53 protein-coding genes (2 of these 53 running past the window's edge) are annotated in these 56,226 nt (G+C 73.1%); 16 read left to right on the top strand and 37 right to left on the bottom strand.

Features of this window, described 5'->3' with window-relative positions; all coding sequences use genetic code 11:
- The 5 genes from FHU40_RS17065 to FHU40_RS17045 form a co-directional block, all read right to left on the bottom strand.
- Positions 1-680: the 5' portion of a neocarzinostatin apoprotein domain-containing protein gene (locus FHU40_RS17065; RefSeq protein ID WP_183593429.1), read on the bottom strand. Its footprint begins 4 nt before the window's first position; the window shows 680 of its 684 coding nt (coding positions 1-680); the start codon lies at positions 678-680; its stop codon lies off the left edge, out of view.
- Complete coding sequence (locus tag FHU40_RS17060; RefSeq protein WP_183593428.1) at positions 677-3,538, bottom strand: branched-chain amino acid ABC transporter permease/ATP-binding protein; 2,862 nt, start codon at positions 3,536-3,538, stop codon at positions 677-679. Before FHU40_RS17060 ends, FHU40_RS17065 begins: the two co-directional genes overlap by 4 nt.
- Positions 3,535-4,299 (bottom strand): ABC transporter ATP-binding protein, encoded by a 765-nt coding sequence (locus tag FHU40_RS17055; protein WP_183593427.1) that lies wholly within the window; start codon positions 4,297-4,299, stop codon positions 3,535-3,537. The genes FHU40_RS17060 and FHU40_RS17055 overlap by 4 nt, the downstream gene beginning before the upstream one ends.
- Positions 4,289-5,662, bottom strand: coding sequence for an ABC transporter substrate-binding protein (locus FHU40_RS17050; RefSeq protein ID WP_183593426.1), 1,374 nt, complete (start codon positions 5,660-5,662; stop codon positions 4,289-4,291). The genes FHU40_RS17055 and FHU40_RS17050 overlap by 11 nt, the downstream gene beginning before the upstream one ends.
- A 73-nt stretch (positions 5,663-5,735) precedes the next feature.
- The gene (locus FHU40_RS17045) at positions 5,736-7,775 is read right to left on the bottom strand and encodes a hypothetical protein (RefSeq protein ID WP_183593425.1); all 2,040 of its coding nucleotides are present in this window, start codon (positions 7,773-7,775) and stop codon (positions 5,736-5,738) included.
- 94 nt (positions 7,776-7,869) lie between these two features.
- On the opposite strand from FHU40_RS17045, the gene FHU40_RS17040 reads away from it, so the two are divergent.
- On the top strand, positions 7,870-8,523 hold the full coding sequence (locus FHU40_RS17040; RefSeq protein ID WP_183593424.1) for a class E sortase: 654 nt from the start codon (positions 7,870-7,872) through the stop codon (positions 8,521-8,523).
- Positions 8,524-8,542: 19 nt separating this feature from the next.
- On the opposite strand, the gene FHU40_RS17035 is transcribed toward FHU40_RS17040, so the two are convergent.
- The 16 genes from FHU40_RS17035 to FHU40_RS16960 all read right to left on the bottom strand — a co-directional run bounded on the left by FHU40_RS17035 (position 8,543) and on the right by FHU40_RS16960 (position 25,504).
- Entirely contained in the window at positions 8,543-9,787 is a 1,245-nt protein-coding gene (locus tag FHU40_RS17035) for an HNH endonuclease signature motif containing protein (RefSeq protein ID WP_183593423.1), read from the bottom strand.
- A gap of 713 nt (positions 9,788-10,500) precedes the next feature.
- Positions 10,501-10,659: a hypothetical protein gene (locus FHU40_RS17030; RefSeq protein WP_183593422.1), complete on the bottom strand. Its 159-nt coding sequence runs from the start codon at positions 10,657-10,659 to the stop codon at positions 10,501-10,503.
- Between the two features lie 32 nt (positions 10,660-10,691).
- Complete coding sequence (locus tag FHU40_RS17025; protein WP_183593421.1) at positions 10,692-11,438, bottom strand: aspartate racemase/maleate isomerase family protein; 747 nt, start codon at positions 11,436-11,438, stop codon at positions 10,692-10,694.
- Entirely contained in the window at positions 11,435-12,115 is a 681-nt protein-coding gene (locus tag FHU40_RS17020; RefSeq protein WP_183593420.1) for a hypothetical protein, read from the bottom strand. Before FHU40_RS17020 ends, FHU40_RS17025 begins: the two co-directional genes overlap by 4 nt.
- Positions 12,115-12,921: an SDR family NAD(P)-dependent oxidoreductase gene (locus FHU40_RS17015; protein ID WP_183593419.1), complete on the bottom strand. Its 807-nt coding sequence runs from the start codon at positions 12,919-12,921 to the stop codon at positions 12,115-12,117. The genes FHU40_RS17020 and FHU40_RS17015 overlap by 1 nt, the downstream gene beginning before the upstream one ends.
- Positions 12,918-13,886 (bottom strand): hypothetical protein, encoded by a 969-nt coding sequence (locus FHU40_RS17010; RefSeq protein ID WP_221199876.1) that lies wholly within the window; start codon positions 13,884-13,886, stop codon positions 12,918-12,920. Before FHU40_RS17010 ends, FHU40_RS17015 begins: the two co-directional genes overlap by 4 nt.
- Entirely contained in the window at positions 13,883-14,680 is a 798-nt protein-coding gene (locus tag FHU40_RS17005) for a hypothetical protein (RefSeq protein ID WP_221199875.1), read from the bottom strand. The genes FHU40_RS17010 and FHU40_RS17005 overlap by 4 nt, the downstream gene beginning before the upstream one ends.
- Positions 14,677-15,906 (bottom strand): aromatic ring-hydroxylating dioxygenase subunit alpha, encoded by a 1,230-nt coding sequence (locus FHU40_RS17000; RefSeq protein WP_183593418.1) that lies wholly within the window; start codon positions 15,904-15,906, stop codon positions 14,677-14,679. The genes FHU40_RS17005 and FHU40_RS17000 overlap by 4 nt, the downstream gene beginning before the upstream one ends.
- Positions 15,907-15,915: 9 nt before the next feature.
- Positions 15,916-16,905 carry an alpha/beta hydrolase family protein gene (locus FHU40_RS16995; RefSeq protein ID WP_183593417.1) on the bottom strand — a complete coding sequence of 330 codons (990 nt, stop codon included), beginning with the start codon at positions 16,903-16,905 and terminating at the stop codon, positions 15,916-15,918.
- 4 nt (positions 16,906-16,909) lie between these two features.
- Positions 16,910-17,725, bottom strand: coding sequence for an oxidoreductase (locus FHU40_RS16990; RefSeq protein WP_183593416.1), 816 nt, complete (start codon positions 17,723-17,725; stop codon positions 16,910-16,912).
- 168 nt (positions 17,726-17,893) lie between these two features.
- Complete coding sequence (locus tag FHU40_RS16985) at positions 17,894-19,339, bottom strand: aldehyde dehydrogenase family protein (protein WP_183593415.1); 1,446 nt, start codon at positions 19,337-19,339, stop codon at positions 17,894-17,896.
- The gene (locus FHU40_RS16980) at positions 19,336-20,550 is read right to left on the bottom strand and encodes an FAD-dependent oxidoreductase (RefSeq protein WP_183593414.1); all 1,215 of its coding nucleotides are present in this window, start codon (positions 20,548-20,550) and stop codon (positions 19,336-19,338) included. Before FHU40_RS16980 ends, FHU40_RS16985 begins: the two co-directional genes overlap by 4 nt.
- Positions 20,547-21,440 carry an isocitrate lyase/PEP mutase family protein gene (locus FHU40_RS16975; protein WP_183593413.1) on the bottom strand — a complete coding sequence of 298 codons (894 nt, stop codon included), beginning with the start codon at positions 21,438-21,440 and terminating at the stop codon, positions 20,547-20,549. The genes FHU40_RS16980 and FHU40_RS16975 overlap by 4 nt, the downstream gene beginning before the upstream one ends.
- Positions 21,437-22,921 carry an aldehyde dehydrogenase family protein gene (locus tag FHU40_RS16970; protein ID WP_221199874.1) on the bottom strand — a complete coding sequence of 495 codons (1,485 nt, stop codon included), beginning with the start codon at positions 22,919-22,921 and terminating at the stop codon, positions 21,437-21,439. The genes FHU40_RS16975 and FHU40_RS16970 overlap by 4 nt, the downstream gene beginning before the upstream one ends.
- 10 nt (positions 22,922-22,931) lie before the next feature.
- Positions 22,932-24,230, bottom strand: coding sequence for an acyl-CoA dehydrogenase family protein (locus FHU40_RS16965; protein WP_183593412.1), 1,299 nt, complete (start codon positions 24,228-24,230; stop codon positions 22,932-22,934).
- Positions 24,227-25,504 carry a flavin reductase gene (locus FHU40_RS16960; protein ID WP_183593411.1) on the bottom strand — a complete coding sequence of 426 codons (1,278 nt, stop codon included), beginning with the start codon at positions 25,502-25,504 and terminating at the stop codon, positions 24,227-24,229. The genes FHU40_RS16965 and FHU40_RS16960 overlap by 4 nt, the downstream gene beginning before the upstream one ends.
- A gap of 150 nt (positions 25,505-25,654) precedes the next feature.
- Between FHU40_RS16960 and FHU40_RS16955 the strand changes: the two genes are divergently transcribed.
- The gene (locus FHU40_RS16955; protein ID WP_183593410.1) at positions 25,655-26,368 is read left to right on the top strand and encodes a GntR family transcriptional regulator; all 714 of its coding nucleotides are present in this window, start codon (positions 25,655-25,657) and stop codon (positions 26,366-26,368) included.
- Positions 26,369-26,392: 24 nt separating this feature from the next.
- Here FHU40_RS16955 and FHU40_RS16950 read toward each other — a convergent pair whose 3' ends face one another.
- Positions 26,393-28,024 (bottom strand): carbon-nitrogen hydrolase family protein, encoded by a 1,632-nt coding sequence (locus FHU40_RS16950; protein ID WP_183593409.1) that lies wholly within the window; start codon positions 28,022-28,024, stop codon positions 26,393-26,395.
- Positions 28,025-28,100: 76 nt separating this feature from the next.
- Between FHU40_RS16950 and FHU40_RS16945 the strand changes: the two genes are divergently transcribed.
- Positions 28,101-29,441, top strand: coding sequence for an MFS transporter (locus tag FHU40_RS16945; RefSeq protein WP_183593408.1), 1,341 nt, complete (start codon positions 28,101-28,103; stop codon positions 29,439-29,441).
- Between the two features lie 84 nt (positions 29,442-29,525).
- Here the strand turns inward: FHU40_RS16945 and FHU40_RS16940 are convergent, their stop codons facing one another.
- The 3 genes from FHU40_RS16940 to FHU40_RS16930 are packed head-to-tail and all read right to left on the bottom strand — an operon-like array spanning position 29,526 to position 31,984.
- Complete coding sequence (locus tag FHU40_RS16940) at positions 29,526-30,104, bottom strand: hypothetical protein (protein WP_183593407.1); 579 nt, start codon at positions 30,102-30,104, stop codon at positions 29,526-29,528.
- Between the two features lie 9 nt (positions 30,105-30,113).
- The gene (locus FHU40_RS16935; RefSeq protein ID WP_215524834.1) at positions 30,114-30,770 is read right to left on the bottom strand and encodes an isochorismatase family protein; all 657 of its coding nucleotides are present in this window, start codon (positions 30,768-30,770) and stop codon (positions 30,114-30,116) included.
- Between the two features lie 11 nt (positions 30,771-30,781).
- Positions 30,782-31,984 carry a CaiB/BaiF CoA transferase family protein gene (locus FHU40_RS16930; protein WP_183593405.1) on the bottom strand — a complete coding sequence of 401 codons (1,203 nt, stop codon included), beginning with the start codon at positions 31,982-31,984 and terminating at the stop codon, positions 30,782-30,784.
- A gap of 32 nt (positions 31,985-32,016) precedes the next feature.
- On the opposite strand from FHU40_RS16930, the gene FHU40_RS16925 reads away from it, so the two are divergent.
- Complete coding sequence (locus FHU40_RS16925; RefSeq protein WP_183593404.1) at positions 32,017-32,913, top strand: hydroxymethylglutaryl-CoA lyase; 897 nt, start codon at positions 32,017-32,019, stop codon at positions 32,911-32,913.
- A gap of 225 nt (positions 32,914-33,138) precedes the next feature.
- Here the strand turns inward: FHU40_RS16925 and FHU40_RS16920 are convergent, their stop codons facing one another.
- On the bottom strand, positions 33,139-33,432 hold the full coding sequence (locus FHU40_RS16920) for a helix-turn-helix domain-containing protein (protein ID WP_183593403.1): 294 nt from the start codon (positions 33,430-33,432) through the stop codon (positions 33,139-33,141).
- 164 nt (positions 33,433-33,596) lie between these two features.
- Here FHU40_RS16920 and FHU40_RS16915 point away from each other — a divergent pair, with 164 nt between their 5' ends.
- The gene (locus FHU40_RS16915; RefSeq protein WP_183593402.1) at positions 33,597-33,950 is read left to right on the top strand and encodes a DUF6907 domain-containing protein; all 354 of its coding nucleotides are present in this window, start codon (positions 33,597-33,599) and stop codon (positions 33,948-33,950) included.
- Positions 33,951-34,047: 97 nt separating this feature from the next.
- Positions 34,048-34,527 carry a hypothetical protein gene (locus FHU40_RS16910; protein WP_183593401.1) on the top strand — a complete coding sequence of 160 codons (480 nt, stop codon included), beginning with the start codon at positions 34,048-34,050 and terminating at the stop codon, positions 34,525-34,527.
- 233 nt (positions 34,528-34,760) lie between these two features.
- Here FHU40_RS16910 and ilvC read toward each other — a convergent pair whose 3' ends face one another.
- The 5 genes from ilvC to FHU40_RS16885 form a co-directional block, all read right to left on the bottom strand.
- A complete protein-coding gene (ilvC, locus tag FHU40_RS16905; protein ID WP_286674201.1) occupies positions 34,761-35,789 on the bottom strand; it encodes a ketol-acid reductoisomerase in 1,029 nt (342 codons plus the stop codon).
- Between the two features lie 30 nt (positions 35,790-35,819).
- Positions 35,820-36,374: an acetolactate synthase small subunit gene (gene ilvN, locus FHU40_RS16900; RefSeq protein WP_183593400.1), complete on the bottom strand. Its 555-nt coding sequence runs from the start codon at positions 36,372-36,374 to the stop codon at positions 35,820-35,822.
- Positions 36,371-38,128 (bottom strand): acetolactate synthase large subunit, encoded by a 1,758-nt coding sequence (locus FHU40_RS16895; protein ID WP_183593399.1) that lies wholly within the window; start codon positions 38,126-38,128, stop codon positions 36,371-36,373. Before FHU40_RS16895 ends, ilvN begins: the two co-directional genes overlap by 4 nt.
- A gap of 264 nt (positions 38,129-38,392) precedes the next feature.
- Positions 38,393-39,076: a VOC family protein gene (locus tag FHU40_RS16890; RefSeq protein WP_183593398.1), complete on the bottom strand. Its 684-nt coding sequence runs from the start codon at positions 39,074-39,076 to the stop codon at positions 38,393-38,395.
- Positions 39,073-39,489, bottom strand: coding sequence for a VOC family protein (locus FHU40_RS16885; protein ID WP_183593397.1), 417 nt, complete (start codon positions 39,487-39,489; stop codon positions 39,073-39,075). The genes FHU40_RS16890 and FHU40_RS16885 overlap by 4 nt, the downstream gene beginning before the upstream one ends.
- A gap of 170 nt (positions 39,490-39,659) precedes the next feature.
- Between FHU40_RS16885 and FHU40_RS16880 the strand changes: the two genes are divergently transcribed.
- Genes FHU40_RS16880 through FHU40_RS16870 form a run of 3 tightly spaced genes read left to right on the top strand, consistent with a single transcriptional unit; the run spans position 39,660 to position 43,009 of the window.
- On the top strand, positions 39,660-40,370 hold the full coding sequence (locus FHU40_RS16880) for a hypothetical protein (RefSeq protein WP_215524840.1): 711 nt from the start codon (positions 39,660-39,662) through the stop codon (positions 40,368-40,370).
- A 43-nt stretch (positions 40,371-40,413) separates the two neighbouring features.
- Positions 40,414-42,354 carry a sensor histidine kinase gene (locus tag FHU40_RS16875; RefSeq protein ID WP_183593396.1) on the top strand — a complete coding sequence of 647 codons (1,941 nt, stop codon included), beginning with the start codon at positions 40,414-40,416 and terminating at the stop codon, positions 42,352-42,354.
- Complete coding sequence (locus FHU40_RS16870) at positions 42,347-43,009, top strand: response regulator transcription factor (protein WP_183593395.1); 663 nt, start codon at positions 42,347-42,349, stop codon at positions 43,007-43,009. The genes FHU40_RS16875 and FHU40_RS16870 overlap by 8 nt, the downstream gene beginning before the upstream one ends.
- Here FHU40_RS16870 and FHU40_RS16865 read toward each other — a convergent pair.
- Positions 42,963-43,697 (bottom strand): GNAT family N-acetyltransferase, encoded by a 735-nt coding sequence (locus tag FHU40_RS16865; RefSeq protein ID WP_183593394.1) that lies wholly within the window; start codon positions 43,695-43,697, stop codon positions 42,963-42,965. The genes FHU40_RS16870 and FHU40_RS16865 overlap by 47 nt on opposite strands.
- 36 nt (positions 43,698-43,733) lie before the next feature.
- Between FHU40_RS16865 and FHU40_RS16860 the strand changes: the two genes are divergently transcribed.
- Positions 43,734-44,372 (top strand): Pr6Pr family membrane protein, encoded by a 639-nt coding sequence (locus FHU40_RS16860; RefSeq protein WP_183593393.1) that lies wholly within the window; start codon positions 43,734-43,736, stop codon positions 44,370-44,372.
- Positions 44,359-44,709 (top strand): UBP-type zinc finger domain-containing protein, encoded by a 351-nt coding sequence (locus FHU40_RS16855; RefSeq protein WP_183593392.1) that lies wholly within the window; start codon positions 44,359-44,361, stop codon positions 44,707-44,709. Before FHU40_RS16860 ends, FHU40_RS16855 begins: the two co-directional genes overlap by 14 nt.
- Positions 44,710-44,723: 14 nt before the next feature.
- Here FHU40_RS16855 and FHU40_RS16850 read toward each other — a convergent pair whose 3' ends face one another.
- The 3 genes from FHU40_RS16850 to xylB are packed head-to-tail and all read right to left on the bottom strand — an operon-like array spanning position 44,724 to position 48,339.
- A complete protein-coding gene (locus FHU40_RS16850; protein WP_183593391.1) occupies positions 44,724-45,731 on the bottom strand; it encodes a S66 family peptidase in 1,008 nt (335 codons plus the stop codon).
- Positions 45,731-46,933, bottom strand: coding sequence for a kynureninase (locus tag FHU40_RS16845; protein ID WP_246390633.1), 1,203 nt, complete (start codon positions 46,931-46,933; stop codon positions 45,731-45,733). The genes FHU40_RS16850 and FHU40_RS16845 overlap by 1 nt, the downstream gene beginning before the upstream one ends.
- An 8-nt stretch (positions 46,934-46,941) precedes the next feature.
- On the bottom strand, positions 46,942-48,339 hold the full coding sequence (gene xylB / locus FHU40_RS16840; RefSeq protein ID WP_183593390.1) for a xylulokinase: 1,398 nt from the start codon (positions 48,337-48,339) through the stop codon (positions 46,942-46,944).
- A 46-nt stretch (positions 48,340-48,385) separates the two neighbouring features.
- Between xylB and FHU40_RS16835 the strand changes: the two genes are divergently transcribed.
- The gene (locus FHU40_RS16835; protein WP_183593389.1) at positions 48,386-49,276 is read left to right on the top strand and encodes an aldose epimerase family protein; all 891 of its coding nucleotides are present in this window, start codon (positions 48,386-48,388) and stop codon (positions 49,274-49,276) included.
- A 13-nt stretch (positions 49,277-49,289) separates the two neighbouring features.
- Here FHU40_RS16835 and FHU40_RS16830 read toward each other — a convergent pair whose 3' ends face one another.
- The gene (locus tag FHU40_RS16830; RefSeq protein WP_183593388.1) at positions 49,290-49,460 is read right to left on the bottom strand and encodes a hypothetical protein; all 171 of its coding nucleotides are present in this window, start codon (positions 49,458-49,460) and stop codon (positions 49,290-49,292) included.
- A gap of 113 nt (positions 49,461-49,573) precedes the next feature.
- Entirely contained in the window at positions 49,574-50,656 is a 1,083-nt protein-coding gene (locus FHU40_RS16825; RefSeq protein WP_183593387.1) for a hypothetical protein, read from the bottom strand.
- Positions 50,657-50,820: 164 nt separating this feature from the next.
- Between FHU40_RS16825 and FHU40_RS16820 the strand changes: the two genes are divergently transcribed.
- From FHU40_RS16820 to FHU40_RS16805, 4 genes are all read left to right on the top strand, one after another.
- Entirely contained in the window at positions 50,821-53,718 is a 2,898-nt protein-coding gene (locus FHU40_RS16820; protein WP_183593386.1) for a Na+/H+ antiporter subunit A, read from the top strand.
- On the top strand, positions 53,715-54,161 hold the full coding sequence (locus tag FHU40_RS16815; protein WP_183593385.1) for a Na(+)/H(+) antiporter subunit C: 447 nt from the start codon (positions 53,715-53,717) through the stop codon (positions 54,159-54,161). The genes FHU40_RS16820 and FHU40_RS16815 overlap by 4 nt, the downstream gene beginning before the upstream one ends.
- Positions 54,162-54,228: 67 nt before the next feature.
- Positions 54,229-55,914: a Na+/H+ antiporter subunit D gene (locus tag FHU40_RS16810; RefSeq protein ID WP_183593384.1), complete on the top strand. Its 1,686-nt coding sequence runs from the start codon at positions 54,229-54,231 to the stop codon at positions 55,912-55,914.
- Positions 55,911-56,226: the 5' portion of a Na+/H+ antiporter subunit E gene (locus FHU40_RS16805; protein ID WP_183593383.1), read on the top strand. The gene runs 254 nt beyond the window's last position; only the first 316 of its 570 coding nucleotides appear in the window; it begins with the start codon at positions 55,911-55,913; its stop codon lies beyond the right edge, outside the window. The genes FHU40_RS16810 and FHU40_RS16805 overlap by 4 nt, the downstream gene beginning before the upstream one ends.

Raw genomic sequence — 56,226 nt, 5'->3', positions numbered from 1 at the left:
CGGGCGCCCTCCCGCCGGCGTCCGGGCACCAGCAGCACCACGCCGACGCCGGCGGCCAGCAGCGCGGTGGCGCCGAGCATCAGCACGGGCACGGAGTCGCCGGCGCCGGTCTTGGGCAGCGACCCGGCGTCGGACCCGGCGTCCGTGCTCGTGTCGTCGCCCGTGGTCGCGGGCGCGTCCGTCGCGGACTGGGTCGGCTCGGCGGGCGCCGCGCTGCCGAAGCTGATCTTGGTGACCGAGGTGTTCGCGGAGACCGTTGCCTTGTCCGCGGCGGTCGGGAGCGGGGCGCCGGCGATCACGCACTGCACCTTCGTGCAGTCGTGCCCGCCGAACTGCTTCTTCACCACCACGGTGAAGGCCGCGACCTTGCCACTGGCGTCGGCGTCGCGGAACTTGGCGCCGCCCTGCAGGTTGCAGTCGGCGGGGCCCACGTAGCCGTCGACGCACTGGCCGATCGCGATGCCCTTGAGGTTCGGCGCGAAGCCGGCGCCCGAGATCGTCAGGGTCTGCCCGTCCGACAGGCCCTGGGTCTGGCTGATGGTGAGCGCGGGCGCCGCGAAGCTCGGCGGCGCGGTCACCAGCACCACCAGCACGGCGGCCGCGGCCGCGAGGCCGCGGGACAGGGCGCGGGTCGGCAGGGTCAGTCTTCTTCTCACGTCGATCTCCTCAGGGTTGGTCATCGACTCGTCACGGGCTGGATCCGGGTCGCCAGCGGGTCGGGGCCGCGGTCGCCGTCCGGCTGCGCGAGCCGGAGGCCCGAGCGGTGGATGGCGGCCTGGTCGGCGCCGAGGTACGACGTCACGACCGCGGGGTCGGTGCGCACCTCGTCGGGGGTGCCGGTCGCGATCACGCGACCGAGGTTCATCGCGATCATCCGGTCGGACAGCCGCGACAGCAGGGGCAGGTCGTGCTCGATGACGACCATGGTGGTGCCGAGCTCCTCGCGGATCTCCAGGAGCAGGTCGCCGAGCGCGTCGCTCTCGCTCTGCGCGATGCCGGCGGAGGGCTCGTCGAGCAGCAGCACGCGCGGCTCGAGGGTGAGCAGGCAGGCCAGCTCGACCACCCGCCGGGTGCCGGTCGAGAGCTCGCCGACCGCGTGCCGCGCGTAGTGCGTGAGCCGCATCCGCTCGAGCACCTCGTCGGCCGCGGCCGACTTGTCGCGCTCGGCCGAGCGGACGCCGAGCGCCGAGGTCCACAGGCGGGTCGGCTCGACCCGCTCCTGGGCCACCATCAGCGTCTCGTGCACGGTGAGCGTCGGGAACAGCGCGGCGTCCTGGAACGACCGCACCAGGCCCTCCCGCGCCCGCTGCTCCGGCGTGGCCGACGTGACGTCGATCCCGTCGAAGACGATCCGGCCGCGGTCGGGCCGCGTGAAGCCCGCGACGATCTCGAAGCAGGTGGTCTTGCCGGCGCCGTTGGGCCCGATCACCCCGAGGATCTCGCCCGGCGCGACCTCGAAGCCCACGTGGTCGACCGCCACCACGCCGCCGAAGCGGCGCGAGACGCCGTCGACGGTGAGGATCGAGGCGGCACCGTGGGTCGCGGCCGGCGCGCGAGGAACCAGGCCCTCCAGGCGCGGCCGCTCGTGCAGCGGGGACGACGCGTGGCCGGTGGCGTCGACGACACCGTGCCGCTCGCGCAGCGGGTCGATGCCGTGGCGGCGGGCCAGCCCGTCGTACAGCAGGTCGCGGCCGCGGACGAGGACTCCCCCGATGCCGTCGGGCAGGAAGATCACCACGAGCAGCCAGGCCACCGCCAGCGCCGCCTGACCCACCGTGCTCATGCCGACCAGCGCCGGCAGCCCGACGATGATCAGCGCGCCGATCAGCGGCCCGAGCGTCACGGTGAGGCCGCCGACGACCGTGACGGCGACGACGTCGATGCTGGCGGCCGCCGGGAAGGAGTTGACCGTCAGCTGCGACTGGCCGTGTCCGATCACGATGCCGCCGAGGCCGGCGAGGCCGCCGGAGACGGCGTAGAGCTGGAGCATCCGCATCCGGTTGGGAACGGTGAAGGCGCGTGCGGCGTGCTCGTTGTCGCGCAGCGCCTGCACCATCCGGCCGAAGCCACCGTGTCGCAGGTTGTTGGTCACCCACACGCCGATGCAGAGCATCAGCAGCGCGAAGAGGTAGTAGTCGACGGCGTACTCCAGCGGGTAGTCCCACCAGGTCGGCTTCGCCGGGGCGATGCCGTCGCCGAGGAAGACGCCCTGGCGCAGCAGCCAGGTCGAGGTGGCGAGGGCGAAGGCGAGCGTCGAGACCGCCAGCGCCAGGCCCTTGAGCCGCATCGCCGGGATGCCGACCAGCGCGGAGGCCACGGCCGCGGAGAGCACGCCGCAGAGCAGCCCGACGAGGAAGTTGCTCGTCGAGTCGGCGACGTGCACCGACGCCGCCGCGGCGATGCCGGCGTAGGCGAACTGGCCCAGCGACAGCTGGCCGGACACACCGGTGAGCAGGCCGACGCTGAGGCCGACGAGGGTGTAGCCGGCCACCAGGGTGAGCACCGAGGCCGTGTCGTTGCTGACGACGTAGGCCAGACCGACGGCGACGGCAATGCCGAGCGCCACCGAGACCCGCGGCAGCCAGACGATGCTGCGCACGCCACGGTAGGCCTCGGGCAGCGGCGGCAGCACGACCCGACGCCAGCGCCCCTTGTCCTGACCGGCGCGGCCCAGCTGCGGCTGACGCAGCAGCGCGACGACGATGATCACGGCGATGACGACCGTCACCAGGCCACGGGTGTCGGGGTTGGACAGCAGCAGCTGCTCGATCACACCGATGCCGAGCGAGGCGGCGATCGCGATCGGGATCGACGACATCCGCGCGATCACGGCACCGGCGAGTCCCTTGAGCAGCAGGTCGGGGCCGAGGCCCTCCATGCCGGCGCCGGCCGTCGTCGGGGTCACCAGGATCGCGGAGAAGGCGGCGATGCCGCCCGCGATCGTCCAGGCCAGCGTCGCCATCCAGCGCGCCGGGATGCCCTCGAGCCGGGCGATGTCGGGGTCGTCGGCGGCCGCGCGGATCGCCATGCCCATCCGGTGATGGCGCAGGAACCAGCCCAGGCCGGCCAGCAGCACGGGCGCGAGCACGAGCATCGCGACGTACGGCGTGCCGATCGGCAGCGATTGGATCTCGAAGGTGGGCAGCAGCGTCGGCTTCGGGTAGGTGAAGCCGCTGACCCCGTCGCTGTTGATCACCAGCGACATCACCAGGATCAGCTGGGACAGGCCCAGCGTGGCGATCATGCCGACCAGGCTCGGCCGGCCCTCGAGGCGACGTACGACGACCACCTCGACCAGCCCCGAGAGCAGCGCGGCGATCAGGATCGCGACCACGAAGGAGGCCCAGTAGGGCAGCCCCCAGTCCGCGACGAAGAGGGCGAGCACCGACGCGCCGAAGGCGCCGATCGAGCCGTGCGCGAAGTTCACGAAGCGGCTGGAGCGGTAGACCAGCACCAGGCCGACGGCAAGCAGGCCGTAGGTCAGGCCGGTGAAGAGCCCGATGACCAGCCGGTCGATGCCGAAGTCGAAGCCCGTCATCGGCCCACCCCGGCCGCCGCGTGTCCGCCGAGCATCAGCGCGCGGACCCGCTCCGGGTCGGCGGCCAGCGCGGCGGCGCTCTCCTCGGCGATGATCTCGCCCTTCTCCATCATGTAGACCCGGTCGACCAGCGACAGGGCGACGTTGACCGACTGCTCGACCAGCAGCACCGCGCTGCCTCGCTCGTTGAGCCGGCGCACGAGCTCCATCAGCCCGCCGACGACGACGGGAGCGAGGCCGAGCGAGAACTCGTCGATCACCAGCACCTTCGGTTCGGCCACGATCGCCTTGGCGAGCGCGAGCATCTGGCGTTCGCCGCCGGAGAGGTTCGAGGCCGGCTGGTCGCGGCGCGCGTGCAGGCGCGGGAAGACGGCGAGCGCCGCCTCGACGGCCTCCTTCGTCCACTTCCGGCTGCCCGAGGTGAAGCCGTGCATCGCGAGGTTCTCCGCGACGCTGAGGGACGGGAACGTGGCCTGGCCGATCACCTGGCACAGCCCGAGGTCGACCCGCTTGCGCGTCGGCATCCGGGTGACGTCGACGCCCCCGAGGCGCACGGACCCGTCGTCGGGCCGCAGCAGTCCTCCGATGACCTTCAGCAGCGTGCTCTTGCCGACGCCGTTGGGCCCGAGCAGGGCGACCATCTCGCCCTGCTCGACCGTGAGACCGGCGTCGAACAGGACCTGCACGGGACCGTACGACGCCCGGATGCCGGCGCAGGCCAGGGCGGGCGCCGCGGCCGACCCGTTCGGCTCACTCGTCATCGAAGGGCACCTCGGGTCCGTCGTAGATGAAGGCGCCCTTGGCCTCGTCGTACCTGAGCACCCGATAGCCACCGACCGCCGCGCGGCCGCCGTCGCCCAGGGCGTTGCCGGGCCCGGAGGCGCTCTGGAAGTCACCGCCGTCGCGGTCCACGGCCCGGGCGAACGCCGCGGCGTTGAGATCGCCCTCGATGCCGTCGGCACCGAGCTTGAGCAGCCGGGTGGCGTCGCAGTACGGCAGGGCCACCCGCGCCGACTCGCGCGACTCGAAGGCGATGCCGGCGTCGTCGTAGATCGCCAGGCACTCCTTCTCCGCGTCGGTGGAGGGGAACCTCAGCTCGGAGTCGGGCACGTCCTGCGGCGGGTGGAAGCCGATGCCCACCATCCCGTCCATGGTCGCCGCGGGCACGGTGGTCGGGTTGTTCACGAAGAACGACGGGTTGTCGAAGCTCGAGATCGCGTACCGCGGGGCGAAGCCCTCCTGCGAGCCGGCCACGGTCGCGAACACCGACGCCATCCGGGAGCCGCCGAGGAACATGATCCGCTCGATCCCCTTGCTGCGGAAGGTGATCGCGGCCTGCTCCAGGCCCTGGAACAGGGTGCCGGTGTCGGTCGTGTCGACCCACGCCACCTCGGGCTCCACCCCCGTCTCGCGCAGCAGCGGGACGGCGAGGTTCTCGATCGTGTCGCGGTTGACCGGGGAGTCGGCCGCGACGACACCGACGCCGTCCTCGCCCGCGAAGAACTCCTGCTCGTCCAGCACCGTGACGTAGGAGCGCACGAACGCGTCGTACTCCGGGAAGCTCGCCGTCCAGAGGTACGGCGAGTGCTCGTCGAAGTACTCGCTGCTCATCGCGAAGAGCGACGCGTCGAGCACCAGCGTCTGCCGGTCGGCGTAGCAGGGCCGGGCGTTGGTCTGGTACTGCCCGGTCATCACGACCGCGAAGGCCCGGTCGTCCTGGGTGATCTTGTTGCACAGCTGCTCTTCGGCGGCCGGCGAGTCGGTCTCCGCGTCGTAGAGGCGGAACACCGCGTCCATCCGCTTGCCGCCGAGACCGCCGTTGTCGTTGACCCAGTCCTCGAGCGCCTTGATCTGCGCCTTCTGGTCGCCGACCGAGGCGGTCTCGAAGCCGGTCAGCTTCTTGACCGCGTCGAGGTCGACGGCGATGAAGACGACCTTGACCGAGTCGGCGGTGACGCCCGGCCCCGGACCCGCGTTCGCCGCCCCCAGGTCGGTGCCGGTGCCGGTGTTCCCGCCCGGCATCAGCGTGCCGCACCCCGCGAGCGCGAGAGCCAGGCCCGCACCGACCACACCGACGCGCAGCAGCGCCAACCGGTCCCGAGTCCATCTCCTCTTGCTCCGCACCAGTCACCCTTCGATCGACGTTCGATAGACAATATACGATATTGGCGTGAGTTAGGAGGCCTTCGTTGTGTCGTCACCGGAACGCTTCCGCCACCACGTCTCGGCCGCGTCGAGGTCGACGACCGGCCTCGCCCGGCACCTGCTCGTCCGCCGTGGGGGCCGACGTCGGAGCGAGCGACGCTCGCGGCACGGGCCGGGGGCCGACACCGGCCCGGTAGGCCCACCAGGCGTCCGCCGCCGTCAGGTCGACGACCGCCGCGCCGTCGGGCAGGTCGAGGGCGACCGCGCGCGCCCGGCGGCGCAGGTCGAGCCGGTGCCGCACACCGAGCCCGAGGAGCAGCAGGGCCAGCGCGTTGACGGCGAACAGTCCCCAGGGATACGTCGTCCACTCGACCCGGAAGGCACCCGGCTCCGTGTCTCCGACCTGCCCGACGACGACGTACGACCCGAAGGCCGCCATCGGCAGCTCGAGCGGCACGGTCACGACGGCCTGCTCGCCGGGATCGAGCGCGCCGACGTCCGCACCGACGAGCTCGGGCTCGACGTCGTCGGAGCGGCCGACCGAGACCCGGACGATCGGGTTCTCGACGGTCTCCGCACCGATGTTCTCGACGAGGAAGACCAGGTCGCGCTGCGGGGCGCCGCCGAACAGCTCCGAGAACGACGACTCGCCCACGAGGCGCGCCTCCGTGACGGCCAGGTCGTCCGACTCGCTCTCCGCGCCCGCTCCGCCGGCGGGGTCGTCGACCGGGATGTCCCCCGGCACCGGGATGTCACCGGGGTCCTCGACCCCGGCATCCGGGTCGAGCGGCGTGGTGACGGCGCCGCCGGGACTCTCGGGGGTCTCGGCGACGGGCGTCTCGGAGCCGCCGGGCTCGCCGGTCTCGCCGTCGATCCCCTCCCCCGGGTCGTCGGTCTCGTCGGGCGTGGCGGCACCGCCGATGACACCCGAGATCAGGTACACGGCGCCGATGTGGCTCGACGAACGCGCCTGGTCGACGATGACCGACCGGGTCGCCTCGTCCGAGACCGCGTACTGGGCACTGAAGGCGCCGGTCGCGTCGACATCGGCGACCACCTCGGGGTCCGCGGTGGCGGCGACGGAGCTGCTGGTGCCGGCGTACCCCCGGATGGTGACCTTGCGCTGCGGGTCCCAGCCGGTGCCGGTCAGCGTGACGATCGTGGCGTCGGCCTCCAGCGCCTCGGCGGCCGCCACCCGCTGCACGCCGAGCACCGTGAAGCCGGTCGAGACGGTGGTGGCCTCGTCCTCCACCCGCAGCGTGCCGGCACCCACCGGTGCGCCGCCCGGCACCGTGAAGGAGGTGGTCGCGGAGCCGTCGGCCGCGGTCGTCACACTTCCGACGGCGGCGCAGGATCCGCCGGAGCCGCACAGGCTCAGCGTCGCGGTGGCCGACGAGGCCAGACCGGCGATCCGGATGGAAGCCACGTCGGCGGGCCGGCCGGCGTCGAGCACGGCCTGGTCGGCGACCGCCGTGATCGTGGCCGACGCGGCCGGGGCCGCGGTGAAGTCCGCCGTCACGTCGGTCGCGGTCGGCGTGGTCGCCGGGTTCGTCCCGGGCGATGGCTGGCCCTGCGTCTGGCCGTTGCAGGCCACGCGCAACGACGACGCGGGCGCGTCGAAGTAGACGGCCTCCAGGCGGACCTGGTGCGGGCCCGCGGCGGCGATCGGGATCGGGACGCTGGCCTCCAGACCCTCGACCGGCTCACCGGCCGCGACGGTGAACGCCGCGTCGGCCGGCGCCGCCAACGGGACCCCGTCGACCGAGAGCAGGAACGTCGCGGTGCCGCTGAGGTCGTCCTGCGCGGAGAGGACCGGTCCGCTCGCGATCTCGACCTGTGCCACGCGGGTGCCGCCCACAGCGGTGGCGCCGGCGGTCTCGAGGCCGAACCCACCGTCGGGGACGGTGGTCCACGCCCCCAGCCCGACGGAGATGTCGGAGGCCGGCGGCGAGTCGAGTGCGGCACCGCCCGGCACGTAGGCCCAGCAGCCACCTGCCGGACTCGCGACCGCGGCGGCCGGCGCGACCGCCGCGCCGTACGACACGGCGGTGCCGGCCAGGAGCAGCGCGGCGACGGCGCGAACCCGCCTCATGCTTCGGCCAGCCTCATCGACACCTCCACCGTCGGAGCCCGTTCGGGCAATTCCGCGATGATATATTCATTCGGTGCAGGGCGGGTGGACTTCAGTGGCACGGATCACTATTCGGGCGGGCGCCGAGCTGGCGATCACCGCCGGAGTCGTGCTCGCGGTTTTCGTGTTCTACCTGCTGGTGTGGACCAACCACCGCACGGCCGCCGCCCAGGACGACCTCAAGGACGACTTCCACGCGCAGCAGCGGACCGGCCAGGTCCAGGAGCAGCGCGGCGAACGCCCCGAGTCCGGCGAGGGCCTCGGCATCCTGCACATCCCCGCGCTCGGCGCGGACTGGAGCTGGGTCGTCGTCGAGGGCGTCGGCGACGACGACCTGGCCCGCGGCCCCGGCCACTTCCCCACGACCGCGCTACCCGGCGAGGTCGGCAACTTCGCCGTCGCCGGCCACCGGGCGACGCACGGCGAGCCGTTCGCGCACCTCGACGAGCTGGAGGTCGGCGACCCCATCGTCGTGGAGACCCACGGCGGCTGGCTCACCTACGACGTGACCTGGGTACGCATCCTCAGCCCGAACGCCACCGAGGTGCTGGCGCCCGTCGCCGGCCATCCCGGCGAGAAGGCGACCCAGCGCACGCTCACCCTCGTCACCTGCAACCCTCGGTGGAGCTCCACCGAGCGCCTCGTCGTCGGCGCTCAGCTCGTTGAGCGGCGTGCCGCCGACGCCGGCCCGCCGCCCGCGATCGCCTGAACGCCGGAACTGGTCGCCCTCACGTTCTTCGGTGGAACTGGATCTTCCCGGTGGGGAGGTACGTCGTCACGTAGGCCGGGTCGTGGATGAGGGTGTGGTGCCAGGCGCACAGGGACGCGCCGTCGTCGAGGTTGGTGTGGCCGCCGTCGCCCCAGTGCTGTTGGTGGTGGGCGTGGAGGCCGGCCGTGCGGTCGCAGCCCTCGGCGCGGCAACCGCGGTCGCGCAGGAACATCGCGATCCGCTGATGCTCGGTGTGGTAGCGGCTCCGCCTACCCAGGTCCAGGGGAACGCTGTTGCCGCCGAGGACGGCGGGGATGATCCCCGCCTCGCAGGCAAGCCGGCGCGCCATGCCGGGGCTGATCTGGTCGCCGGCGTCGAGGATCCCGGCCTTCTCCAGCCGCCCGGTGAGGGTGTCTTCGTCGATGACCACCACGACGGTGGCGTTCACCCCGCCGGCCTGCGGCAACCGGTCGACCGGGTAGCGCTCGATCAGCTCGCACAGCGCCCGACCCAACGCCTCCGGACCGGGCCGCCGTTCGACCCCAGGCCCTTGGGTGGCCGCCACGTGCTTGGGTGCGGCCAGGGCCATCAGCATCTTCCGTAGCGCTGCTGCGTGGTAGGTCGGCAGCGTGAACCGGCCCCGGGTCTTGCCGTCGCCGTCGTCGACCATCGTGACCGAGCAGGCCCGCAGCGCGGCCGCCTCCTGGCGTTGCAGGATCTCGGCCTCTCGGGCGTCGGCCTCCTCGGGGGCGATGACCTCCCACAGCCGCCGACCCAGCCGACCCAACGCCTTGGCGTCGTGGTGCCGGGCCTCGGCGAGCAGGTGCGCCTCCGCCTTCTCGCGCACCTGTGCGCCGAGGTCGGTGGGGAGTCGGTCGACCCACCGGATGACGACCCGCGCCTGCTCGACGCCGATGTCGCCGGCCGCGAGCGCCTCCCGCGTCATGGAGTGCTGTTCGAGGTCGTGGCCGAGCCGCACCGCGCCGTACGCCGCCGCCCGGGTGGTCTTGGTCTGGTGGGCCAGCCAGTTCGCCGCACTGGACGCACCGACCTCTTCGCCGACGTGGATGGTGTCGGCGTGCGCGGCGACCCGGGCCTGCAGTGCGCTGACCTGCGCGGCCAGCCGGGTCAGCTCGACCAGCGTCGCGCCGGCCTCGGTGGGGTCCATGGACCACACCGACGCATCGGACACGGCGTCGACGAGGTCGCGCATCTGCGCGGTCGTCGTCGACACCCGGTGTCGCGGCGTGGCCTGTGCTGTCATGCCGTCTACTCAAGCACCCGCCACCGACACTCAAGGCCCTGAATCCCCTTATTCCACAGGGTTCTGGGTCACGAACAGGTCACGAGCCGGGGCGCTTTTCCACACCCGGATCGATGTCCTGTGGAGGGTGGTTTCGAGGCTCGGGCCTGGCGGCCCTCGCACCTCAACCACCGTGTCCCGGCGCGGGTGGTTTAGAGGCTCGGGCCTGGCGGCCCTCGCACCTCAACCACCGTGACCCCCGACGACGGCGGTTGAGGAGGTTGCGCTAGCAACCGTCTCGAAACCCACCCAGCCAACGCGCGTCCCGACCACAGGTCGGCGCCCTCCCGATAGGCGCCAACGGGGTGCGCGGGAGGAGCCGTCAAGGACGGCGAAGCCGCCGCAGGGAATCCTTGACGGCGGAGGACGCGCGCCCACACTGGCGCCGCCGGGAGGACGACGACACCAGCCCCACCGCGCGGCAGGTGGTTTCGAGACAGGCGCTAGCGCGCCTTCCTCAACCACCGTGCGCCGGACCACGGTGGTTGAGGAGGTTGCGCTAGCAACCGTCTCGAAACCACGTACCCCACACGACCCAGCCCCGACCCGGATGGTGGTTTCGAGACAGGCGCTAGCGCGCCTTCCTCAACCACCGTGGGCGCGCCTTCCTCAACCACCGTGGACGCGCCTTCCTCAACCACTGTGGACCCGCCTCGACCGACACCCGCGGGTGCTTAGTCGCCGACGGTGATCCGGTCGAAGGGCAGGTGGGGCTCGACGGCGGGGAAGACCCAGGCGAGCAGCGCCCAGGTCAGGAGGGCGACGAGGACGAGCGCCTGGGCGACCTTCAGCCAGGTCGGCCCGGGGAGCAGGCGCCAGAGAGCGGCGTACACGGACGTCAGCGTAGAGCGGCGCGGACCGGCGCTCAGCGCTCCCGGAGCAGCGAGCCGAAGCCGTGCACCTTGTCCTCGATGCCGTTCTCGCGCAGCGCCATCCACCAGGTGGCCGCGTTGATCGCGATGACGGGCTTGCCCAGCCAGCGCTCGGCCTCGTCGGCGAGCTCGGCCATGCACAGGTTGGTGCCGCACTGCACGATCGCGTCGACGTCCGGCCCGTCGACCTCGAGGATCGCCTCGCGCAGGGTCTGCTCGGAGACGTGCGCGATCGCGACGGCGCTCTCGCAGGAGAGGCCGCGGATCCGGCCGACCTCGAAGCCGAGCTCGGTGAAGAAGGTGCGGACGTTCTCGTCGCCGATCGGGGTGTACGGCGTGACGATGCCGATCTTCCTCGCGCCGAAGAGCTGCAGCGCCCGCTCGCACGCCTCGGCTCCGGTGGCGACGCCGAGACCGCCGGAGAGATCCTTGATCTGCTGGACGAACTGGCGGTTGCCCTCGACGCCGTCCCAGAAGGTCTCGGCGCTCATCCCCATGACCATGTAGTCGGGCTCCATGGTCATGACGCCCTCGACGCAGTCGGCCATCGCGGCCCGGATCTGGACCAGCAGGTTCTGCATGCCCTCGTCGTCGGCGATCCGGCCGTCCCGGATCAGGATCCGGCCGTAATGCGAGGTGACGCCCGGGACCCGCATCATGTCGAACTCGGGCTGGACGATGGTGTTGGTGCTCGGGGCGATCACGCCGAACTTGCGGCGGTAGCCGAGGCGGTCCGTCACTGGAGTGCTCCTACCTGGGTGGGGGTGGGGTCCGCGGCCGGCGTCGCCCGCTTGCGGATGCCGAGGGCACCGAGCAGGAAGCACAGCTGGACGATCGAGTTGGTCAGCTGCTCGCCCCACTGCAGCTCCTCGGACTGGTGGGGGCGCGCGGCCAGCGGCGGCAGCACGAGCGTGCCGACGATGTAGACGACGAAGAACAGGACGCCGAGGCGGTGACCCTCACGGCGCGAGATGCCGATGCCGAGCACGCCGACGGTGACGGCGCCGATCGCGGACGCGACCAGCAGCGGCCAGGTGTCCATCACGACCAGTGCGGCGACGCCGGCCAGCACCGGCAGCACCAGGAACGGCGGCCACGGCACCTGACGCCGATTCCGGACGCCCCACAGGGCGCACGCGATGCCGGCGAACCCGAAGGCCAGGCACGGGAAGAGCAGGTTCTCCAGCACCGGGTAGTCGCGGCACGGCTCGGCCGCGACCAGCAGCTTCCACAGCGCCTTGGCGAAGCCGCCGAGGGTCACCAGCGCGCCGGCCAGCAGCGCGGGCAGGCGTACGGCGGGCAGCACCCGCCCGGCCGCCGACCCGAGCACTACCGAGCCGGCGCCGGCGAGCAGCACCGGCACGAAGTCCTCGATCGCCAGGGCCAGGCCGTACTCGGTGCAGGGGTCGACCACCATCAGGCGGCACCCGGCGTGGCGTCGGCGAAGATGTCGCGCTTGCGGAGGCCCGCGGTCAGGAAACGGCTCATCGCCTTCGGGGTGGTCAGCCAGGCGACGCGCGTGCCGGACTTCTGCGCCCGGAGCAGCCGCTCGGCCAGCCAGGGCGTCACGGTCTCGACCCGGTCGCCGAGGATGTTGAAGATCTTGCGCGCCTTCTCGAACGCCTCCGGATCTCCGGCGTAGTCGTCGACGAGCAGGTCCGTGGCGACGATGCCCGGCGACAGCAGGCCGACCTTCACGTCGCTGCCCCGGACCTCCTTGACCAGGGTCTCGGTCAAGTAGGTGACGGCCCGCTTCGACGCGCCGTACGTCGCCATCCCGGCCTGGACCTGCCCGGTCGAGCCGAAGCCCTCCATGTTCCAGATCCAGCCGCTCCCCTGCCGCTGCATCCCGGCGAGCGCGACCACACTGCCGTTGGCGGCACCGAAGGTGTTGGTCGCGAAGACCGACTCCACGGTCTCGGGGGCGACCTCGGTGAGCGGCCGGCGCGGCGCGGACACGCCGGCGTTGTTGATCCAGACGTCGACGCGGCCGTACGTCGCCACCGCGTGGTCCCACAGCGCCTGCAGCGACGCCCGTGAGGTCACGTCGGCGGGCACGCCGGTGGCCCGGTCGCCCGCGTCGAGCCGGGCAAGCGCCCCCCGGACGCTCTCCTCCGAGCGGCCGCAGAGCACCACCCGGCAGTCGCGGGCCAGCAGCTCCCGGGCCAGGCCCAGGCCGATGCCGCGGGTGCCGCCGGTGACGACGACGACCCGGCCGGTCACCGGGCCTCCCAGGTCAGCAGACCGTGCACGAAGTGGGTGGTGGTGTCGCCGCGGAAGAGCTGCCAGACGACGGCGAGCTCGCGGGAGTCGGGATCGATGAGGACCTCGCGGCCCCTGATCTTCTCCACGCCGCGGGCGTCCGGGCCGACGAGGTGCTGGCTGGTGAAGAGCGCGCGCCCGTACGACGTGGCGTTGCCGAACGCCTCGGGCCCCTCGTACTGGGTGCGGGCGCCGTCGCGGACCCGCTCGAAGCCGTAGCTGCGGTCCAGCGCGCCGGCCCACGTCACCTGCTGGCGGGCGCGACGCAGCGAGAGCGGCTCGTGCTCGATGGTCACCTGCACCTCGCCCAGCGAGCTCTGGTCGGCGGCGTTGACGAAGAGGCTGCCGGTCCAGGCGCCCTTCTCCTTGGTCGGCAGCACCTGCGGCACCGAGCCGCGCCTGGTCTCCAACGCGATCCACTCGTCGACGAGCCGCCTGGTCTCCGGGTTGGTGTCGGCGTCGAAGGTGCGCTTGTACACGCCGTTGAAGACCGCGCACACCGCCCACCCGTCGTGCAGCACCGAGGAGTAGACCTGGGTCTCGCCGTCGGCGAGCACCTGGTTCCAGGTCCGCAGGTCGGCCTGCCAGCCCGGCGAGTAGTAGTGGGCGTCGACGAACAGGCCGTAGGGCTGTCCGGTGCCGTAGAAGTCCGGGCCGCAGTAGACGCGGTTCTCGTCGGAGTCGACGATGCCGAAGTCGAACTGCGCGCCGAGCTCGAAGCGGTTGCGCAGCGGGCCGCTGGCGTCGAGCTGGGTGTTCATCCAGTAGCGCGCGACGCCGTCCTCGACGACGCTCGCCCGATCGACCCGCTCGAAGCCGACGTGGTTGCCCTGCGCGTCGAAGAGCCCGGGGCGACCGTGCCACTCCCCCTCGATGCGCCGCTGCCACTCACTGGTCTCGATGGGATTCTCCGACACCGCGGTCACGCGGACACCTCCGTGCTCGTGGGAAGGCTCGTGGGAAGGCTCGTGGGAAGGGAGTTGTCGACGAGCTGGACGCGCACCCGCTCGGCGAGGTCGAGGCCGAGCAGCCGCTGGACCTGGGCCCAGACCTGGTCGACCTCGGGGCTGAAGATGTTGGCCCGGTTGCGCTCGTCGCGCGCGGCGAGATCGGTGTCGACGACGTCCGCGACGACCTCCGCGGGCACGCCGGCCTCGACCAGGGAGAACCAGTGGTCGAGGTAGGCCCGGACCGGGCCGTCGATGGCCCGGAACGCGTCGGCGTCGGCGCGGTGCACCAGCATCCAGGGCGACATCATCGCGAACTGCCGCGGGCCGATCGTGGTCCTGGTCAGGCCCGGCCGGGCCTCGACCTCCTCGTACGTCGCGTCGAGCGGCGTGTGCGCCCAGTCGAGGTAGGTCAGGTGGGTGCCGAGGTCGACGCGCGGGATCAGGTCGAGGTGGAAGGCGTAGCTGCCCTGGCCCTCGACCGAGTCGAGGGTGAAGTGCGGGACCGCGACGTCGGCCGGCGCGAAGGCGAACACCATGTGGCTGTCGAGCCCGATCTGGGGCACGGACAGGCCGACGTACACGACCTTCGCGATCCGCTCGCCGGTGAAGACCCGGACCTCGCCCACCGGCTGCGGTCCCATCACCGAGACCAGCTCGAGGTACGGCGCGCCGTCGGGTCCCCCGACCTCGGTGAGGCCGCCGCGCTCGACGATGGTGTCGAGCGTGCCGTGACACAGGGCCGCGGGCAGGCTGATGTGGGTGTCGCTCATGCCTTGACCTCCTTGACGGTCTGGTCGCCATCGATCCCGGAGTCGGTGCGCGGCAGGTCGCCGCGCTCCTCGCGCTCCGCCATGCCGCCGCGCAGCTGCTTGCTGCGGACCTCCTTGAAGTTCCATGCGCTCGCGAGCTCGGGCACCTCCTTGCGCACCGGCGACGGGATCACCCGCGCCTCGACGCGGGCCGGGCCCTCGCCGACGATCGTGTTGCCCTCGACGCTCCAGCCGGCCTCGATCAGCTCCTGGCGCCGGCGCCGGTAGAGCACGGCGTTGTAGTCGCTCTTCACGTGCAGCTCGTCGGAGAGGTCGAACGGCAGCAGCTCGGGCCGGACCGCGTCGACGATGGCCTGGTCCTCGTACAACACCTTGAAGACGCGGCGCTTGGCGTCGCGGTCGGCCCACTTGCCCTTGAAGAACGTGCGCAGCGCGACGAACTTGACCAGCGTGGTCTCCTCGTCGATCGGCACGTTGACGTCGAAGATCTTCAGGTCGCCCATCGGCGTCTTGATGTGCAGCAGGATCATGTTCGGCAGCCACCACGTCGTGGACACCGGGACCGGCGGGCGGTCCTGGAGCGCCTTCTGCTTGTTGGGGTTGATCAGCCCCCAGATGCCCTTGGAGCGCGGCGGGTTGAGCTCCACCGACACCTTGCAGTGCCACGGCGAGCTGTCGATCTCGAACTCGGGCACCTCCGGCTTCTCCCGGTTGCCGAAGACGCCGCCGTGCACGAACGGCGTGTGCGCCACGTCGACGCCGTTCTCGAGGATCCGCTCGTAGTTGGACTTCCAGAGGAAGGATCCGGTCACCGCGCGATAGGTTTCGGTGTCGTCGATGTCGGACCAGTCCGGGATCGGCGGCCGCTCCTCCTCGGGGAGGTCGCCCATGTAGACCCACACGAACATGTACTTCTCGACCACCGGGTAGGAGTCGATCCGGGCCTTGCGCGGGATGCCCTTGTCGGGGTGGGCGGGGATCTTCTGCACCTCGCCGTTCGGCTTGTACTCCCAGCCGTGGTACGGGCAGACGATGCAGTCGCCCTTGATCTCACCGCCCGACAGCGCGGCGCCGCGGTGCACGCAGAGGTCCGACATCGCGACCACGGAGTTGTCGCTGGTCTTGCGGTAGAGCACCAGCTGCTGCCCGAGGACCTTGACCTTCTTCGGCTTGCCCGGCAGCACGTCGTGGCTGAACTCGACGGCGTACCAGAAGTTCTTGAACATCTGCTTCTCCTAGCTGCGACGGAGGTCGGCGATCTCGGGCGGAGCGTGCTCGGCGAGCCGCTCCCACTGGGTCGTGGCGTCCGGACGGTCGGTGAGCCGGGCCGCCAGGAAGGCCGACACGACCTCGGCGAACACCGCGCGGAGCCGGTCCTGGTCGGCGTCGGTCGGGGTCTCGAGGAAGCCGCGCGCCGTGGACGGGTCCTCCGGGTGCGCGACCAGCATGTGACCGGCGCCGGCGAGCCGGACCAGCCAGGCCTCGGTGGTCGCCGGCAGCGCCTCGCGCCAGGTGCGCTCGACCGGGTCGTGCCCCGGGGCACCCGGCTGCTCGCCGTACCGGATCGCGCTCGCGGCGACCACGCCGTCGTGGGTGCCCGCGACCAGCAGGGTGGGCGCCTGGACCGGAGCCGGCAGCAGCGTGCCCGGCGGGTAGCCGATCAGCTGCGACGCCATCGTGTGCGCGCCGTACGCCACGACCGCGCGCACCTCGGGGAACCATCCCCGACTCGCCGACTGCAGCAGCACCGTGCCTCCGGCCGAATGGCCGAGCACGCCGACGCGCTCGAGGTCGAGCAGGCCGGCCAGTGGGCCGGTCTCATGGAGGCCGGCCAGCGCGTCGAGCACCGGTCGCAGCGCGGGCGTCGTCGGCCGCTCCCCGTAGTGGTCGGGCCCGGCCGCGACGATGTCGACGCCCGGCGTCAGTCCGTGCTCCCCCGGGAACAGCTCGCCCACCCAGTCGTAGCCGACGACCACGAAGCCGTCCTCGACCAGGCGGAAGGCCAGCCACCGGTAGGCGTCCGCCGGGCAGTTGACGCCCGAGACCAGCACCACGACGGGGTACGGCGCGCCTGCGGCGTCGGCCGCGAGACGCCCACTCATCCGCTCGACGTCGTCGCGCGGTGGCAGCGCCGGGTAGCGCACGGTCAGGTGCACCGTGTCGTACGGCGCCGGCGCCCCGGGGACGCGCGTCGCCGCGCGCAGGCTGCGGACCAGGACGGACAAGACGTCAGCCCTGCTCGTGCGCGCGCGGCAGCCGGCGGTCGCCGCCCCAGAGGGCGCGCACCAGGGTGTTCGTGAGCTCCTTGCCGAAGAAGCGGTCCCCCATTTCGTTGGCCGGGTCGCGCTCGGCGATGTTGCGCCGGGTCGCGAGGTCGTCGGCGGCCAGGGCGGCCTGCTCCTCGGCGGGGATCCGCTCGGCCTCGTCGACCCACCGCAGCCAGCGGTCCAGGTGGTCGGTCGCGAGCTGGGTGACCACGTCGGTGGTGCGGCCGTCAGTGGGCGCCGTGTACGCGTGCCCCATCGGTGAGACGCTCGCCCGGACGAAGCCGCTGCGGCTCACGAACGGGGCGAGGAAGTCGTTCTCCTGCTGCACCTGCTCCCACTCCGCGTTGAGCGGGCCGTAGTAGCGGTCGAAGGAGTCGGTGTCGGTGAGCAGGTTGGTGCGCGGCACGGAGTCGACGAAGATCCAGGCCTGGGGGAACGCACCCAGCGCGAGGCCGAAGTGCGGCACCTTCACCTGCGGGCCGAGCCAGATCGTCAGGTGGATGTTCGCGAAGCCCAGCGTCGCGTTCTCCATGTGGGAGTGCACCATCCAGTCGATCTCCGGGCCGGCGTAGCCGCGGATCCGGCCGGTCGGGCCGCCGTTCTCGCCGCCGAAGCTCTCCAGCACCTCGGTCGAGGGGTCTCGGGTGAGCTCGAACCGGTCGGCCACCTTGGCCTCGAGGCCGTCGACCAGCTCCATCCAGGTGCCGAAGATCTCCGTGATGTCGGTCGGCGGAGCCTCGTCGTAGAACTCGCGCACGGACTTCAGGGTCTGGCTCATCGTGCTCCTCGCAGCCGGCTCGATCGGGTTCGGAAAGTATATATAATCTACGACATGGGATCGGGGAGATCCACCCTCGGATCAAGCATCCGCCGAAGTCGGGACCAAAGTCCCGAATTTCGACCGGCCGCCGACCGATAATCGCCGCGGTGCCGCCGGGGGCCCGGGTCAGCCCGGGTACGCCGCGGCCGCCAGCCCGGACCCGCCGGCCCGGAACGCACCGGGGGCGTGCACCACGCAGGGCTGGGTGTGCTCGAGCACGCCCTCGTCGCCGTACTCGCGGCCCCAGCCGGACCGCTTGACCCCGCCGAACGGCGCGCGCAGCGACATGCCGGTGCGGTTGTGGGTGTTCACGAACGTGAAGCCGGCGTCGATCCTGGCGGCCACGGCGAAGGCCCGGTCCTCGTCGGCCGACCACACCGAGGCGGCCAGGCCGAGGTCCCCGGCGTTGGCCTGTGCGACGGCCTCGTCGACCGAGTCGTAGGCGAGCACCGGCAGGCTCGGGCCGAACTGCTCCTCGACCACGAGCGGGTGCTCGGGCGCGGCGCCGACCACCAGGGTGGGGCGCAGGTAGTAGCCGCGACCGAGATCGGTCGCGTCGTCGACCTCGCCGAGCACGAACGCCTCCGCACCGCGCGCCGCGGCGGCGTCGACCAGTCCCCGCACCCGGGCGGCCGAGTCGGCCGACACGACCGGACCGATCGTGACGCCCGCGTGCAACGGGTCGCCGAGCCGCAGCACCCGAGCGGCCGCGGCGCGGTAGGCATCGACGACCTCGTCGTGGCGGCGGCGCGGGACCAGCAGTCGCTTGACCGCCATGCAGACCTGCCCCGAGGTCGCGAAGGTCGCCATCACCAGCCGGTCCATCGCGTCGGGCCCGAGGTCGGCGTCGTCGAGCAGGAGCGCCGGATCGTTGCCGCCGAGCTCCATCAGCGACGGGGTGAGCGACCGCCCGGCCAGCGCAGCGAGGGCGCGCCCGGCCCGCTCGCCACCGGTGAACGCCACCCGGTCGACGCCGGCGTGCCCGACCAGGGCGGTCGCGGTCGCGGCGTCGCCCTGGACGACCTGCACGAGGTCGGGGCCGACGGCCCCCAGCGCGGAGCCGAGCAGGTCGACCACCCGGGCGATCGCGAACGGCGCCAGCGGCGACGGCTTGACGACGACGGCGTTGCCCGACACCAGCGCCGGGCCGAGCTTGAGCGCAGCCAGGATGACGGGAGCGTTCCACGGCGTGACGGCCGCGACCACGCCGTACGGACGGCGCCGGATGACCAGGCGCCCGGCCTCGTCGTCGACGACCTCGTCGACGAGCAGCGCCTCGGCGCGGTCGGCCGACCAGCGCAGCACGGTGACGGCGAAGCCCAGCTCGCCGCGACAGTCGGGCAGCACCTTGCCGGTCTCCCGGGCCATCAGCACCGCAAGGTCGTCGATCTCGGCGGCGACGCGATCGGCGCCCGCCCGCACGGCGGCGCACCGCTCGGCGAGGGAGCTCGCCGCCCAGGCCCGCTGCGCGGAGCGGGCCCGGGCCACGGCAGCGTCGACGCCGACCGGGTCGGTCGCCTCCACGCTGCCGACGAGCTCGTCGACCCGAGCGGGGTTCTCCCGCTGGATCACGGCTGCACGCCCACCATGTCGACGACCTTGCCGGACCGGAGGGAGTTGATCATCGAGGTGTTGAGCAAATGCCTGCGCATCCGCTCGCGGTCGGCGGCCAGCTCGCGCAGCTCGTCGTGGTAGGCCCGGATTGCCTCGGGGTCGTCCTGGCGCAGCTTCTCCCAGTTGTCGTGGGTGATCGTCTTGACGTAGGAGAGGGCGACCTCGCGGCGCGCCTCGCACGCCTCGTCGAGCTGCTCCCGGGTGCCGGCACCCCGGATCAGGGCGAGCAGCGCCCGGGTCTCGACGTACGCGTCGTGGAGGCCGCTGTTCATGCCCATCCCGCCCAGGGGGTTGTTGATGTGGGCGGCGTCGCCCATCAGCAGCAGCCGGCCCCTGCGGAACGTGTCGGCGACGCGCTGGTGCACGCGGTAGAGGGTGGTGTGCAGGACCTGCCACTCGCGGCCGAGGTCGGCCACGCCGCGCAGCCGCTCCTGCACGCGCACCGGGTCGCTCTCGACCTCGTCCGGGGTGCTCGGGTCGGTCGGGAAGAGCACCCGCCAGTGCTCGGGGGTGCGCAGCAGCACCAGCCACTCGGTCGGGTCGAAGACGTAGTTGACCGCCGAGATGCCCGGCAGGATCGACTCCAGGTCCTCGGTGGTCGAGGCGACCAGGAACCGCTCCGGGTAGGTCATCCCCTCGAAGGTGAACCCGGCCGTCTGCCGCACCTGCGAGTTGGCGCCGTCGGCACCGAGCACCCAGTCCGCGGTGAACGTGTCGCCGGCCTCGGTCGTCACGGTCGCGGTGGTGCCGTCGGTCTCGGCCCGCACGACGCGCTGGCCGAAGTGGACCGTCACGTCGTCCATGCCCTCGAGGACCTCGAGGATGATCGGCGTCAGCTTCGACTGCTCCAGCTGGACCCGGAACGGGAACCGCGTGTCGTCGGACAGCACGCCCAGGTCGAGGTCGGCGATCGGGCCGGTCCGCCGGTCGCGGTACTGGAACCCGGTTGACACCAGCCCGCGCTCCATCAGCGGCTCGAGCACCCCCAGCTCGTCGAGCATCTCCAGGCTCGGCGGGTGGAACGTCGAGGCCCGCGACTCCCCCGCCAGCGACCCACCGGCCTCCAGGACGGTCACCCGCACGCCGCCCCGGGCCATCAGCAGCGCCGCGGTCATGCCGACCGGGCCGGCACCGGCGACGATCGCGTGGGTCTGGCTGTGCTCGCTCATGCGGGATCTCCTGCGGCGTACCGCTGCTCGAGGGCGAGGAGGTCGGGCAGCCCGACCAGCGTGGTGAGGTCGTCCCAGCCGAGCCGGTCGACACCGCCGGCGTCACCGGTCGCGGCGATGGCGGCGTAGACCGCCTCCTGGGCGCGGGCCGCGGCGAGCAGGGCGGACACCGGGTGGATGACGACCCGGACGCCGAGCTCACCCAGGGCGTCGTGGTCCAGGGCCGGTTGGTCGCCGGCCGCCTCGGACCGGTTGACGACGAGGGGCGGGCAGGCGCCGGCCGCTCGGATGACCCCCTCGACCACCCGAGCCAGGTCCGACAGGCCCGCACCCTCGACGAAGACGGCGTCCGCGCCGGCCTCGGCGAACGCCACGCATCGCTCGGTCGCCGAGGCGACCCCCTCGACGCCGAGCGCGTCGGTGCGCGCGACGACGACGATCCCGCTGCCGGCCTCCACCGCCGCGCGCACCCGCGCGGCCGCCTCGGCCACGTCCACGACCTGCTTGCCGGCGAGGTGGCCGCATCGCTTCGGGGCGACCTGGTCCTCCAGGTGCAGCCCGGCGATGCCGGCCGCGGCGTAGGCCTGCGCGGTCACGCGGGCCTGCAGCGCGTTGCCGTACCCGGTGTCCGCGTCGGCCAGCAGCGGCTGCCCGTCGAGCGCGGGGACGACGCCCCGCGCGACCCGCACGATGTCGCCCGCGTGCACGAAGCCGAGGTCGGGCAGGCCGAGCCCGACGGCGGAGGCGACCGCACCCGACAGGTGCGCACCGCGGACGCCGGCACGCACCGCGAGCCGGGCGCCGACCGCGTCGTACACGCCCGGGAAGTGGACCAGGTCGGGGCCGCCCAGGATCGCGCGGAGCCGCTGCGCCGCCGGCTGGGCGGTCATCGGCCGTGCAGGGCGGTCATGCCCTCGACGCCGACGACGCGGGCGCCGGTGAAGATCCGGATGGTCTCCACGGTGCCCTCCTCGCCGAGGCCGGAGAGGCCCCAGGCCGGGCGCGGCGTCATCAGGTGCAGGCTCATGATCGTCGAGCCGTTGACCTTGACCTCGCCCGCGCGGACCTGCCGGGCCACCGCGAGGGCGCGCTCGGTGTCGGTGCCGACGACGTACCCCTCGAGGCCGAACGGCGTGCCGTTGGCGAGCGCCACCGCCTCGGCAACGGTCTCGTAGGTGTGCACGGTCGCGACCGGTCCGAACATCTCCTCCGTCGCGGCCGCCTCCGGCACGCCGGTCACCAGGGTCGGGGCGAGGAAGCTGCCCGAGCCCGCGGGGAGCTCGGTGCTCGCGTGCGCCGTGCCCCCGGCGGCCGCACGGGTCGCGATCTCCTGACGCAGCCGGGCCGCGTGCCGGGAGTGGACCATCGGGCCGAGGTCGGTCTCGGGGTCGAGCGGGTCGCCGGCGCGCAGCCGCGCGAGCCGGTCGAGCGCCCGGCCCAACACCTCGTCGGCCATCGTCGCCGGGACGACGAGGCGGCCCAGCGCCCGGCACCACTGGCCGTTGAGCGTGGTCAGCAGGTCGACGGCGGCGGTCGCGGCCGCCTCCGGATCGGCGTCCGGCACCACGACCAGCGGGTTGTTGCCACCGAGCTCGAGCTGGAGCGCGGTGAAGTCCTCGGCGCAGGCCGCCGCCACCGCGCGGCCGCCGATCGCGCCGCCGGTGAACGACACGGCACGCACCCGCGCATCGCGGACCACCAGGCCGCCGACGTGCGGGCCGCCCTGCACCAGCTGGAACAGGCCCGGGTGGACGCCGGCCTCGGCGAGCACCCGGCCAACCACGCGGGCGAGCTCGGAGGTGCCGTACGGCGCGTACTCACTCGGCTTGAGGATCGTCGGCGCCCCGGCCGCGAGCGCGCTCGCAACCTTGTGGGCGGCCATGGGCGCGGGGGCGTTCCACGGCACCAGGCACACGGCCGGGCCGAGCGGGAGCCGGTGCACCTCGACCGGGTGGCCGCCCTCGGAGGTCCGGTCGTCGCGCAGCACCCCGCCCCGCAGCATCTGCGCCGCGAGTCGGAACGCCCCGGGCACGATCACCCCGACGATCGAGGTCTGCCGCACCGGCACGCCGGTCGCGAACGCCTCGAGCGCGGCGATCCGCGGCAGCTCCGCCTCGAGCGCATCCCCGATCGCGTCGAGGACCTCCGCGCGACGCTCGACGGCGAGGGCCAGCCAGCCACCCTCGTCGTACGCCGCCGCCGCGCTCGCGATCGCGCGCTCCACGTCGGCGTCGGAGGTCGCCGCGGCGGCACCGAGCGGGACGCCGCGGAACGGGTCCTCCAGCACCAGGTCGAGCTGCTGGGTGGGCGTCGTCCACTCGCCGGCGACGAGCTGGCCGGGCTCCGGCAGCTCGATGTTCGCGTTGGTCACTCTGTGGTCCCTACTTCGTGAAGCTGTCGGTGGTGGTCAGACCCGCCCAGCCCTCGTTCTCGACGATCATCTTCGCCAGGTCGAGCTTGCCGCGCTCGGCCGGGAACGCCTGGACCAGGCCCATCGCGGTGTCGCGCACCGCCCGGCCGACCGGGTTGCCCATCAGGGCGCCCGACGTGCCGCACATCTTCAGCGCGGTCAGCGCCACCTCGTGCGCATGCTCGCAGATGGCGCCCTTGGCGAGCTTCCAGCTCTGCACGACCTCGTGCTTCGGCAGGATCGGCGGCTCGCTGGCCTCGAGGTCGATCTGGCGTCGCAGCCAGAGGTTCGCCTCACCGAGGTGCCGCTCTCCCTCGCCGATCAGCACCTGGTGCATCGGGCTGGAGGCGATCGGCTTGCCGGTGTCGGCGAAGCTCGCACCCATCGTGCGGGTCATCGCGTAGTCCCAGACGCCCTGGGCGACGCCGGCGTAGATGGCCGCGATCGCGATCTGGTTGCCGACCCAGGACCCACGCGACATCGAGGTGGCCCGGGTGAAGGCGCCGGGGACGGCGAGCGAGAGCTCGTCGGGCACGAAGCAGTCCTCCAGCACCAGGCCGTTGTTGTCCGAGGCCCGCATGCCCAGGCCCGTCCACGGCGAGCGCGGCCGCGCACCCTCGGAGTCGCGGGCCACCAGGAAGAGGGTCAGGGCGTCGAGCCCCTCGACGTCCTCGCGGCGGGCCGTCACCAGGTAGTAGTCCGCCGAGCCCGACAGGCACCCGAAGGACTTCTCGCCGTCGAGCACCCAGCCGCCGTCGGCGCGGGTGGCGGTGGTGCGGATCAGCACGTTGGCGTTGGAGGCCTTGACCGCCTCGCTCGCGAAGTTGCCGATGGCCTTCTGCTCGGTGCCCATCAGGTGCAGCACCCGCTCGGCGAAGGCCCGGACCACCGGCGCCTCGTCGGCGTCGTACAGGCCGGCCTCGAGCGCCGCCAGCGGCAGGAGCCCGCGCGAGGAGGAGGAGCAGTGGAAGAAGTAGGCGAGCGCGGTCGAGCCGCAGGCCTTGCCGAGGGTGTACGTCGTGGCGGCCAGGTCGCGCAGGCCGCCGCCGAGGCCGCCGTACTCCTCCGGCACGACCAGGCCGAGCAGGCCGGCGTCGCCGAGGAGCTTGAGGTGCCCCTCGGGCAGCGCCCCGGCCTCGTCGGCCGCCTCGGCGGCGGCGGCGATCGCCGGCAGCACCGACTCCACCCGGGCCGCGCGCTCGCGCTCGGCACCGGTGAGGTCCGGAAGCAGGTACTCCGCGGTCAAGGGGGCGGGCAGCTGTGCCGTCATCCTGCGGCTCCTACTGGGTTGGTCGGGGCCGGGTCGGCCTCGAGGTGGGTCCCCGGAGAGGGGGCGAGCGAGATGCGGAGGGTGTCCGCGACGAGCCCGACCCGCGCGGCATCCGCGGGCGTGTCGACGTCGAGCTCGCCGAGCAGACGCACGAGGTCCTCGGTGGCCACCGAGCCGTCCAGCCCGGCCAGGGTCGTGTTGAAGTGGTGGACACCGCTCTTGAGCGCGGTGAGCGCCTTGACCAGGCCCAGCCGGTCCCGGTCGCCGAGCCGGGCCCGCAGCGGCACCGGCCGGGCCAGCCCGACGGCGTCCTGCAGCACCGAGCGCACCTGGAGCGGGGTCGCCGCGCCGTAGCTGTCGGACATCCCGATCTCCAGCACGCGCGCCTCGGCGAGCGCGACGATCGCGTTGAGCACCGTGTCGGCGTGCTCGGGCGCGAAGGCGTGTCGGATGATCACCGACGACCGCTCGGCCTCGCCGTCGACGATCTCGCGGACCCGGTCGAGCGCGCCGGGCCGCGACGGGTCCAGGGCGACCTCGACGACGTCCACGCCCAGCGCCAGAGCCCGGTCGCGCTGCTCGCGCGTCGCGACCAGCGCGCTGGCCCCGGTGGCCAGCCGCTCGGTGAGCTCGACCGGCTGCCGCTCGGACCGGGCCAGGTCGAGCAGGCGCACCCGGACGCCGCTCTCGGCGACGTCGCGGGCCACCCGCAGCACCGCCGCGTCGGGGTGGCGACGCGCCCGCAGCGCCGCGATCACACCGCCGTCGGCGAGGGTGGCGACATCCGGAAGCACGTCGGCGAACTGGCCCCAGCCGCGCGAGTGGAACAGCAGCGGCGCCGTACGCCGCGCCGCGTGGCCGGCGACGACCTCGCCGACGAAGATCGTGTGGTCGCCGCCGGGGTACTCGTGCACCACCCGGCAGTCGAGCCAGCCGAGGGCGGAGTCGAGCAGCGGCGTCCCGGTGTCGGCGGTCGTCCAGGTCTCGCCGGCGAACCGGTCCTCGACCCCGGGCACCATGCCGGCGAAGCGGCGGGCCACCTCGGCCTGGTCCTTGGCGAGGACGTTGATGCCGAAGACGCCGGAGCCGGAGATGAGTCCGTGGGAGTAGAGCCGCCGGTCCAGACAGACCGAGACGAGCGGCGGGTCCAGGCTCACGCTCGAGAACGAGCTGGCGGTCATGCCGTGCCAGGCACCGTCCACCAGTGTCGTCACCACGGTGACGCCGCTGGGCCACTGCGCCATGACGTCACGGAACGTCGCGGGGTCGACCATCGACACCCCCTTTCACTAGAGAATATACAATATCGAATAGGATCCGGGCGCAAGCCGTTCACCACAACTCATGTCGGACATGCCACGATTGGCCACGGTCGGATCCGGACCGGAACACCGCAGCATCGAAAGCCCAGGAAGAGAGCCCGCATGGCCCGCACGCCGCGCACGGGAGCGTCGGTACGCCCCATCGCCCACCTGTCACTGGTCGACCGCGTGACCGACGAGCTCCACCGCGCCATCCTCAACGGCGACATCAAGCCCGGTGCCGCGGTGTCGATCGTGGAGCTGTGCGAGCAGTTCGACGTCAGCCACATCCCCGTACGCGAGGCGCTGCGCCGCCTCGAGAGCGAGGGGCTGGTGAGCCTGCGACCGGGCCGCTCCGCCCTGGTGGCCTCACTCAGCCGGGAGGACCTGTCCGGCATCTACCGGCTGCGCAAGATCATCGAGGGCGACCTGGTCCTGCGCGCCATGGAGACGATGTCGGAGGAGCGGCTCGCCCGGGCGCAGGTCGCGCTGGACGAGTACGCCGAGATCGAGCGCGAGCCGGCCTCGCTCGCCGCGGCCCACCACGCCTTCCACGCCGCGATCCTCGACGAGGTGACCGGCGGGGTGGACCGTCGCGTGCTGGAGATCCTCTGGCACTCGGCCGACCGCTACCTGCACCTGCTCATGGACAACCTCGACACCGCGCCCGAGACCACCCGGGCGCGCATCGACGAGCACCGGGAGTTGCTCGACCTGGCCCGAGCGGGTCAGGCCACGGAGCTCCGCGACGCCTGGATCGCCCATCTCGAGAGCACGGAGAACGCGCTGCTGGCCGCGCTCGAGTCGGACCCCGAGACCCACGCCGCCGAGGCCTGAGCACCGGGGCCCGAGCGGGAGCGCTCAGGCCCCGGACGGCATCGCGACCAGGGCCGCCGCCAGGTCCCAGGGACGGCCGTCGACGACGTCGGTCCCCTTGCTGACGAACCGGTTGGTCGCGCACGCCGGGCGCAGCGTCGCCGTCTCGACGGCCCCCGCGGCGCGCACCGGCTCGGGACGGCTGATGATCCCGGCGAACGGACCGCGGCCGGGTGCCCAGAGCGTGAAGTCGGTCGACAGCGGGAACAGCGCGCCCCCGCCGTGCGCCCCGCGCCGGCTCGCGACCGCGACATTGAGGCGGTTCTCGGCCGCGCGCTCGAGGAGCAGCGGGTCGAGGTCGGTGGCCGCCTGGACCGTGAACGGCACGGCCACCACGTCGACGTCCTGGAGCGCCGCGAGCCGGAAGGTCTCGGGGTAGAGCGCGTCGTCGCCGACGACCAGCGCCAGTCGGCCCCATGGCAGGTCCGCGACGGCCAGCCCGTCGCCGTACGCCGTCGCCCACGCGTGCCGGGCACACGCGTGCAGCTGCGGCTGGCGCAGCACCACCCCGTCCGCGGAGAGCACCAGCCCCGCGTGGACGTCGCCGTCGGCCACGCTGGTGGCCACGACGGCACCGGAGCCCGCGAGCGCCGCGACGATCCGCGCGGGCTCGAGGCCGGCGAGCTCGGGCAGCACGACGAGCCGGGCGCCGGTGGCCAGCGCGTTCGCCACCAGTGCCGACAGGTCGTCACCGTCGGCCGGGCTGACCACCGCCGCCGCCAGCTCCTCCGCCCCCGCCGGCCGCTGCCGTCCGCGCGGAGCAGCCACGATCGGCCCGTAGAGCTCGGGGCGGCGCGCGGCCATCACGTCGGTGCCGTCCGGCCGGCGCTTGTCGTCGGCCGCGGCAACGTCGATGTCGGCGACGACCACCGCCTCGCCCGTGCGCGGCGCGATCGCCACCACGGTGCCGTCGGGCGCCACGATCTGGCTCTCCCCCGCGCCGTGCAGCAGCCCGGCCGGCACGCCGACACGCTCGGCGACCACGTCGATGCTGCGCGCCGGGACCAGCGGCCCGACCTTGTTGGCGGCCACCACCCAGACCCGGTTCTCGACGGCGCGCACCGGCACGTGCAGCGACGCCTCGTCGAGGGCGAACGAGTTGAGGCTGTTGAGCAGCACCTGCGCGCCGCCGACGCCGAGCATCCGCGGCGTCTCGTTGATGACGCCGTCCATGCACGAGTAGAGGCCGACCCGGCCGAACTCGACGTCGACGACCGGCGAGGCGGCGATCGCCGGGTCGAGGTGGTCGCGCTCGCTGCCCATCAGCACCTGCTTGTCGGTCACCGCGAGGATCTCCCCCGCGGGCGAGAACAGGAGGTTGCTCCCGGTGGTCCGGCCGTCCTCGCGGGCCAGCGTGCAGTTGGCCATCAGGTGGATGCCGCGCTCGCGCGCCTTCGCGCCCAGCGCAGCCACGAACGGCCCGTCGAGGGTCAGCGCCATCCGGCGGGCGTGCGCCCGGTCGTCGTACCACGAGACGTGATTGCAGAACTCCGGCAGCACGACGACCCGGGCGCCCTCGTCCGCCGCCCGGTCGGACATCCGCAGACAGGTGGCCAGGTTGGCGGCCACGTCCTCGGTCACGGCGAACTGGGCGGCGGCCACACGAACGATCGGCATCCATGACTCCTATATATGATCTACGCTTCCGGGACACCCTCGCACACCCCGCCCCCGAACGATAGGAGCAGGCCGCATGCCGGAAGCGACCCATGAGGAAGTCCGGGTAGAGGCCTTCCCCGGCCGGCCGCCGGTCACGATCGACCCCGGGAAGGTCGCGCCGTTCGGCTGGTGGGCGGCGATCGTCGTCGCCCTGGTCGCCTTCATCGACCGGGTCGAGTACAACCTGGTCGCCGGCGCGCTGCCCGCGATCCAGGAGCACTTCGGCTTCGGCGACACCCTGGCCGGCGCGATCCCGACCGCCTCCGCCATCGCCGGGGTGATCCTGCTGCTGCCCGCGGGCCGGCTCGCGGACCGGGGCCGGCGTACGTCGATCATCGGCCTCGTGGTGCTCACCTGGGCGGCCTGCTCGGTGCTCAGCGGCGTGGCCACGACGTTCGCCCTGTTCTTCGCGAGCCGGATCCTGCTGGGCGCGGCCGGCCAGCTCTACAACCCGCCCGCGTCGAGCCTGCTCGCCGACTACTACCCCGGCCGGGCCCGCGGCAAGGCCTACGGCCTCGAGCGGGCCGGCTACTACCTGGGCCTCCCGGTCGGCGTGGCGATCGGAGGCGCGCTCGCGCAGGCCGTCGGCTGGCGATCGGTGTTCTTCATCGTCGCCGTCCCGGGCGTCGTCGTGGCGCTGCTCGTCTTCACCGTGCGCGAGCCGCTGCGCGGCCTCGGCGACCGGATCGACCGACTGCGCGGCGCCACCGGCGCGGACGAGGCGCCGGAGACCACGCTGCGCGCCTCGATGCTCGGCGAGGCGCGCGAGGTGCTGCGGATCGGCTCACTGCGCGGCGTCATCGTCGGCCTGTCGCTGCTCTACCTCGGCCTCGGCGGCCTCTTCTACTGGCTGCCGACCTTCCTCGAGCGCACCGAGGGCCTCGACTACGACGCCGCGGCCGGCCTTGCGGGCGGCGTCGGCGGCATGGGGATCGTCGTCGGCATCGTGCTCGGCAGCCGGATCGGCGACCGGCACCACGGCACCCGGTCCGCCTGGCGGTTGCGCACCGGGGTCGGCTTCCTCGCGCTCGGCGCCCTCGCCCTCACCGGTGCCGTGCTGCTGCCCGGCCTGCCGCTGCGGCTCACCCTCGTGGCGCTGTCCTGCGTCGGCTTCGCCGGGGCGATCCCGAACCTCACGGCCGCCTCCGCCGACGTCGTACCCGCCCGCCAGCGCGGCCTCGGCTTCGCGGTCCTGCAGTTCGTGACCACGCTCGGCGGCGCCGCCGGCCCGCTGCTGATCGGCCTGATCTCCGACGCGGTCGGCTCGCTGCGGATCGCCCTGTTGGCGCTGATCCCGCCGCTCTTCGTGGCGATCGTGCTCCTCCAGCGCACCGGCCGGCACTACGACGAGGACGCCCGCCGCGCGCTGACGTAGGCCGGCGAGATCGAGAGGACGACTTCTCGGGCCATCCCGTCGGTTCTGGGGTGGCAGTGGCCGAGAAGTGCAGGGCCTCGATCCTCAGCCCCAGTGGTGGACGATCGCCTGCCCGGCGCGGGCGGGCACGACGTCCCCGGCCGGCACGTGCGCCCAGGTGGCGTCGGCGGTCCAGAGCACGTCGACGTCGGCGTCGAAGGCCTGCTCGGGCAGCTGGTCGTGGACGGTGACGGTGCCCACCAGCTCGGCGTGCGGCCCGCGCTGCTGCCCGGCGACCAGCGCGGCCACCGAGGCGGTGCCGGCGTCGGCGGCCTCGCCGTCGGTCCAGCCGCCGCCGGGCCCGGAGAACCACACCACCGCCCGGGTGTCGTCCTCGACCGAGGTCGCCGCGCGGGTGGCCCGCGGCTCGACCACCAGGTAGTCGCCGAGGCCGGCCGTGACGCCGCTGATGCTCAGCGCGCCGGAGAGGATCACCATCTCCTCCCCCGCCGGCTGGTGGCCGACGGCGTCGCGGCTCCAGCCCGGCGGGAACTGCACCAGGACGGTGCGGGTCTGTCGCTCGGCGTCGGCGTGCAGCAGCACGAGTCGCGCGGGCAGGTCCGAGCCGGCGATGTGGTGCTCGCGCCACTCGAGGTCGGCGGCGTCCAGGTCGACGAGGGTCATCGGTTCTCCTCAGGCTTGATCGGTGGCTGATCGGTCGGCGGGGTGGGTGGTCAGGTGGTCCACGACCTCGGCCTCCGAGAGCACGTCGGCGTACTTGGAGTCGAGGTCGAAGAGGTTCTGGTCGTGGGTGGCCGGATCGCGGTCGCCGCACGCGTCGGCGACCACGACCGGCCGGAAGCCGTGCTGCAGCGCGTCGAGCGCGGTCGCGCGCACGCAGCCGCTGGTGGAGAAGCCGGTGACGACGACCGTGTCGACGCGCCCGGCGGTCAGGGTCGCGACCAGGCTGGTGCCGAAGAACGACGAGGCGTACTGCTTGCTCACCACGACCTCGCCCGGCAGCGGGGCCGGCGCGGGCGGGAACCCGGCGTACGGCGAGCCGTCCTCGAAGACGCTCAGCCCCGGCACCTTGACCCCGAACCAGCCCGCGTCCGCGCCGCCCGGCGCCAGCCGCACCGCGGTGAACACGACCGGGTGCCCGGCCCCGCGGGCCGCGTCGACGACCCGCTCGACGCTGGCCCGGGCGCTCTCGAAGCGGCCGCCGGCGTCGGTGAGCGGGCCGCCCTCGAGGTAGGCGGTCACCACGTCGACGACCACCACCGCCGGCCGGCCGCCCCAGCCGATCCGGCCGCGGAAGCCCACACCGGCGTAGTCGTCCTCACGGCTCACCGGGCGGTCCATCAGATGACGCCGGACTCGGCGAGCTCCGCCCGCCGGGCCGCGTCGAGCCCGAGGAGGTCGCCGTACACCTCGTCGTTGTGCTGCCCGAGATCCGGACCGGTCCAGCGGATGCTGCCGGGGGTGGCGGAGAGCTTGGGCACGACGTTCTGCATCGCCAGCTCGCCGAACCTCGGGTCGGCGACCCGGACGATCGCATCGCGGGCGATGAAGTGCGGGTCGCTGAGCATGTCGGCCGCCTTGTAGATCCGACCGGCGGGCACGCCCCCCTCGTGCAGCAGCGCGAGCAGCGTGTCGGAGTCGTGCTTCGCGGTCCAGACGGCGATGTGGTCGTCGAGCTCCTGCTGATGCTCGCCGCGGCCGGAGTGGTCGTGGTACCGACTGCCCTCGGCGGCCAGCTCGGGCTCGTCCATGAGGGCGGCGAGCCGGCCGAAGACCGAGTCCTGGTTGGCGGCGATCAGGATCAGCTGGCCGTCGGCGGTCGGGTAGACGTTGCTGGGCGCGACGTTCGGGAGCACCGCGCCGGTGCGCTCGCGCTGGTAGCCCTGGACGTCCCACTCGGTGACCGTCGACTCCATCATCGCGAGCACGGCCTCGTAGATCGCGCTGTCGACGACCTGCCCCTCGCCGGTGACGTCGCGGTGCCGCAGCGCGGCGAGCGCGCCGATGGTCGCATGCATCGCCGCGAGTGCGTCGCCGATCGAGATCCCGGTGCGCGAGGGCTGCCGGTCGGGCTCGCCGGTGATGTAGCGCAGCCCGCCCATCGCCTCGCCGATCGAGCCGTAGCCGGCGCGCGACGAGTACGGCCCGGTCTGGCCGTAGCCGCTGACCCGGACCAGCACCAGTCGCGGGTTGATCTCGCGGAGCCGGTCGTACCCGAGCCGCCACCTCTCGAGCGTGCCGGGGCGGAAGTTCTCGACGAAGACGTCGGCCTGCCTGATCAGCTCGACGAGGAGGTCCTGGCCGGCGGCCTCGCGCAGATTGAGCGTCACCGAGCGCTTGTTGCGGCCGACGACCGGCCACCACAGCGAGCTGCCCTCGGACTTCTCGCGGCCCCACTGGCGCATCGGGTCGCCGACGCCGGGCGGCTCGACCTTGATCACGTCGGCGCCCAGGTCGCCCATCAGCTGACCGGCGAACGGCCCGGCGAGCAGCTGGCCCGCCTCGATCACGCGCACCCCTGCCAGAGGTCCCACACTCGTCATGGCTCGATCATATATCCGATAGACTTGTCTCCATGCCGGATGTCCAGATCGTCGAGGTCGCCCCCCGTGACGGGCTGCAGAACGAGCAGCGCCTCGTCTCCACCGAGGACAAGGTGACGCTGGTACGCCGGGCGCTCGACGCGGGGCTGCGCCGGGTGGAGGTGACGGCGTTCGCCCACCCCGAGCGGGTGCCCCAGATGGCGGACGCGGAGACCGTGATGGCCGAGGTGCGCGACGACCCGCGCCTGCGCTCGATCGGCCTGGTGCTGAACCGGCGCGGGCTGGACCGGGCCATCGCGGCCGGCTGCGACGAGGCCACCGTCGTCGTGGTCTGCTCCGACGGGCTGGCGGTGCGCAACCAGGGCGTGGACACCGCCACCCAGGTCGCCGCCTGGCGGGCGATGGCCGACGACGCGCGCGCGGCCGGCCTGGCGACCACGGTGATCCTCGCGGCGGCGTTCGGCTGCCCCTTCGACGGCGAGGTGGCGACCTCCCGGGTACTGGAGGTCGCCCGCGCCGTGCTCGACGCCGGCCCCGACGAGCTGGCGATCGCGGACACGATCGGCGTCGGGGTGCCCGCCCAGGTGCGCTCGATCGTCGCGGGCCTGCGCATCCTCGCCCCCGACCTGCCCCTGCGCGCCCACTTCCACAACACCCGCAACACCGGCTATGCCAACGCGGTGGCCGCTATCGAGGCCGGCGTGGGCGTGCTCGACGCCTCCGCGGGCGGCATCGGCGGCTGCCCGTTCGCCCCTGGAGCCACCGGCAACATCGCCACCGAGGACCTCGCCTACCTGCTCGAGCGCTCCGGCGTCCCCTCGGGCGTCGACCTCCCCGCGATCGCCGCCACCGGCACCTGGATCAGCGAGCTGGTCGGCTACTCCCAGGCGCCCGCCATGCTCGGCCGCGCGGGCGGCTTCCCGCGCTAGTGGCCATCACCGGAAGTTCTTCGGGTGGCCCGAGGAACTTCCAGCGACGACCACTGGATGACTAATTCCAAGGGATCGTGCAAGCGAGCGGCGCTCAGCGCCGCTCCGGCAAGGCGCCGATGCGTCGGCAGACTGGACGTCTTTCAAGCGTCGGCAACGCCGCCGGAGCGGATGATGAGCGTCGCGCAGCGTGCGAGGCCTTGGAATTAGTCATCTAGGCCGCGGTCAGCGGCCCGCCGTCAGGTCCGGCAGCTCGGCCGGCAGCAGCTCCGGCAGCGGGATCTCGAGCACCTGGCTCAACGCCACGAGCGTGGTCAGGCGCGGGTTCATCGGCGTGCCCGGTCGGGACTCGCCCTTCTCGAACTTCTGGTACGTGTACGCCGCGATCCCCGCCGCATGGGCGACCCGCTCCTGACTGAGCCCCTTCGCCTCGCGAGCGCGCAGCAGGTTCAGGCCCAGGTCACGCGCGAAGGTCTCCCAGGTGAGATCGACCTTCTTCTCGACCCTCTTGCGCGCCACACCGACCAGCCTGCTGGCGCCGCCTGCACCAGATGGCCATACGAGTATGGGAATCTATGGATGGTCCAGCCGAATCCGGACGGCCGAGCCGGGCCGACAGCGAGTGTCGGTGGCTCGACCTAAGGTACCGGGGAAGCACGAAGCGACGGCACGGAGACGATGGCATGACCGAGGAGCGAGCCTCGCCTGAGTCACGCGGACCGGGCCGCCCTTCGTGGCTGCACGAGCCGTGCCCCGAGTGGTGCACGCGCGTCCACCGGGAGTCCGACCACCCCGAGGACCGCAGGCACCAGGACGACGGGGTCGCCATCGCCGCGGTCGCCGGCGACGTCGACCCCGACACGTTGACCATCCACCCGCGGTCGACGGAGCTGACGGTGCGGCGCTTCCTCCCGGTCGGCCCGCCACATCGCAGCTGGTGGCAGATCGAGGACAGCGAGGGACGCTCCAGCCGGCTCCTGCTCTCCGACGAGAGCGCCCGAGCCCTGCTCGCCGTCCTCACCGATCGGATCCGCTGACCCGCCGACCCCGACCCTCCGGAGTGGTGGACCGCGACATGTGGCAATCTATAGATGGCCATACTCATATGGCCCACCCGAGAGAGCGGAGGTCACGATGGCGATCCGGGTTGACGACATCAGCGTCATCCATTCCGACCATCGGGTGGTGCCCCGGGCCGCAGACCTCGCGGACGCGTACCTGCGCGCGCTCGCGAGGTACGTGCAGGAGGTCGGGCCGCCGGTCACGATGCGCCTCCGCACCGTCCGGACGGGGCGCGGGCGGAGCCGCAGCAAGCGCCGGTGCCTGATCCTGCGGCCGAGGCGGCCCCGGCTGCGCCGCTACCAGACCGCGCACTGGGCCGTGCCGCGCGGCGCCGCCCTGGACATCGGCTACTGCCTGCTCGGCGGCGAGTACGTCGCCGGCCGCGACCTCGGCCCGATCCGGTTCGACGCCCCGAGCGAGGCCGACGTCTCCGAGATCTTCGCCATCGTCGAGATGGTGGAGGACTACGCCGTCGTCCCCGCGCTCCACGAGGTCGTCGCGGCCGTCACCCCCGGCGGGCCGCCCGGCGGACGCGGCTTCCTCGACACCTGAGGCCGGTCCCCGGCGCCCCAGGTCTCACCGGCTGGCCGCCGAACCCCGCACGACGCGCCGGGGCGGCACGGCGTGTCGTGCGGGCTTCGGCTGCCAGGCGGGAGCCGAGGTGCCGGGGCCGTCCCCCGTGACCGGCCGAGGGGACGCCGCGTCACCGACGGCGCAGCCGGGCCCGAAATCGACAAGTCGGCGCGTCCACGACCAGGTCGTGGACGCGCCGACTCGTGGCTGGGTCAGCGGGTGGCGGTGCCCTCGGTGTAGTCCGAGTCGTGCGACTTCACCCAGGCCATCAGCTTGCGCAGCTCGCGACCGGTCTGCTCGATCGGGTGCTGCTCGCCCTTCTTGCGCAGCTCGGTGAACTCCGGCGAGCCGGCATCCTGGTCGTCGATGAAGCGCTTGGCGAACGTGCCGTTCTGGATGTCGGCGAGCACGGCCTGCATGTTGGCCTTCACCTCGGGGGTGATGACGCGCGGGCCGGAGACGTAGTCGCCGTACTCCGCGGTGTCGGAGACCGACCAGCGCTGCTTGGCGATGCCGCCCTCGTACATCAGGTCGACGATCAGCTTGAGCTCGTGGAGGCACTCGAAGTAGGCGACCTCGGGCTGGTAGCCCGCCTCGGTGAGGACCTCGAAGCCGTACATGACGAGCTGCGAGGCGCCACCGCAGAGGACGGCCTGCTCACCGAAGAGGTCGGTCTCGGTCTCTTCGGTGAAGGTCGTCTTGATGCCGCCGGCGCGCAGGCCGCCGATCGCCTTGGCGTACGACAGCGCGAGCGGCCAGGCGTTGCCCGACTCGTCCTTCTCGACGGCGACGAGTACGGGGACGCCGCGGCCGTCGACGTACTCGCGGCGGACCAGATGGCCCGGGCCCTTCGGGGCGACCATGAAGACGTCGACGCCAACGGGGGGCTCGATGAAGCCGAAGCGGATGTTGAAGCCGTGGCCGAAGACCAGGGTGTCGCCCTCGGCGAGCTGCGGCGCGATCTCCTCGGCGTAGAGCTTCCGCTGGTGCTGGTCGGGGGCGAGGATGACGATGACGTCGGCCTCCTCCGCGGCCTCGGCCGGCGTCCGGACCCGCAGGCCCTCGGCCTCCGCCTTGGCGCGGCTCTTCGAGCCCGGCTGCAGGCCGACCCGCACGTCGACGCCCGAGTCGCGCAGGGACAGCGCGTGGGCGTGGCCCTGGCTGCCGTAGCCGATGACCGCGACGTTCTTGCCCTGGATCAGGGACAGGTCCGCGTCGTCGTCGTAGAACATCTCAGCCACTGGGGCTTCTCCTTCTCGTTGTGTTACTGATCAGCCCGCGGCAGGCGGGGCGGGGATGGTCACCGGGCGCAGGGTGCGCTCGGAGATGGAGCGGGAGCCACGGCCGATGGCGACCATGCCCGACTGGACGAGCTCGCGGATGCCGAAGGGCTCGAGCACCCGCAGGAGGTCCGCCAGCTTGTCGGCGTTGCCGACCGCCTGGATCGTGATCGCGTCGGGGGCCACGTCGACCACCTTCGCACGGAAGAGCTGGACGGCGTCCAGCACCTGCCCGCGGGCCTCGACGTCGGCCTTGACCTTGACCAGCAGCAGCTCGCGGTTGACCGAGGCGGAGCCGTCGAGCTCCACGATCTTGATCACCTCGACGAGCTTGTTGAGCTGCTTGGTGACCTGCTCGAGGGGGGTGCCCTCCACGTCGACGACGATCGTCATCCGGGAGACCTCGGCGTGCTCGGTCGGGCCGACCGCGAGCGAGTCGATGTTGAAACCGCGGCGGCTGAAGAGCCCCGCGATCCGGGCCAGCACGCCGGGCTTGTTCTCGACGAGCACCGACAGCGTGTGCTTGGTGTTCTGCGTCGTGGTCACGGGCGGAGCTCCACATCTGCGTCGTCGTCGAACTTCGGGGCCAGGTCGCGGGCGTACTTGATGTCGTCGTTGCTGGTGCCGGCGGCGACCATCGGCCAGACCATCGCGTCACGGTGCACGCGGAAGTCCACGACGACGGGGGCGTCGTCGATCTCCATCGCCTTGGTGATCGTGGCGTCGACGTCGTCCGGGCTCTCGCAGGCCAGGCCCACGCAGCCGTAGGCGTCGGCGAGCTTGACGAAGTCGGGGACCCGCTTGGAGTGCAGGTCGGTGTTGGAGTAGCGCTCGTTGTAGAACAGCGACTGCCACTGCCGGACCATGCCGAGCGACTCGTTGTTGATGATCGCGACCTTGATCGGGATGTCGTTGATCGTGCAGGTGGCCAGCTCCTGGTTGGTCATCTGGAAGCAGCCGTCGCCGTCGATGGCCCACACGGTCGCGTCGGGGCGGCCGACCTTGGCGCCCATCGCGGCCGGCACGGCGTACCCCATCGTGCCGAGGCCCCCGGAGTTGAGCCAGGTGTTGGGGTGCTCGTAGCCCACGAACTGCGCGGCCCACATCTGGTGCTGGCCGACGCCCGCGGCGTACACCGCCTCGGGGCCCGCGATCGCACCGAGCCGCTCGAGCACGTACTGCGGCGAGAGGCTGCCGTCGGCCGGCTTGTCGTAGCCGAGGGGGTAGGTCTGCTTGATGCCGGCGAGGAAGGCGACCCACGCCTCGTAGTCGCCGGTGTGGCCGGCGTCGATCTCGGCCCGGAGCGCGACGACCAGGTCGCTGATCACCTCGCGGCAGTCACCCACGATCGGGACGTCAACCGCGCGGTTCTTGCCGATCTCGGCCGGATCGATGTCGGCGTGGATGACCTTCGCGCCCGGGGCGAACGAGTCGAGGTTGCCGGTCACCCGGTCGTCGAAGCGAGCACCCAGGCTGATGATCAGGTCGGACTTCTGCATGCCCGCGACCGCCGCGACGGTGCCGTGCATGCCGGGCATGCCGAGGTGCTGCGGGTGGCTGTCGGGGAACGCACCGCGGGCCATCAGCGTGGTCACGACCGGCATGCCGGTCAGCTCGGCGAGCACCCGCAGCTCCTGGGCCGCCCGGGCGCGGATCACGCCGCCGCCGACGTAGAGCACCGGGCGGCGCGACTCCAGGATCAGCCTGGCCGCCTCGCGGATCTGCTTGGAGTGCGGCCGGGTCACCGGGCGGTAGCCGGGGAGGTTGAGCTCGGTCGGCCACGCGTAGGTCGTCATCGCCTGCAGCGCCGACTTCGCGACGTCGACCAGGACCGGGCCCGGGCGACCGGTCGAGGCGATGTGGAAGGCCTCCGCGACCGTGCGCGGGATCTCGGCGGGGTCGGTGACCAGGAAGTTGTGCTTGGTGATCGGCATCGTGATGCCGCGGATGTCGGCCTCCTGGAAGGCGTCGGTGCCGATCATCGCGGCACCGACCTGGCCGGTGACGGCCACCAGCGGGACGGAGTCCATGTGGGCGTCGGCGATCGGCGTGACGAGGTTGGTGGCACCCGGGCCGGAGGTCGCCATGCAGACGCCCACGCGGCCGGTGGCGGCGGCGTACCCCTGCGCCGCGTGGCCGGCGCCCTGCTCGTGGCGCACCAGGATGTGCCGGATCGAGGAGTCCATGAGGGGGTCGTACGCCGGGAGGATGGCGCCGCCCGGGATCCCGAAGATCTCCGTGGTGCCCGCGGCCTCCAGCGATCTGATCAGGCTCTGCGCGCCCGTCATCTGCTCGCTCATCGATCTGACTTCCCTCTACTAGTGCTGCCGTGCCTGACCAACAAAAAACCCCTCGGCCCGGCTTGGGCGACGAGGGGTCGACGTGCGCGCTGGAGTCGGTCTCGACTCAGCCCACACGTCGCGTGCGTACAAGAATGTCCTTGCGCATGACCCCAACGGTAGCGGCCCGACCCGTTCGCCCGCATCCGAGTGTGACAGGAGTCCCAGCATCCGGGACAGCGATCCCGAGATGCGGTCGGGCCCGGCCGCGGCAGCACGCCCGTCTCAGCCGGCCTCCGAGCGGCCCTCCGGGGTGCACACGCACGCCTTGTTGCCCTCCGGGTCGGCCAGCACCCAGAACGCGGGAGCCGCCTCGTCGGAGACCAGGGTCCCGCCGGCGGCGAGGGCCGCGTCGATCCGGTCCTGCGCCCGCTCGATGGGAACGATGACGTCGAGGTGCCAGCGCTGCCGGGGCGTCTCGTGGGCCTCGGTGCGCTGGGTCCAGACGGCCGGCAGGCGGCCGGCGCCGTCGAGGATCTCGCGCCCGGGGTAGATCCGGCTGTCGTCGTACCCGAGCAGGGCCCGCCAGAACGGCAGCACGGTCGCGTGGTCGGCGGTGTCGAGGCCGAGCTCGAGCGCGACGATCGCGTCGGGCGCCGCGGCCACACCCCGGGCGGCCGCCAGCTCGCTGATCCGGCGGGCCAGCCGCAGGTCGCGGTCGGTCACCCCGCCCACGTCGTGGCTGAGCAGCCGCACCGAGAGGTGGGGGTAGCGGAGGTCGAGGTCGGGATGGTGACCGGCCTCCTCGGCCGCGGCGGCGATGGCGTCGGCGAGCGCGATGCCGGTCGCGAAGTCGCCGGTCGCGAAACGCGCGTGCAGCGCACCCACCAGCCAGCGCCAGTCGCCGAGGCCCAGCGCCTTGACCTCGTCGTAGCCGCGGATGGTCTTGTCGGTCTGGTTGTCGGTCATGGCAGCACCACCTGTCCGATCGGTCCGGGGTTGTAGGCGATCTCCCAGCGGTAGCCGTCGGGATCGCCGAAGTAGCCGGTGTAGCCGCCCCACTCGCGCTCGACGGCCGGGCTCACCGGATCGGCGCCCGCGGCCCGCGCGGTCGCCAGGACGGCGTCGACCTCGTCGCGGGTCGGCACGTTGTGGGCGAGCGTGATCGGCACCAGGCCGGGCCCGCGCCGGATCTCCCCCACCTCGGCCTCGAACCCGCCCTCGGCCCACAGGGACAGCAGCAGGTGCTGCCCGAGCTGGATCATCAGCACGTCGCCGGGCACTTCGAGCGCGGCCTGCCACCCCAGCCCGTCGACGTAGAAGGCCCGGGTCGCCTCGAGGTCGCGCACCGCGAGGGTGACGAAGCTCAGTCGCTGGTCCACCTCCCCACCTTGGCACAGCCGTCCGACACCCGACACCGGCCACCGGACGGGGGGATCGGCGGAGCCTGGCGCCCGCTGCCCGGCGATTCGGGACGCGCCGCCCTGACGGCCGGGACGCCGGGTGGTCGAACGTGGGGTCGTCATCGTCCGAGACCTGAGGAGCAGCGCCCGTGGCCACCACCAGCAGCACCCGAGCGGCACTCGACGCCCGCCCGCGCCCGGTGGCGCCGACCGTCGGCCGCGGCTGGGCGATCGTCGGTGCGGCGGCCGGACTGCTCGGGATCGTCGGGATCCAGGCGTCGCTGCGGATCGACGCGGCGTACGACGAGCGCTACGCCGGGGACGCCGGGCGGATCACCGACCGGCTCGGCGACTTCGTCCCCCAGCTGCTGACCCTGCACCTGGCGATGACCGGCGCCGCCGTCCTGCTCCTGATCTTCGCGGCCGGCCTGCGCCGTCGGCTGCAGGGCCAGGCGCCGGCGGTGAGCCTGCTGCCGGACATCGCGGCCGGTGGCCTGCTGCTGACCTCGGTCGCCGCGCTGATGGGCGCGGCGTTCAGCACCGAGGTGATCTTCGGGCTCGAGAGCGACGACGCGCCTCTGGACCCGGAGTTCGCGGCCGTCGTCGGCCACTGGGTCGGCACCGTGCCCTGGCTCTGGGTCGGCGCCGGCGTCACCGGCGTCGCCGTCGCGGTCGCCGCCCTGCGGCACGCGGCGGCGCCCCGATGGATCGGCTGGCTCGCCGCCGTGCTCGGCGGCGTGACGCTGCTCGTCGGCCTCTCGCCGCTGCAGTACCTGGCCGGCTTCACCGGCCCCGTCCTCGTGCTGGTGCTCGGACTGGGGTTCACCTTCGGCGACCGGCGCCCGAGCCCGACGGACTGACAACGTGCTGGTTCGATCCCTCCGGACCGGCATCCCAGACCCGATGCCCGCCCCCCACTCGAGCATCGGGCGAACCCGGGCGGCCACGGCCATCGCCGTGGCCGCCTGGGCACTCGCCGTCCTGTCCGTCGCCCTGCTGGTCGTGGGCCAGCCGCCGGTCGACGAGAACCTGCTCTTCTTCCTCGTCGACATCACCGTCGCGTGCGTCTACGGGACGGTCGCGGCGGTGATCCTGGTGCGCCGGTCGCACCCGGTCCCCTGGCTGCTCGCGATCGCCGCCGTGGGCGGCGGACTGGCGGCCTTCGGCTTCGCGCACGGCAGCGCCCTCGACCAGAGCACGCTCACGGGGACCGACGCGATCGCCCGGCTGGCGAACACGGCCTGGGTGCCGGGCACCCTGGCGCTCTTCCTGGTCGTCCCCTGGCTGGTGCGCGACCACCCGCTCCGGCTGGAGTGGGTCGGCCTGGCCGCGGGCGCGACGCTCAGCGTAGCCACCGGCGTGGCGGTGATCCTGGACGACGAGGCGCCGCACCTCGACGAGATGTACTGGTGCGCGATCGGGCTCGGGCTCGTCACCGCGCTGTCCGTGGCGTGGCGCCGCCGGTTCGGGCCGACCGGGGAGCGCAACGGGCTGGGCTGGCTCGCGGTGGGCACCGCGATCCTCGCCGTGTCGTTCGTGCCGGTGCTCACCACGATCCCCTGGCTGCCCTACTGGCTCACGCCGGTCCTGCACCTGGCCTCGCAGGCGGTCTTCCCGGCGGCCGTGCTCGTCGTGGTCCTGCGCAACCGGCTGTGGGACCTGCAGCTGGTCGTCAGCCGCGCCGTGCTGGGCGGGCTCCTCACCGGCGGCCTGCTCGTCGTCTACCTGGCGGTGACCCTGCTCCTCGGCGAGCTGTTCCCCGGCGACGGCGTACCGCAGCTGCTGGCGGCGGGCACCGTGGCGGCCGCGGTCCAGCCGCTGCGCCTCACCGCGGGCCGGCGGGTGCGCCGACTCGTGTACGGCGACGCGGCCGATCCGCACCGGGTGGCCCGGCGGCTCGGCACCCAGCTGGTCTCGAGCGACTCGACCGACGAGCTGCTGGCGGGCCTGACCGCCGACCTCGGGGAGTCGATGCGGCTGGAGTCCGTGATCGTGGTCAGCGACGCGCTGGCCCCGGTCAGGTGGGGCGAGCCGAGCGGTCCGGGCGCCGAGGTCGAGCTGCGGCACAGCGGTGAGCTGGTCGGCCTGCTCCAGGTCACCGCCCTGCCGGGCGCACAGCTCTCGGCCCGCGACCTCAGCACCCTGCGCGACGTCGCGTCGGTGGTGGCGGCCGCCGTCGTGATCGGGCGCGGCGCGGCGGACCTGGAGGAGCTGCGCAGCCGCCTGGCCGCGGCGCGGCTCGAGGAGCGCCGGGTGCTCCGCCGCGAGATCCACGACGGCCTCGGGCCGTCGCTGGCCGGCATCAGTCTCGGCCTCCAGGGCGCGCGCAACCTGCTGCTGACCGACGCGCGCGCGGGCTACGAGCTGCTCGCCCACCTGCAGGGCGAGGTGGAGACGGCGGCCAACAGCGTCCGCGGCCTCTCCCACCACCTGCTGCCGCCGGTGCTCGACGAGCTCGGGCTGGTCCCGGCGCTGACCGAGCTCGCCGGACGCTTCGACAGCGGGGCGCTCCACGTCACCGTCGAGGCGGATCGCTTCGACGGTCTCGACCCGCGGGTGGCCGCCGCGGCGTACGGCATCGTCGGCGAGGCGCTCACGAACGTCCTCCGGCACTCGGCCGCCGACCACTGCCGCATCGTCGCCCGGCGGCATCCCGTCGGCAGCCTGCTGCTCGTGGTCGCCGACGACGGCCGGGGCCGCGACGGCGACGCGACCGTCGGCGTCGGCACCCGGTCGATGCGCGAGCGGGCCGAGGAGCAGGGCGGCACCCTCGAGGTCCGCGATCGGATCGGCGGCGGCACCGAGGTCGTCGCTACGCTCCCTCTCGTGGTGACCCATGGCTGAGAGATCGATCCGCGTCGCCGTCGTCGACGACCACCCCGTCTTCCGGCTCGGGATGGCCGGCCTGCTCGGCTCGCTCGACGGGATCGAGGTCGTCGCGCAGGCCGAGGACGCCGCCCGGGCGCTGGAGCGGATCGACGCGACCGTCGACGTCGTGCTCATGGACCTCCACCTCGGCGACGACTCCGGCATCGAGACCACCCGCGACCTGGTGCGCGCCCTCCCGGACCTGGCGGTGCTGGTCATCACCATGGACGAGGACGACGAGTCCGTGGTGGCGGCGATGCGCGCCGGGGCGCGCGGCTACCTGCTGAAGAGCGCGTCGCCCGCCGAGGTCGAGCGTGGCATCCGGGCCGTCGCGAACGGCGAGGCGATCCTCGGACCCCAGGTGGCCGCCCGCGCGATGGCGACGCTGACCTCGGGCCGGACGGCCGTGCGGGTGCCCTTCCCCGAGCTCTCCGACCGCGAGCGCGAGGTGCTGGACCTGCTCGCCCGCGGCTACGACAACGCCACGATCGCCCGCCGGATGGTGCTCTCCCCCAAGACCGTCCGCAACCACGTCTCCAACGTGCTCACCAAGCTCGGCGTCCCCGACCGGGCGCAGGCCATGATCAAGGCGCGTGACGAGGGGTTGGGCGGCGACGGATCCGGGCAGTGAGGTCGCTCAGCGCGGTGCGCTGGGCACCGGCGGCGTCGAAGTTGGCGGGGTCGAGCCAGCCCTCGTGGGCCGCGCGGACGGCCGGCCACTCGGTGTCGGTGACCGAGTACCAGTCGGTGTCGCGGTTGCGACCCTTGGTCACCAGGTGGTGGCGGAACCGCCCCTCGTAGGCGAAGCCCAGCCTCGCCGCGGCCCGTCGGGACGGCTCGTTGAGCGAGTCGCACTTCCATTCGAACCGGCGGTAGCCGAGGTCGTCGAAGGCGTACCGCATAGTCAGGTGGATCGCCTCGGTCGCGGCCCGGGTGCGCTGGAGCGCGCGCGAGAAGAGGACGCCGGCGATCTCCACCTGGCCGTGCGCCGGCTCGATCCGCTGGTACGCCGCGAGCCCCTGCGCGGTCGACCCGACCGGCACGATGACGAACGTCTCCATGCCCGGCGCGGCGAGGTGCTCCTCGACGTGGGCCGCCATCGCGGGCACGTCGACGGGCGGGTCGGCGGGGCGGTAGGTCCACAGCGGGGGGTCCGCCGGGCCGCACAGCGCGGCGTGCAGGTCGGCCGCGTGCGCGACCGCGAGCGGCTCGAGCACGACGTACCGGCCCTCCAGCCGCACCGGCGCCGGCCAGGGCCGCCGGCTCCAGCCCCCGACGAGGTCGCCCACCTGCTGGTCGTGCTCGTTGGTCTCGGGCATGGCCGAACCTTAGTGTCGTGACACTAGGGTTCGGCCATGGCGCGGGCGTGGCACACGGTCACCGCGGTGGTCGCCGTGGTCGCGCTGGTGCTCCAGTCGGTGCTGGTGGTGACCGGGTACGGCGCGCTCCTCGACGTGGAGCAGCCACCGCTGGGCGTCCGGCTGGGCCGGCTGATCTCCTACTTCACGATCCAGAGCAACCTGCTGGTCGCGGCCGGCGCGATCACGCTCGCGGTCGCCCCGGGGCGCGACGGGCGGGGCTGGCGGGTGCTCCGGCTGGCCGGGCTCGTGGGCATCACGGTCACCGGGCTGGTGCACTTCCTCCTGCTGCGCCCACTGCTGGAACTGCACGGCTGGAGCCTGGTCTGCGATCGGCTGCTGCACCTGGTCGTGCCGCTGCTCGCGATCGCGGGCTGGCTGCTCTTCGGTCCGCGACCGCGGGTCAGCGGACGCGTGGTCGCCCGGGCGCTGGGGTGGCCGGTCGCCTGGACGGCATGGACGCTCGCGATGGGCGCCGCGACCGGCTGGTTCCCCTATCCGTTCCTGGACTTCGACGCGAAGGGCTGGCCCTCGGTGCTGGCGACCTGCGGCTGCATCACCCTGCTCTTCCTCGGGCTCTTCGCCGGTGCGGCGTACCTGGACCGGCGGCTACCGTCGACCCATGAGCGAGCGTGAGGGAGTCGACCCGTCGGTGCCGCCGAGCGGCCCGGGCTGCGTCGAGTGCGAGGAGGCCGGCGGCTGGTGGGTGCACCTGCGCCGCTGCGCCCAGTGCGGTCACGTCGGGTGCTGCGACTCGTCGCCGGCACAGCACGCCACGGCGCACTGGCGCGCGACCGGGCACCCGGTGATCCGGACCTACGAGCCGGGCGAGGACTGGTTCTGGGACTTCGGCGCCGAGAGCGGGTTCCTCGGGCCGCAGCTCGCCCCGCCGCTGCAGCACCCCGAGGACCAGCCGGCGCCCGGACCCGCGGACCGGGTGCCCGACGACTGGCGCGACCACATCCATCGGTAGCCCGGCCCGCGGGCTCAGCCGAGGGTCTGGGTGACTTCGCGGACGCCGTCGCGCACGACCACCCGCGCCGGCGCGCCGTTGACCAGCGGCAGGAACGGCTGGGTGTGGCCGATGTCCATCTCCGCGATCACGGGTACGCCGAGCCCGCCGAGCGTCTCTTCGACGGCCTCGAGCTGGGTCAGGTCGGGCGCGTCGGGCGCCGGGGTCCGGCCGACGAGCACGGCGTTCGCGTGCTCGAACCAGCCCGACATCCGCAGCCCGTGGAGGATCCGGCAGATGTCGTAGGCCCCCTGCTCGCACGCCTCGACGTAGACGAGCAGGCCCTCGTCGGAGTGCGCGCGGCCGAAGGCCGCGATGTCGGCGTACGGCGTGCCCGCGAGCGGCGAGAGCACCTCGAGGCAGCCGCCGATCAGCCGGCCGGAGACGTCCACCTCCCCGCCGCCGAGCACCGCCCAGTCCGTCGGCAGGTCCAGCGTCATCCGCGTGGTGTCCGCCACGCGGAAGTCGCCCCATCCGGCGCGGGTGCGGCCCGGGCTGCGCTGCACGACGTCGCCGGTCGCGGCCAGCAGGTCGGTCCAGTGGGCGAGCCCGTCGGGCGGGGCGAGCGGCGTGTCCATCAGGTTCCAGCCGTGCGCGGTCGCCCAGCCGAGACGGGTCGTCAGCGCCACGAGCAGCGTGGAGATGTCGCTCCACCCGACCAGCCAGGTCGGCTCCGCGACCGCCAGCCGGTCCCAGTCGAGGAGGTCCAGGAGGTCGATCGCCAGCTCGCCGCCGAAGGGTGGGACGACCGCGGCGACGGCAGGGTCGCAGAGGAAGTCGACCAGCTCGGCGGCGCGTTGCTCGGCCGGCGCGGAGCGGACCTGCTCGCCCGACATGCACTCGCCCACGACCACCTCGTAGCCGCGGTCGCGCAGCCACTGCAGCGCGAAATCGAGGCGCGGCCGCGAGTCCGGCCCGACCCCGCTCGACGGAGCGGTGACGGCGACCAGGTCGCCGGGACGCAGCGGACGGGGCCAGCGCATCAGGTCAGCCCCGCCAGAGCCTCGCGGACCAGCCGCATCCCGCGCTCGACCTCGGCGTACGACGTCGACAGGGGCGACAGCCCCAGCCGCAACCCGCCCGGGTCTCGGTAGTCGGGGACCACGTCGCGCTCCCACAGCGCGGCCGTGACCTCGCGCATCAGCGGATGCGTGAAGGTCACGTGGCCGCCGCGCCGCGCCGGGTCGCGCGGCGAGGCGAGCACGACGCCGGCCGGGGCGAGCAGCTCGTCGCCGAGCTCGACGGCGTACGACGTGAGCGCGACCGACTTCGCGCGCACCGCCCCGATGCCGGCCTCCTTGACCAGCGCGAGCATGTCCTGCATCGCGAGCATGCCGAGGATCGGCGGGGTGCCCGACTGGAACCGGCGGATACCGGGCGCGGGCGCGTAGGACGGCCCCATCAGGAACGGGTCGACCGAGCCCAGCCAGCCCTGGATCGGCTGGGTGAGCTCGGGCAGGTGCCGCTCGGCGACGTAGCAGAAGGCCGGCGACCCCGGGCCGCCGTTGAGATACTTGTAGGTGCACCCGACGGCCAGGTCGACGCCCCACTCGTCGAGCGTGACCGGCACCGACCCGGCCGAGTGGCACAGGTCCCAGAGCACGAGGGCACCGGCGTCGTGGGCGATCCGGGTCAGCTCGGGAGCGTCGGCGAGCCACGCCGACCGGTAGGCGACGTGCGACAGCACGACCAGCGCGGTCCGCTCCCCCACGGCGTCGGCCAGCAGCTCGGGCGTGACCCCGGCGGTGAGGTCGACGTCGATCCAGCGCAGCGTCAGCCCGCACTCCTCGGCCACCCCGGCGGCGACGTACCGGTCGGTGGGGAAGTTGTCGCGGTCGAGCACGATCTCGGTGCGCCCCGGCCGGGCGGCGACGGCCGCACGCATCAGCTTGTAGAGCAGCACGGTGGTCGAGTCGCCGATCGTGACCTGCCCCGCCGCGGCGCCGAGCACGACCCGACCCAGGTCGTCGCCGATGCGCTGCGGCAGCTCCAGCCAGCGTTCGTCCCAGCCGCGGATCAGCCGGCCACCCCACTCCTCCTCGACGAAGCGCGACAGGCGCGGCCCCATGGCCGTGAGCGGACGGCCCAGCGAGTTGCCGTCGAAGTAGACCAGGGGCGTCTCCGCGCCGACGAAACGGTCGCGGTACGCCGCCAGCGGGTCGGTCGCGTCGAGTCGGTGCGTCATGGCCCCCATCATGGGCGTCTCGCCGTCAGGTCGCGCACCTCGGCGTACCGCTCCCGCACGCCAGGTGTCGGCTCGGCCCGGGTCTCCGTCACCCCCGAGAGCGGCCACGCCGGGGGCTCGTCGCCGCCGGCCAGCACCCAGGCGGCCTGGCGGGCGGCGCCGCGGGCGACGTACTCCCCCGGCTCGGGCACCGAGACCGGCAGCCCCAGCACGGCCGAGGCGATCTCACGCACGGCGGGCGACCGGGCGGCTCCGCCGATCAGGATGATGCGCCCCACGGGGGTGCCGAGGGCGCGCACCGCGTCGACGGCGTCGGCGAGCCCGCAGACCATGCCCTCGACCGCGGCGCGCGCGAGGTACGCCGGGGTGGCGGTCTCGAGCCGCAGGCCGTGGATCGCCCCGGTCGCGTCGGGCCGGTTGGGGGTGCGCTCGCCCTCGAGGTAGGGCACCAGGGCGAGCCCGCCCGCACCTGCGGGCGCGGACAGCGCGAGGTCGGCGAGCTGCTCGTGGGAGACGTCGAGCAGCCGGCCGGCGGCGTCGAGCACGCGCGCTGCGTTGAGGGTGGCGACCAGCGGCAGGAAGCGTCCGGTCGCGTCGGCGAAGCCGGCGACCACGCCGGTCACGTCGCCGACCGGCTCGTCGGCGACGGCGCAGGCGACGCCCGAGGTGCCGATCGAGACGACGACGTCGCCGGCCGTCGCACCGAGCCCGAGCGCCGCGCCGGCGTTGTCGCCGGTGCCGGGGCCGAGCACGGCGTCGGCGGACGTGCAGGGTCCGGCCTCGGCCGGGCCGAGCACCCGGGGCAGGATCGCGTCGTGGCCGAGCGCCAGCTCGAGCAGGTCGCGGCGGTAGTCCCCGGTCGTCGGCGACCAGTAGCCGGTGCCGCTCGCGTCGCTCCGGTCGGTGACGAGCGCGGCCGGGCCGGGCGCACCCGCCAGCCGCCAGGTCAGGTAGTCGTGCGGCAGGCACACCGCCGCCGTACGCCGCGCGTGGTCGGGCTCGTGGTCGCGCAGCCAGCGCAGCTTGGTGACGGTGAACGACGCCACCGGCACCAGTCCCACCGCGTCCACCCACGGCTGCCGCCCGCCGAGCTCGTCGATCAGGTCGAGCGCGGCCGGCGCCGAGCGGGTGTCGTTCCAGAGCACGGCCGGCCGGACGACGGCCCCCGACTCGTCCAGGCAGACCATGCCGTGCTGCTGACCGCCGACCGCGACGGCCTCGACGTCGTCGATGCCGCCCGCCCGGGCGATCGCCGCCTGGAGCGCGTCCCACCAGGCCTCCGGGGCGACCTCGGTGCCGTCGGGATGGGGCGCCGCCCCGCTGCGGACGAGCTCACCGCTCTCCGCGTCGCAGACCACCACCTTGCAGGACTGCGTGGAGGAGTCCACGCCCGCGACCAGACGCACGTGCCGACACTAGCCACACCCCGTCGGGGCTGTCAGGGTGTGCAGGGTGCGCGCCGCCGCCGGTCTTCCCCTCCCTCTCGCCCACGGCCCCTACGAGGCCGAGGTCGTCACGGTCGGGGCGGGTCTGCGCACGCTGACCCGCGACGGGCTGGACCTGGTCGCCGGCACCCCGGCCGGCGAGATGTGCGCCGACTTCCGTGGCGCGGTGCTGATGCCCTGGCCGAACCGGATCGGCGACGGCAGCTACGAGTTCGCCGGCGCGCGGCACCGGCTGGCGCTCACCGAGCCGGAGCGCCGCAACGCCCTGCACGGGCTCGCCCACTGGGTGCCGTGGACGGTGGCCGAGCACACCGAGGGGCGCGCCGTGCTGCGCTACGAGCTGCCCGCCCAGCCCGGCTACCCGTGGTCGCTCGACCTGGAGGTGACCTACGCGCTCGACGACGACGGACTCACCACCACGCTGAGCGCGACGAACCGCTCCGAGGCGGCCGCGCCGTACGGCACCGGGATGCATCCCTACCTGACCGTCGGCCGCCGCGTCGACGAGTGCGTGCTGACGCTCCCGGCCGGCACGTGGTGCGAGACCGACGAACGCGGCCTGCCCGCGCCGGCCCGCCCGGTCGACGGCACGGCGTACGACTTCCGTGAGCCGCGGCTGCTCGGCGGCGTGGTGCTCGACCACCCGTTCGGCGACGTACCGGCCGGGTCGACGGCGGTGCTCGCCGACCCCGACAGCGGGCGCGCGGTGCGGCTGACCGTGGGCGAACGACTGGGCTGGCTGCACGTCTTCACCGCCGACCCGCTGCCCTGGGGCGTGCGCGAGTCACTCGCGGTGGAGCCGACGACCGCGCCACCCGACGCGTTCCGCTCCGGCGTCGACCTCGTCGTGCTCGCGCCCGGCGAGACCCACATCGTGTCGTGCACGATCAGCGGGTGAACACCGTCGGCGGTCACCGGTCGACGGGGTCGCCGCGGTCCGCGGCGATCAAGGCACGCGCCTCGGCCAGCTCCTCCTCGGTGAACGCGCCCTCCTCGGCCTCGAACTGTGCGACGCCGGCGAGCCCGCGCTCGATGAGTCGCGCCTGCTCGGGGGTCGGGTGGTGCCGTGGGGTGTTCCTCATCGCGCTGCTCCGTCGGCTTCGTCGGCCCGGCCCCACCAGCATCGCCGAGCGGGCCGGCCACGACAACGACGATCCCGAGGCTGTGGACGACGGCCGACGGACGGTCGACGCGCCTACTGGAAGCTGACGAACCGCACCTTCGGCCGCACGGCGTGCACCTCGCGCGGCCCCATCCGGCGTACGTCCTCGTCGTAGAAGAGCTTGAAACCCATCGCGAACTGCCGTGGCCGGGCGACGTGGTGGTACGTCGCAAGCTTCTGCCCGCGGGTGCCGAATCCGTCGACGTGCTGGACCATCGCGAGGTTCGCCCGCTGCCGGATCTGGTCGATGTCCTCGATCATGTCGGTGCGGAACTGGTGCAGCACGAAGAGCTTCTCGGGCAGACCCTGGTCCTTGGTCAGCCTCGCCAACCAGGCAGAGGTCCGGTTCACCTCACGCGCGCCGACCTGGCCGATCGTGCGGCCGGGCACCTCGTGCGGGCGCATCCGCCACTCGGGGTCGAGCGCCAGGCCGACCCACGGGTCGCGCAGCGCCCACGCCCAGCGCTGCGCTGTCTCGAGGAACCCGGAGCGGCCGGGCTGGATGTCGAGCAGCAGCAGCGCGTCGTTGCGGTGCGCCGCCCGGATGTAGCGCCGCACCTCCGAGCGCGGGATGTCGTGGCTGTAGTCGCCGTCGGGTCCCGGGGACGCGTCCGCGATGGTCACGATCAGCTCGTAGACGTGCCGCACCGGCTGGCCCGGACGCCGGAACGGGGCGGCGGCTCGGTGCAGCCTCCGGTCCATCGTGTCGGGGTCGGTCTCGCCGAGCACCCCCATCGCGGGAGTCTGCCCGGTGCCGTAGTAGGCGACCAGGAACCGGTTGTCCGCGAAGATCCGGGTCCCGCCTCCGGGCAGCTCGACGGGCGGCTCGGGTGCGACCTCCTCGACCGGCTCGGCTCCCGAGGACTCGACCGGCTCGGCTCCCGAGGACGAGGGCTCCGAGGAGGGCTCCGGCGGTGCGATCTCGACCATCGGCGGGCCGGTCGGCCGGAACAGCGGCGACGAGGGCCCGAGAGGCTCGCTGGGCGCGCCGGTCGTGGGCGCGCCGTCCGCCTCCTCCTGGCCCGCGCCCCAGGCGACGACGAGCAGCGCGATCATCGCCAGCAGGACGAGGAAGAGGATCGGCCCGCGCTGGTCGGGCTGGTGGTCCTGGCGCATGCGTCCTCCGGGCGGGTCTGGCCGGACCCTACCCATCGCACGCGCGCCGCACCACCGCGGCCCCAGGGCTGAGACGACGGGCGCTCCCTGCGCTCCCATTTCCCCGCGACCCCTAGGGTGGTGATCAGCTGCCCGCGATCGACCAGCCGTCGGAGGACGCCCAGATGCTCGTTCTGGTGGTCTCCCATTTCGTGGGAGCCGCCCTGGCGCCGTCATTGGTCCGCGCGCTCGGTCGGCGGGCGTTCCTGGTGCTCGCGCTCGTGCCCGCCTGCGCCTTCGGCTGGGCGGTCGCGCAGACCTCCACGGTGGCCGACGGCGGCGTCGAGTACGCCGTGACCGGCTGGGTGCCGGCACTGAACCTCGACCTCGCCTTCGCGCTGGGCTCGCTGCAGTGGGTGATGATGCTCATCGTCACCGGGATCGGCGCGCTGGTGCTGTTCTACTGCACGTGGTACTTCTCGGACGACGAGCCCGGGCTCACCGCCTTCGCGGGGCACTTCGTCGCGTTCGCCGGGGCGATGCTGGGGCTGGTGCTGGCCGACGACCTGCTGGTCCTCTACGTCTTCTGGGAGCTCACCACGGTGTTCTCCTACCTGCTGATCGGCCACGACCCGACGAAGCGGGCGAGCAGGGCGGCCGGCATGCAGGCGCTGATCGTGACCACCTTCGGCGGGCTGGCGATGCTGGTCGGCATCCTGCTGATCGGCCTGGAGGCGGGCACCTTCCGGATCAGCGAGATCCTCGCCGACCCGCCGGTCGGCACCACGGTCACCGTGGCGGTCGTGCTCCTGCTGCTCGGGGCGATCAGCAAGTCGGCGCTGTTCCCCTTCCACTTCTGGCTGCCCGGGGCGATGGCGGCCCCCACGCCGGTCAGCGCCTACCTGCACGCGGCGGCCATGGTGAAGGCCGGCGTCTACCTGGTCGCGCTGCTCGCGCCGGCGTTCGCCGACGTACCCGGCTGGCACGGCATCCTGCTGTCCCTGGGGCTGATCACGATGCTGCTCGGCGGCTGGCGGTCCCTGCGACAGCTCGACATCAAGCTGCTGCTCGCCTACGGCACGGTCAGCCAGCTCGGCTTCCTGCTGGTGATCGTCGGCGTCGGCACCCGGTCCGCGGCCCTGGCCGGAGTGGCGATGCTGGGTGCGCACGCCCTGTTCAAGTCGGTGCTGTTCCTGGTGGTCGGGATCGTCGACCGCCAGACCGGCACCCGCGACCTGCGCAGGCTCTCCGGCGTCGGACGGTCCGCGCCGGCCCTGGCCGCGGTCGCCCTGCTCGCCGGCGCGTCGATGGCCGCGCTCCCGCCCTTCACCGGCTTCGTCGCGAAGGAGAGCGTGTACGCCGCCCTCATCGGGGTCGCCCGCGACGGCGACGGCACCGGCATCGGGCCCGTCGCCGGCTGGACCCTGCTGATCGGCGTGGTGCTCGGGTCGGCGCTCACGGTCGCCTACACGGCTCGGTTCCTGTGGGGCACCTTCGCGACCAAGGCGGGCGTGCCGCCCACCGAGGTGCGGCCGATCCGCACCGAGTTCCTGGCCGCCCCCGCGCTGCTCGCCACGCTGTCGGTGGTCCTGGGCTTCCTCGGCGGGCCCGAGAGCCGGATGATCGCGCCGTACGCCGACCAGTTCCCACCCAGCGAGCACCACGCCCAGCTCGCCCTCTGGCACGGGCCCGGCCTGGCACTCGGTCTGTCCGTCGTCTCGCTCGCGCTGGGTCTGCTGCTGTTCTGGCGACGCGAGCTGGTCGCCCTCGTGCAGGCCGCGCTCTCCCCCTCCTCCTGGAGCACCGAGCACGCCTACCTGAGCCTGATGCGCCGGGTGGACCGGACGGCGGTCGAGGTCACCGGACTCACCCAGCGGGGCTCGGTCGCGATCTACCTCAGCGTGATCCTGTCGGTCCTGGTGCTCCTGCCCGGCGCAGCGCTGGTCGACGCGATCGGCGGTCCGCACGACGTGGTCCTGTGGGACAGCCCCGGCCAGCTGGTCGTCGCGGTGGTCATCGTGGTGGCCGCCGTCCTCACGGTCAGGTCCCGACGCCGGCTCAAGGCGGTGCTGCTGCTCGGCGTCACGGGCTACGGGAGCGCCACACTGTTCCTGCTGCACGGGGCTCCGGACCTGGCGCTGACCCAGGTGCTCGTCGAGACGGTGAGCCTGGTGGTCTTCGTGCTGGTGATGCGGCGGCTCCCGGAGTACTTCACCGACCGGCCGCTGACCCGCAGCCGGTACTGGCGGATCGCGATCGGCGCGCTGGTGGCGGCCGCGGTGGCCGGCTTCATGATCGTCTCCACCGGCGCGCGCACCGAGACGCCGGTCTCCGCCGCCTTCCCCCGCGAGGCGGTCGCGTTCGGCGGTGGCCGGAACATCGTCAACGTCACGCTGGTCGACATCCGCGCCTGGGACACCATGGGCGAGATCGCGGTCCTCGTCGCGGCGGCGACCGGCGTGGCGAGCCTGGTCTTCATCGGCAGCCGGACCGCCATCATCAAGCGGGTCGCCGACTTCACCCCGAAGGTCCCGAGCGACCGGCCGGCGTCCGCACCGGGCCGGCCGGTGTGGCTGCCCGGCGGCCGGACCCTCGCGCCGGAGCGGCGCTCGATCATCTTCGAGGTCATCACCCGACTGGTCTTCCACACCATCGTGGTGTTCTCGATCTACCTGCTCTTCTCCGGGCACAACAACCCCGGCGGCGGCTTCGCGGCCGGCCTGGTCACCGGGCTCGCGCTCGTGGTCCGCTACCTCGCCGGCGGTCGGTACGAGCTCGACGAGGCCGCTCCGGTCGACGCCGGCGCGCTGATGGGCCTCGGACTGTTCGTCGCCACCGGCTCGGGCCTGGCGCCGCTGGCCTTCGGCGGGACGGTGCTGCAGAGCGCCGTCGTCGACCTGCACCTGCCGCTGCTCGGCGACCTGCACCTGGTCACCTCGGTCTTCTTCGACGTCGGCGTCTACCTGGTGGTGGTCGGCCTGCTGCTCGACCTGCTGCGCAGCCTCGGCGCCGGGATCGACCGGCACATCCGCGACGAGGAGTCCGAGTCCGAGCCCGCCCCCGACAGCGGGGTACCGGCATGAGCACCAGCCTGTCGCTGATCCTGGCGGCCGCGGCGATGATCGGCTGCGGTGTCTACCTGATCCTGGAGCGGAGCCTCACCCGGGTCCTGGTCGGGCTGGTCATGCTCGGCAACGGCGTGAACCTGCTGTTCCTGATCTCCAGCGGCCCCGCTGGCCGGGCCCCGATCGTGGGCGGCGGCGACGGGGCGATGAGCGACCCCCTCCCCCAGGCCCTGGTGCTGACCGCGATCGTGATCAGCCTCGCCACCACGGCGTTCATCCTGGCGATGGCCTACCGCAGCTGGCAGCTCACCGGGGGCGACAACGTGCAGGACGACGTCGAGGACGCCGCGATCCGGCGCCTGGCCCTCACCGACCAGGCCTCGGACAGCTTCGACCTGTCCCGCCAGGGTGACGCCGACGACGACCTCGACGTACCCGAGGAAGAGGGGCGCCCGGCATGAACACCCCACGAGACTGTGGGCCTCCCCCGCTCCGCTCCTCCAGCCCACACCTCCGCGGAGACCACGCATGAACGCGCTGGTGCCGCTGCCGGTGATCCTCCCCCTGCTCGGGGCCGGCCTGACCCTGATGCTGAGCAGGCGTCCCGGGCTCCAGCGCGCGGTGAGCACCACCGTGCTGGCCGTCGTCGTGGTGGTCGCCGCGATCCTGGTCTACCAGGCCGACCAGCACGGTCCCCAGGTGATCGCGATCGGCGCCTGGCAGGAGTCGCTCGGGATCTCCCTGGTCGCGGACCGGCTGTCCGCCGTGATGCTGCTGGTCTCCGCGATCGTCACGCTCGCGGTCCTCGTCTACTCGATCGGCCAGGGCATGACCGGCGACGAGCACGAGACGCCGGTGACGATCTACCACCCGACGTTCCTGGTGCTCAGCGCCGGCGTCTCCAACGCCTTCCTGGCCGGGGACCTCTTCAACCTGTTCGTGAGCTTCGAGATCCTGCTGTTCGCGAGCTACGTGCTGCTGACCCTCGGCGGCACGGGCGCCCGGATCCGCGCGGGCACGATCTACGTCGTCGTCAACGTGCTGTCGTCGAGCCTGTTCCTGATCTCGCTGGCCGCGGTGTACGCCGCCACCGGCAGCCTCAACCTCGCCCAGCTCGCGGGCCGGCTCGACGACCTGCCCGGGTCGGTCGCGCTCCTGCTGCAGCTCCTGCTGCTCACGACGTTCGCGATCAAGGCGGCGGTGTTCCCGCTGTCCTTCTGGCTGCCCGACAGCTATCCGACCGCGCCGGCACCCGTCACCGCCGTGTTCGCCGGCCTGCTCACCAAGGTCGGCGTGTACGCGATCATCCGGACGCAGACCCTCCTCTTCCCCGACAGCCCGCTCACCGACCTGCTGCTGTGGGCCGCGCTCCTCACGCTGGTGGTCGGCATCCTGGGCGCGGTCGCGCAGACCGAGATGAAGCGGATGCTGTCCTTCACACTCGTCAGCCACATCGGCTACATGGTGTTCGGCATCGCCCTCGGCACGATGGCGGGCTACTCCGGCGCCATCTTCTACGTCGTCCACCACATCACCATCCAGACCGCCCTGTTCCTGGTGCTGGGCCTGATCGAGCGTCAGGCCGGCAGCACCAGCCTGATCAAGCTGGGCGGGCTGGCCCGGTACGCGCCGCTGCTCGCCGTCCTGTACTTCGTGCCGGCCATGAACCTGGCGGGGATCCCCCCGATGTCCGGCTTCCTCGGCAAGGTGGCGCTCACCGAGGGAGGCCTGCAGGTCGGCACCCCGCTGGCGTACACGGTCGTCGCGGCGGGCATGGTGACCAGCCTGCTCACGCTGTACGCCGTCGCGAAGGCCTGGAACCTCGCCTTCTGGCGCACCCCCGGGCAGGCTCACGAGATGGCGCAGGAGCTGTCCGACCCCACCGGCTGGCCCGGCTCGCGCGAGGTCGTCCAGCACCGGGGGCACGTGCACGTCGGCGCCAACACCTTCGGGGCGCGCGACCTGGACGAGGCCCGCAGCATCCTCGACGAGGACGACGACAGCCACCAGGACTTCCACCAGCGCATCGAGGCGGGCACGGTCCCCTCCCGGCTGCCGCGGACCATGGTCGGCGCCACGGCCGCTCTGATCGCCTTCAGCCTGGCCCTGACCGTCGCGGCCGGCCCGGTCTTCGACTACACCGGGCGCGCGGCCCGCGACATCCTCGACCGCGGCATCTACGTCTCCTCGGTGCTGGGCGAGGGGTCACGATGAGGCCGGTCCCGAAGCAGCGCCGCGGGGTGACACCCAGGGCGCGCCTGCGCGTCCTGCAGCTGCCGGTCGTGCTCTGGCTGACGTTGGTGTGGGTGGCGCTTTGGGGCGAGCTGTCGGCCGCCAACGTCGTCTTCGGACTCGTGGTCTCCATAGTGGTCTGCCTGGTGTTCCCGCTGCCGACCCTGCCGATGGATCTCCACATCCGCCCGCTGCGACTGGTCTGGCTGGTGCTCCGGTTCCTCGGCGACGTGGTCGTCGCGAGCGTCGAGGTCGCCTGGATCACCCTGCGGTTCTGGCGCGAGCCGCGCAACG

The sequence above is a fragment of the Nocardioides soli genome, from assembly GCF_014191495.1.
GTDB classification, from domain to species: domain Bacteria; phylum Actinomycetota; class Actinomycetes; order Propionibacteriales; family Nocardioidaceae; genus Nocardioides; species Nocardioides soli.
The sequence above is the reverse complement of the archived record's forward strand: the minus strand, read 5'-3'. Positions and strand labels throughout refer to the sequence as shown.

Coding starts and splice junctions, on each gene's coding strand:
- FHU40_RS16930 (WP_183593405.1), bottom strand. CDS start 31,984: ATGACGAGTGTGGGACCTCTGGCAGGGGTGCGCGTGATCGAGGCGGGC.
- FHU40_RS16820 (WP_183593386.1), top strand. CDS start 50,821: ATGCTCGTTCTGGTGGTCTCCCATTTCGTGGGAGCCGCCCTGGCGCCG.
- FHU40_RS16990 (WP_183593416.1), bottom strand. CDS start 17,725: ATGAGCCAGACCCTGAAGTCCGTGCGCGAGTTCTACGACGAGGCTCCG.
- FHU40_RS17055 (WP_183593427.1), bottom strand. CDS start 4,299: ATGACGAGTGAGCCGAACGGGTCGGCCGCGGCGCCCGCCCTGGCCTGC.
- FHU40_RS17020 (WP_183593420.1), bottom strand. CDS start 12,115: ATGGTGGTCGACCCCTGCACCGAGTACGGCCTGGCCCTGGCGATCGAG.
- FHU40_RS16950 (WP_183593409.1), bottom strand. CDS start 28,024: ATGCCGATCGTTCGTGTGGCCGCCGCCCAGTTCGCCGTGACCGAGGAC.
- FHU40_RS16945 (WP_183593408.1), top strand. CDS start 28,101: ATGCCGGAAGCGACCCATGAGGAAGTCCGGGTAGAGGCCTTCCCCGGC.
- FHU40_RS16940 (WP_183593407.1), bottom strand. CDS start 30,104: ATGACCCTCGTCGACCTGGACGCCGCCGACCTCGAGTGGCGCGAGCAC.
- FHU40_RS16855 (WP_183593392.1), top strand. CDS start 44,359: ATGAGCGAGCGTGAGGGAGTCGACCCGTCGGTGCCGCCGAGCGGCCCG.
- FHU40_RS16825 (WP_183593387.1), bottom strand. CDS start 50,656: ATGCGCCAGGACCACCAGCCCGACCAGCGCGGGCCGATCCTCTTCCTC.
- FHU40_RS16975 (WP_183593413.1), bottom strand. CDS start 21,440: ATGACCGCCCAGCCGGCGGCGCAGCGGCTCCGCGCGATCCTGGGCGGC.
- FHU40_RS16910 (WP_183593401.1), top strand. CDS start 34,048: ATGGCGATCCGGGTTGACGACATCAGCGTCATCCATTCCGACCATCGG.
- FHU40_RS16980 (WP_183593414.1), bottom strand. CDS start 20,550: ATGAGCGAGCACAGCCAGACCCACGCGATCGTCGCCGGTGCCGGCCCG.
- FHU40_RS16850 (WP_183593391.1), bottom strand. CDS start 45,731: ATGCGCTGGCCCCGTCCGCTGCGTCCCGGCGACCTGGTCGCCGTCACC.
- FHU40_RS17060 (WP_183593428.1), bottom strand. CDS start 3,538: ATGACGGGCTTCGACTTCGGCATCGACCGGCTGGTCATCGGGCTCTTC.
- FHU40_RS17000 (WP_183593418.1), bottom strand. CDS start 15,906: ATGTTCAAGAACTTCTGGTACGCCGTCGAGTTCAGCCACGACGTGCTG.
- FHU40_RS16895 (WP_183593399.1), bottom strand. CDS start 38,128: ATGAGCGAGCAGATGACGGGCGCGCAGAGCCTGATCAGATCGCTGGAG.
- FHU40_RS17045 (WP_183593425.1), bottom strand. CDS start 7,775: ATGAGGCGGGTTCGCGCCGTCGCCGCGCTGCTCCTGGCCGGCACCGCC.
- FHU40_RS16960 (WP_183593411.1), bottom strand. CDS start 25,504: ATGGTCGACCCCGCGACGTTCCGTGACGTCATGGCGCAGTGGCCCAGC.
- FHU40_RS17005 (WP_221199875.1), bottom strand. CDS start 14,680: ATGAGCGACACCCACATCAGCCTGCCCGCGGCCCTGTGTCACGGCACG.
- FHU40_RS16865 (WP_183593394.1), bottom strand. CDS start 43,697: ATGCCCGAGACCAACGAGCACGACCAGCAGGTGGGCGACCTCGTCGGG.
- FHU40_RS16860 (WP_183593393.1), top strand. CDS start 43,734: ATGGCGCGGGCGTGGCACACGGTCACCGCGGTGGTCGCCGTGGTCGCG.
- FHU40_RS16965 (WP_183593412.1), bottom strand. CDS start 24,230: ATGACGGCACAGCTGCCCGCCCCCTTGACCGCGGAGTACCTGCTTCCG.
- FHU40_RS16870 (WP_183593395.1), top strand. CDS start 42,347: ATGGCTGAGAGATCGATCCGCGTCGCCGTCGTCGACGACCACCCCGTC.
- FHU40_RS16925 (WP_183593404.1), top strand. CDS start 32,017: ATGCCGGATGTCCAGATCGTCGAGGTCGCCCCCCGTGACGGGCTGCAG.
- FHU40_RS16915 (WP_183593402.1), top strand. CDS start 33,597: ATGACCGAGGAGCGAGCCTCGCCTGAGTCACGCGGACCGGGCCGCCCT.
- FHU40_RS16845 (WP_246390633.1), bottom strand. CDS start 46,933: ATGACGCACCGACTCGACGCGACCGACCCGCTGGCGGCGTACCGCGAC.
- FHU40_RS16815 (WP_183593385.1), top strand. CDS start 53,715: ATGAGCACCAGCCTGTCGCTGATCCTGGCGGCCGCGGCGATGATCGGC.
- FHU40_RS16890 (WP_183593398.1), bottom strand. CDS start 39,076: ATGACCGACAACCAGACCGACAAGACCATCCGCGGCTACGACGAGGTC.
- FHU40_RS17035 (WP_183593423.1), bottom strand. CDS start 9,787: ATGACAGCACAGGCCACGCCGCGACACCGGGTGTCGACGACGACCGCG.
- FHU40_RS16830 (WP_183593388.1), bottom strand. CDS start 49,460: ATGAGGAACACCCCACGGCACCACCCGACCCCCGAGCAGGCGCGACTC.
- FHU40_RS16810 (WP_183593384.1), top strand. CDS start 54,229: ATGAACGCGCTGGTGCCGCTGCCGGTGATCCTCCCCCTGCTCGGGGCC.
- FHU40_RS16875 (WP_183593396.1), top strand. CDS start 40,414: ATGCCCGCCCCCCACTCGAGCATCGGGCGAACCCGGGCGGCCACGGCC.
- FHU40_RS16955 (WP_183593410.1), top strand. CDS start 25,655: ATGGCCCGCACGCCGCGCACGGGAGCGTCGGTACGCCCCATCGCCCAC.